This is a genomic window from Paraburkholderia sp. WS6 (assembly GCF_030464835.1).
GTDB classification, from domain to species: domain Bacteria; phylum Pseudomonadota; class Gammaproteobacteria; order Burkholderiales; family Burkholderiaceae; genus Paraburkholderia; species Paraburkholderia madseniana.
Genome location: NZ_JALQCK010000019.1, coordinates 57,672 through 115,342, shown reverse-complemented (window position 1 = coordinate 115,342; position 57,671 = coordinate 57,672). Strand labels below are relative to the sequence as shown.

51 protein-coding genes (1 of these 51 only partly in view) are annotated in these 57,671 nt (G+C 61.8%); 26 read left to right on the top strand and 25 right to left on the bottom strand.

Annotation, left to right across the window (positions count from 1 at the left end):
- Positions 1-589 carry the 3' portion of a DeoR/GlpR family DNA-binding transcription regulator gene (locus tag M0D64_RS22700; protein ID WP_266259319.1) on the top strand. Its footprint begins 206 nt before the window's first position, so only the last 589 of its 795 coding nucleotides appear in the window; the start codon falls outside the window, past its left edge; its stop codon occupies positions 587-589.
- On the top strand, positions 586-1,764 hold the full coding sequence (locus tag M0D64_RS22695; protein WP_266259318.1) for an MFS transporter: 1,179 nt from the start codon (positions 586-588) through the stop codon (positions 1,762-1,764). The genes M0D64_RS22700 and M0D64_RS22695 overlap by 4 nt, the downstream gene beginning before the upstream one ends.
- On the opposite strand, the gene M0D64_RS22690 is transcribed toward M0D64_RS22695, so the two are convergent.
- The 7 genes from M0D64_RS22690 to gltP all read right to left on the bottom strand — a co-directional run bounded on the left by M0D64_RS22690 (position 1,687) and on the right by gltP (position 8,576).
- Positions 1,687-2,580, bottom strand: coding sequence for a sterol desaturase family protein (locus M0D64_RS22690; RefSeq protein WP_266259317.1), 894 nt, complete (start codon positions 2,578-2,580; stop codon positions 1,687-1,689). The genes M0D64_RS22695 and M0D64_RS22690 overlap by 78 nt on opposite strands.
- Before the next feature lie 34 nt (positions 2,581-2,614).
- Entirely contained in the window at positions 2,615-2,773 is a 159-nt protein-coding gene (locus M0D64_RS22685) for a hypothetical protein (protein WP_266259316.1), read from the bottom strand.
- 14 nt (positions 2,774-2,787) lie between these two features.
- On the bottom strand, positions 2,788-3,498 hold the full coding sequence (locus M0D64_RS22680) for an OmpA family protein (RefSeq protein ID WP_171927371.1): 711 nt from the start codon (positions 3,496-3,498) through the stop codon (positions 2,788-2,790).
- Positions 3,499-3,600: 102 nt separating this feature from the next.
- Positions 3,601-4,365: a flagellar motor protein gene (locus M0D64_RS22675; RefSeq protein ID WP_154558485.1), complete on the bottom strand. Its 765-nt coding sequence runs from the start codon at positions 4,363-4,365 to the stop codon at positions 3,601-3,603.
- Between the two features lie 69 nt (positions 4,366-4,434).
- The gene (locus tag M0D64_RS22670) at positions 4,435-5,673 is read right to left on the bottom strand and encodes a Crp/Fnr family transcriptional regulator (RefSeq protein WP_266259315.1); all 1,239 of its coding nucleotides are present in this window, start codon (positions 5,671-5,673) and stop codon (positions 4,435-4,437) included.
- A gap of 247 nt (positions 5,674-5,920) precedes the next feature.
- Entirely contained in the window at positions 5,921-7,195 is a 1,275-nt protein-coding gene (locus M0D64_RS22665; RefSeq protein WP_266259314.1) for an aminotransferase class V-fold PLP-dependent enzyme, read from the bottom strand.
- 55 nt (positions 7,196-7,250) lie between these two features.
- Positions 7,251-8,576: a glutamate/aspartate:proton symporter GltP gene (gltP, locus tag M0D64_RS22660; RefSeq protein WP_266259313.1), complete on the bottom strand. Its 1,326-nt coding sequence runs from the start codon at positions 8,574-8,576 to the stop codon at positions 7,251-7,253.
- Between the two features lie 116 nt (positions 8,577-8,692).
- Here gltP and M0D64_RS22655 point away from each other — a divergent pair, with 116 nt between their 5' ends.
- Positions 8,693-9,604, top strand: a complete 912-nt coding sequence (locus tag M0D64_RS22655) for a LysR family transcriptional regulator (RefSeq protein WP_266259312.1) — start codon at positions 8,693-8,695, stop codon at positions 9,602-9,604.
- A gap of 58 nt (positions 9,605-9,662) precedes the next feature.
- On the opposite strand, the gene M0D64_RS22650 is transcribed toward M0D64_RS22655, so the two are convergent.
- The 5 genes from M0D64_RS22650 to M0D64_RS22630 form a co-directional block, all read right to left on the bottom strand.
- Complete coding sequence (locus tag M0D64_RS22650; protein WP_266259311.1) at positions 9,663-10,766, bottom strand: nucleoside hydrolase; 1,104 nt, start codon at positions 10,764-10,766, stop codon at positions 9,663-9,665.
- A 133-nt stretch (positions 10,767-10,899) separates the two neighbouring features.
- On the bottom strand, positions 10,900-11,853 hold the full coding sequence (gene rbsK, locus M0D64_RS22645; RefSeq protein WP_266259364.1) for a ribokinase: 954 nt from the start codon (positions 11,851-11,853) through the stop codon (positions 10,900-10,902).
- A 37-nt stretch (positions 11,854-11,890) separates the two neighbouring features.
- Positions 11,891-12,892 carry an ABC transporter permease gene (locus M0D64_RS22640; RefSeq protein WP_097396088.1) on the bottom strand — a complete coding sequence of 334 codons (1,002 nt, stop codon included), beginning with the start codon at positions 12,890-12,892 and terminating at the stop codon, positions 11,891-11,893.
- Between the two features lie 3 nt (positions 12,893-12,895).
- Positions 12,896-14,521 (bottom strand): sugar ABC transporter ATP-binding protein, encoded by a 1,626-nt coding sequence (locus tag M0D64_RS22635; protein ID WP_171927378.1) that lies wholly within the window; start codon positions 14,519-14,521, stop codon positions 12,896-12,898.
- Positions 14,522-14,593: 72 nt separating this feature from the next.
- Positions 14,594-15,556, bottom strand: coding sequence for a sugar ABC transporter substrate-binding protein (locus M0D64_RS22630; RefSeq protein WP_154558492.1), 963 nt, complete (start codon positions 15,554-15,556; stop codon positions 14,594-14,596).
- A gap of 205 nt (positions 15,557-15,761) precedes the next feature.
- Here M0D64_RS22630 and M0D64_RS22625 point away from each other — a divergent pair, with 205 nt between their 5' ends.
- The 4 genes from M0D64_RS22625 to M0D64_RS22610 all read left to right on the top strand — a co-directional run bounded on the left by M0D64_RS22625 (position 15,762) and on the right by M0D64_RS22610 (position 19,659).
- On the top strand, positions 15,762-16,634 hold the full coding sequence (locus tag M0D64_RS22625; protein ID WP_054038995.1) for a LysR family transcriptional regulator: 873 nt from the start codon (positions 15,762-15,764) through the stop codon (positions 16,632-16,634).
- A 244-nt stretch (positions 16,635-16,878) separates the two neighbouring features.
- Positions 16,879-18,168 (top strand): NRAMP family divalent metal transporter, encoded by a 1,290-nt coding sequence (locus M0D64_RS22620; protein WP_266259310.1) that lies wholly within the window; start codon positions 16,879-16,881, stop codon positions 18,166-18,168.
- A 203-nt stretch (positions 18,169-18,371) separates the two neighbouring features.
- A complete protein-coding gene (locus M0D64_RS22615; protein WP_171927380.1) occupies positions 18,372-19,091 on the top strand; it encodes a Crp/Fnr family transcriptional regulator in 720 nt (239 codons plus the stop codon).
- A 40-nt stretch (positions 19,092-19,131) separates the two neighbouring features.
- Positions 19,132-19,659, top strand: a complete 528-nt coding sequence (locus M0D64_RS22610; protein WP_154558495.1) for a universal stress protein — start codon at positions 19,132-19,134, stop codon at positions 19,657-19,659.
- Positions 19,660-19,705: 46 nt separating this feature from the next.
- On the opposite strand, the gene M0D64_RS22605 is transcribed toward M0D64_RS22610, so the two are convergent.
- The 3 genes from M0D64_RS22605 to acs all read right to left on the bottom strand — a co-directional run bounded on the left by M0D64_RS22605 (position 19,706) and on the right by acs (position 22,655).
- A complete protein-coding gene (locus M0D64_RS22605; protein WP_266259309.1) occupies positions 19,706-19,945 on the bottom strand; it encodes a UDP-glucose 4-epimerase in 240 nt (79 codons plus the stop codon).
- Between the two features lie 81 nt (positions 19,946-20,026).
- The gene (locus M0D64_RS22600) at positions 20,027-20,626 is read right to left on the bottom strand and encodes an acetate uptake transporter family protein (protein ID WP_093645383.1); all 600 of its coding nucleotides are present in this window, start codon (positions 20,624-20,626) and stop codon (positions 20,027-20,029) included.
- A gap of 55 nt (positions 20,627-20,681) precedes the next feature.
- The gene (gene acs, locus M0D64_RS22595) at positions 20,682-22,655 is read right to left on the bottom strand and encodes an acetate--CoA ligase (RefSeq protein ID WP_266259308.1); all 1,974 of its coding nucleotides are present in this window, start codon (positions 22,653-22,655) and stop codon (positions 20,682-20,684) included.
- An 81-nt stretch (positions 22,656-22,736) separates the two neighbouring features.
- Here acs and M0D64_RS22590 point away from each other — a divergent pair, with 81 nt between their 5' ends.
- The 7 genes from M0D64_RS22590 (at position 22,737) to M0D64_RS22560 (ending at position 30,471) form a co-directional block, all read left to right on the top strand.
- Entirely contained in the window at positions 22,737-22,895 is a 159-nt protein-coding gene (locus M0D64_RS22590) for a hypothetical protein (protein WP_266259307.1), read from the top strand.
- A 280-nt stretch (positions 22,896-23,175) separates the two neighbouring features.
- Positions 23,176-23,526, top strand: coding sequence for a DUF4148 domain-containing protein (locus M0D64_RS22585; protein ID WP_266259306.1), 351 nt, complete (start codon positions 23,176-23,178; stop codon positions 23,524-23,526).
- Positions 23,527-24,148: 622 nt separating this feature from the next.
- Positions 24,149-25,912 carry a protease pro-enzyme activation domain-containing protein gene (locus M0D64_RS22580; RefSeq protein WP_266259305.1) on the top strand — a complete coding sequence of 588 codons (1,764 nt, stop codon included), beginning with the start codon at positions 24,149-24,151 and terminating at the stop codon, positions 25,910-25,912.
- Between the two features lie 392 nt (positions 25,913-26,304).
- Entirely contained in the window at positions 26,305-28,650 is a 2,346-nt protein-coding gene (locus M0D64_RS22575; RefSeq protein WP_266259304.1) for a TonB-dependent receptor, read from the top strand.
- Between the two features lie 27 nt (positions 28,651-28,677).
- Positions 28,678-29,331, top strand: coding sequence for a MotA/TolQ/ExbB proton channel family protein (locus M0D64_RS22570; protein WP_266259303.1), 654 nt, complete (start codon positions 28,678-28,680; stop codon positions 29,329-29,331).
- On the top strand, positions 29,328-29,726 hold the full coding sequence (locus M0D64_RS22565; RefSeq protein ID WP_266259302.1) for a biopolymer transporter ExbD: 399 nt from the start codon (positions 29,328-29,330) through the stop codon (positions 29,724-29,726). Before M0D64_RS22570 ends, M0D64_RS22565 begins: the two co-directional genes overlap by 4 nt.
- A 4-nt stretch (positions 29,727-29,730) precedes the next feature.
- Entirely contained in the window at positions 29,731-30,471 is a 741-nt protein-coding gene (locus M0D64_RS22560) for a TonB family protein (RefSeq protein WP_308102507.1), read from the top strand.
- Positions 30,472-30,616: 145 nt separating this feature from the next.
- On the opposite strand, the gene M0D64_RS22555 is transcribed toward M0D64_RS22560, so the two are convergent.
- The 5 genes from M0D64_RS22555 to M0D64_RS22535 all read right to left on the bottom strand — a co-directional run bounded on the left by M0D64_RS22555 (position 30,617) and on the right by M0D64_RS22535 (position 37,137).
- Positions 30,617-31,468, bottom strand: a complete 852-nt coding sequence (locus M0D64_RS22555) for a carbohydrate ABC transporter permease (RefSeq protein ID WP_054039020.1) — start codon at positions 31,466-31,468, stop codon at positions 30,617-30,619.
- Positions 31,469-31,478: 10 nt separating this feature from the next.
- Positions 31,479-32,477 carry a carbohydrate ABC transporter permease gene (locus M0D64_RS22550; RefSeq protein WP_266239695.1) on the bottom strand — a complete coding sequence of 333 codons (999 nt, stop codon included), beginning with the start codon at positions 32,475-32,477 and terminating at the stop codon, positions 31,479-31,481.
- Positions 32,478-32,645: 168 nt separating this feature from the next.
- The gene (locus M0D64_RS22545) at positions 32,646-33,899 is read right to left on the bottom strand and encodes an ABC transporter substrate-binding protein (protein ID WP_266259301.1); all 1,254 of its coding nucleotides are present in this window, start codon (positions 33,897-33,899) and stop codon (positions 32,646-32,648) included.
- 74 nt (positions 33,900-33,973) lie between these two features.
- The gene (locus M0D64_RS22540) at positions 33,974-35,968 is read right to left on the bottom strand and encodes a beta-galactosidase (RefSeq protein ID WP_266259300.1); all 1,995 of its coding nucleotides are present in this window, start codon (positions 35,966-35,968) and stop codon (positions 33,974-33,976) included.
- 11 nt (positions 35,969-35,979) lie between these two features.
- The gene (locus tag M0D64_RS22535; protein ID WP_266259299.1) at positions 35,980-37,137 is read right to left on the bottom strand and encodes an ABC transporter ATP-binding protein; all 1,158 of its coding nucleotides are present in this window, start codon (positions 37,135-37,137) and stop codon (positions 35,980-35,982) included.
- A 196-nt stretch (positions 37,138-37,333) separates the two neighbouring features.
- On the opposite strand from M0D64_RS22535, the gene M0D64_RS22530 reads away from it, so the two are divergent.
- The gene (locus M0D64_RS22530) at positions 37,334-38,368 is read left to right on the top strand and encodes a LacI family DNA-binding transcriptional regulator (RefSeq protein WP_266259298.1); all 1,035 of its coding nucleotides are present in this window, start codon (positions 37,334-37,336) and stop codon (positions 38,366-38,368) included.
- Positions 38,369-38,620: 252 nt separating this feature from the next.
- A complete protein-coding gene (locus tag M0D64_RS22525) occupies positions 38,621-39,385 on the top strand; it encodes a flagellar brake protein (protein WP_266259296.1) in 765 nt (254 codons plus the stop codon).
- A 101-nt stretch (positions 39,386-39,486) separates the two neighbouring features.
- On the opposite strand, the gene M0D64_RS22520 is transcribed toward M0D64_RS22525, so the two are convergent.
- Positions 39,487-40,035 (bottom strand): ureidoglycolate lyase, encoded by a 549-nt coding sequence (locus M0D64_RS22520; protein WP_266259295.1) that lies wholly within the window; start codon positions 40,033-40,035, stop codon positions 39,487-39,489.
- Positions 40,036-40,083: 48 nt separating this feature from the next.
- Positions 40,084-41,028: a LysR family transcriptional regulator gene (locus M0D64_RS22515; protein WP_266259293.1), complete on the bottom strand. Its 945-nt coding sequence runs from the start codon at positions 41,026-41,028 to the stop codon at positions 40,084-40,086.
- 299 nt (positions 41,029-41,327) lie between these two features.
- Between M0D64_RS22515 and M0D64_RS22510 the strand changes: the two genes are divergently transcribed.
- From M0D64_RS22510 to M0D64_RS22490, 5 genes are all read left to right on the top strand, one after another.
- Positions 41,328-42,485, top strand: a complete 1,158-nt coding sequence (locus M0D64_RS22510) for a branched-chain amino acid ABC transporter substrate-binding protein (protein WP_171927393.1) — start codon at positions 41,328-41,330, stop codon at positions 42,483-42,485.
- Positions 42,486-42,919: 434 nt separating this feature from the next.
- Positions 42,920-43,924: a sugar ABC transporter substrate-binding protein gene (locus tag M0D64_RS22505; protein WP_154558518.1), complete on the top strand. Its 1,005-nt coding sequence runs from the start codon at positions 42,920-42,922 to the stop codon at positions 43,922-43,924.
- Positions 43,925-44,101: 177 nt separating this feature from the next.
- Positions 44,102-45,088: an ABC transporter permease gene (locus M0D64_RS22500; protein WP_171927394.1), complete on the top strand. Its 987-nt coding sequence runs from the start codon at positions 44,102-44,104 to the stop codon at positions 45,086-45,088.
- 19 nt (positions 45,089-45,107) lie between these two features.
- Positions 45,108-45,905 (top strand): ATP-binding cassette domain-containing protein, encoded by a 798-nt coding sequence (locus tag M0D64_RS22495; protein ID WP_054039035.1) that lies wholly within the window; start codon positions 45,108-45,110, stop codon positions 45,903-45,905.
- 30 nt (positions 45,906-45,935) lie between these two features.
- Positions 45,936-47,162, top strand: coding sequence for an ROK family transcriptional regulator (locus tag M0D64_RS22490; protein ID WP_171927395.1), 1,227 nt, complete (start codon positions 45,936-45,938; stop codon positions 47,160-47,162).
- A gap of 10 nt (positions 47,163-47,172) precedes the next feature.
- Here M0D64_RS22490 and M0D64_RS22485 read toward each other — a convergent pair whose 3' ends face one another.
- Positions 47,173-50,253, bottom strand: coding sequence for a transglycosylase domain-containing protein (locus tag M0D64_RS22485; RefSeq protein ID WP_266239703.1), 3,081 nt, complete (start codon positions 50,251-50,253; stop codon positions 47,173-47,175).
- A 179-nt stretch (positions 50,254-50,432) separates the two neighbouring features.
- Positions 50,433-51,416 (bottom strand): LysR family transcriptional regulator, encoded by a 984-nt coding sequence (locus M0D64_RS22480; RefSeq protein ID WP_266259292.1) that lies wholly within the window; start codon positions 51,414-51,416, stop codon positions 50,433-50,435.
- 164 nt (positions 51,417-51,580) lie between these two features.
- Between M0D64_RS22480 and M0D64_RS22475 the strand changes: the two genes are divergently transcribed.
- The 5 genes from M0D64_RS22475 (at position 51,581) to M0D64_RS22455 (ending at position 56,196) form a co-directional block, all read left to right on the top strand.
- Complete coding sequence (locus tag M0D64_RS22475) at positions 51,581-52,513, top strand: dihydrodipicolinate synthase family protein (protein ID WP_266259291.1); 933 nt, start codon at positions 51,581-51,583, stop codon at positions 52,511-52,513.
- 188 nt (positions 52,514-52,701) lie between these two features.
- Entirely contained in the window at positions 52,702-53,271 is a 570-nt protein-coding gene (locus tag M0D64_RS22470; protein ID WP_097396066.1) for an RNA polymerase sigma factor, read from the top strand.
- Positions 53,271-54,065: an anti-sigma factor gene (locus tag M0D64_RS22465; RefSeq protein WP_266259290.1), complete on the top strand. Its 795-nt coding sequence runs from the start codon at positions 53,271-53,273 to the stop codon at positions 54,063-54,065. Before M0D64_RS22470 ends, M0D64_RS22465 begins: the two co-directional genes overlap by 1 nt.
- Positions 54,066-54,080: 15 nt before the next feature.
- On the top strand, positions 54,081-55,397 hold the full coding sequence (locus tag M0D64_RS22460) for an FAD-binding oxidoreductase (RefSeq protein ID WP_266239708.1): 1,317 nt from the start codon (positions 54,081-54,083) through the stop codon (positions 55,395-55,397).
- Positions 55,398-55,515: 118 nt separating this feature from the next.
- A complete protein-coding gene (locus M0D64_RS22455; RefSeq protein ID WP_154558526.1) occupies positions 55,516-56,196 on the top strand; it encodes a TetR family transcriptional regulator in 681 nt (226 codons plus the stop codon).
- A 90-nt stretch (positions 56,197-56,286) separates the two neighbouring features.
- Here M0D64_RS22455 and M0D64_RS22450 read toward each other — a convergent pair whose 3' ends face one another.
- Positions 56,287-57,657 (bottom strand): MFS transporter, encoded by a 1,371-nt coding sequence (locus M0D64_RS22450; protein ID WP_266239709.1) that lies wholly within the window; start codon positions 57,655-57,657, stop codon positions 56,287-56,289.
- Between the last annotated feature and the right edge of the window lie 14 nt (positions 57,658-57,671).

Genomic DNA, 57,671 nt, shown 5'->3' with positions numbered 1-57,671 from the left:
GATCTCGCCAGCCGGCGTAGACGCCTCGGTCCGCATGCACGAAGCCGTGGATCGGAAGGCCTCTCTCGCGGTCGTCGCTGCGTCCATCGTCCGGCCCAAGCAGATCATTTTGCTGGACACCGGATCGACCAACGTCGCGATTGCCGCAGCGCTCCCGGACAACGCGGATTTAACCGTCGTGACGAACTCGCCTGAGGCTTGCGCGCGCCTCCTGAACCGGCCAGGCTTCGACATCATTCTTATCGGCGGGCGCATCGCGCAGCACGCAGCCGGCGCGACCGGCGCCACCGCCTTGCTGCAGATCCAGCAGATCAAGGCCGACCTTTGCTTTCTGGGTGCGTGTGCGTTCGATCCAGACGAAGGGGTCGCCGCATTCGACGCCGAAGAAGCCGAACTCAAACGGGCGATGGTGCAGGCAAGCAGCCAGGTCGCCATCGCCGTGACGTCGGAAAAACTGATGACCGCTGCGCCGTTTTACGTTGCGCCAGCGCGCGCCGTGGACCATCTGTTCGTCGAAGCGGATGTGACGGCCGAGCGGCGCGCCCAACTCGCAGCGGTGTGCGACAACGTGATGATGGCGCGCTCATGAAAGTACTCGCTAATCCCGTCAGCACACCGCTCATGAAACCGCTCAAGGAGCGGGTGGCCACCCTCGGCGTGTTTCTCGCCAACGGATTCGGGATCGGCGCCTGGGCAGTCGAAGTGCCACGCATCAAGGAAAGCCTGTCGCTCAGCGACACTTCGTTGGGGATCGCGTTGTTCGCCTTTGCGCTGGGGGCCATCATCGCGATGCCGCTGGCCGGACAGTTGGCGCCGCGCTTCGGCAGCGGCCGGGCCACCGCGCTGCTCGGCGCGGCGTTTGTCGTGGCGCTGCCGCTCCCCGTCTTCGCGCCGAACCTGGCGACGCTGTGCATCGTGCTCCTCGCGCTCGGTGCGGCGAACGGCGCGCTCGACGTCTCGATGAACGGCCACGCCAGCACGATCGAAACGCAATGGAAGTCGCCCATCATGTCGTCGTTTCATGCGGCGTGGAGTGCGGGCGGCCTGCTCGGCGCGGCGACGGGCGCCATGCTTCAGAAAGGCGGCGTCGGCGTGATAGGCGGTCTCGTGCTGCCGGACGTGTTCATCGCCGTCCTCATGGCCGCCGCCGCGGTGCTCGCGTTGCGCGATCTCGGTCCGCGCGCGGCCGTGTCCTCCAGCGGCTTCGCGTTGCCCAACGCCAAAGTGATGAAACTTGCCCTGCTCGCGTTCCTTTGCATGATGGTGGAAGGCGCGGTGGCCGACTGGAGCGCGGTGTATTTGCGCGCTACCTTGAGCGAAGCGGCCAGCGTCGCGGCAGTCGGCTATTCTGCGTTTGCGTTCTCGATGGCGGCTTGCCGCATCGTCGGCGACGTGTCCGTGCGGCGCTTCGGTTCGAGCAAGGTGATCGGCTTCGGCGGCCTGCTGGCGGCGGCCGGACTCGCGCTGGTGTTGAGCCTGCCGACCGTGCTCACGGCTTGCGTGGGCTTTGCCATGGTCGGCGTCGGCCTCGCGAATATCGTCCCGGTGATTTTCAGCGCGGCGGGCCGCTCGACTGTTACACCGGCTGTCGGTGTTTCGATGGCGGCCACTGCAGGTTATGCCGGCTTCCTGGTCGGTCCGCCGTTGATCGGACTCGGCGCGGGTTTGCTTGGCTTGCGCGTAGCGCTATGCGTGCTCGTCGTGGCCACCATGATCGTCTGTTTGACGGGCGGCAAAGCGGTGCGCGGCGCGAGCGTTGCCTAGAATACGCCCGGCTTGCGAGCGCAGCGGCCAGCTCAGCGCACCCAGCAGCGAACGCGGTTGCGCGCCGTCGTGCAGACCGGTGGCCGGCCATTCGTGCTTCGAGGGCACCCAGAGCGTGCCGAACAGGTGGTCCCACAGCGGCAGCAGTTGCGTGAAGTTGTGGTCGAAATGCTCGGTGCGGTTCGAGTGATGCAGGCGGTGGTATTGCGGATTGTTGACCCACGTCGTGAAGCGGCCCAGGTCGATGCGCAGGTTCATGTGCGCGAAATAATTGGCGAACATGAAAATGACCGCCGTGACGCCAACGATCCACGGCTCGACCTTGAACAACACGCCGACCACCGGATAGAGCAGGCAGCCCTTGAGGAGCACCTCGAACCAGTGATGCCTGAACGTCACCGTGACATTGAGTTCGGCAGCACTGTGGTGCAGTGAGTGCAGCTTCCACAGCACGGGCCATGCATGCTGCAAGCGGTGAAATGCATATTCCAGAACATCGAACGTCAACAGCACGACCACCATGGAAGCCAGCGCGCCCCACCCCCGCGAAGCCAGCACGACCCAGCCGCCGCCAAGCGCATTGATGATCGCGACGCTGGCCATCGCCATGAGCGGCCGCATGGCTTCCGCGAGCGCCATATACAGTGCCGCGTAGACGACGTTAAAGCGCATCCCGGCGCGCGACTGCAGCAACTCGGCCGGCCAGCGCCGCTCCAGCGCCGCGCCCACGCCCATCATCACCAGGGCGAGCGCGAAGCCGCCCAGCCAGTGCCGCACGTGGTTCAGCAGTTCAGGAAACTGGCCCGACGCAAACATGGAATTCCCCGGTAAATGCGGTTCGCTCGATCGCTTAGCCACCCGACATGGCGGTCATGGTCGGGAGCAACGGCCGCGCGACCTGGATCGCCGACGGGCCGACCAGCCCAGCCAGAAGCGTCGGGAAAATGAAAAGCATCAGCGGAAAGAGCCGCTTTAACGCGATCTTCGCAGCCTGCTCTTCGGCGTGCAAGCGCCGTTTGCCACTCAATATTCCACGAGGATGGTGACGCGGCGATTCGCTGCGCGCGCTGCGGCATCGTCGCCGATGATCAGGGGGAAGTTGTCCGCCCTGCCGATGGCGGCCATTCTGTGAGGTTCGATGCCCTTGTCGGCGAAGAATCGAACCACGGCGCCGGCCCGTGCCGACGACAGTTCCCAGTTGGATTCATATTTCGCTGTCGATATCGGCACATTGTCCGTGTGCCCCTCGACGAGGATGTTGTTCTTCGAGCGATCGCGCAGCACCCCCGCGATCTGATCCAGAACATCGAACGACTCCGGCAACAAGCGCGCGTCGCCCGAGTTGAAGAGAATTTTCGCGTTGATGGCGATTTCCACGCCTTGGGAGGCATTCGAAATCGTGATCTGCCGATTGTCCTGAAGCGGCGCCAGCAACGAAAGAAGCTGCCGTCTCGCGGCTTCCGGTGCGCCGGGCACGGCGACCTGCCCGTGGGTACTGCCGGTGGCCGCCTCCGCTTTCACCTCGCGGCGCTCGAGCATCCTGACTTCGAGTTCCCGGTTCTTCGCCAACTGCAGCGCGTAGAGCGCCAGGAACAGCACCATCAGCGTGGTGATGAGGTCCGCGTAGGAGATCAACCAGCGCCCGGATTGCGCCTCGCCATCGCCGTCGTCATCGTCGCGGTGGTAGCCCGTCTTGTCCGCCGCAAGGCGCTTGTTACCCGAGGAGATAGTCATGCTCGAAACGTCTGCTTCCGAATTGCGTTTGAATGAGCGCCTCGCGCGTTATCGCCAACCGATCGAGGCCGGCTATCCCTGGTTATGCCAGGCTATCCCAGGTTATCCCAGCAACTCAGCCGATCGTTCCCGGACGTCGCCCGCGAGCCGGGTTTCGATCGTATGGGGCGACTCCTTGCGCGAAATCGCGAGCAAGCCATCGAGGTACAAACGTCTGAACCGCAATTCGCTATCCACCTGTGCCCTGATCTTTCCGTACAGGGGCAGAAAAACCAGATTCGCCAACGCGAGACCGTACAGCGTCGCAACAAATGCGACCGCAATACCTTGCCCGAGTTGTGCCGGCTCGAGCATATGGCCCGTGACCTGAATCAAGCCGAGCACCGCCCCCAGAATGCCGAACGTCGGCGCATAACCGCCAGCCTGCTGCCATATCCGGGCGGCCGCCATGTGGTTGCGCTCATAGGCATCCAGTTCCCGTTGCAAGGCGTCTTCGAGCACCGCCGTCGACACCCCGTTGGCCAGAAGCTCCAGGCCTCGTTTGGCAAACGGGTTAATCCCGGCCGCCTCGATCGACTCGAACACGAGCATGCCGTTCAGCTTCGCCTGATCGCCCCACTCGAGCAGGACCGACAAGCTTTGCCGGTCGACCTGCCGCGCTTTCACGAACGCGAGCCGCAGTTGCTTCATGCCGTCATAAAACCTCGCCCACGTGTTCTGGATCATCACCGCGCCGAAGGTGCCGCCCAAAACGATGACGAACGCCTCCAGCTGAAACAGCGAGGTGAAATGACCACCCTCGAGCGAAAATCCGGCCACGATGGCGGTCACGCCGAACAGCGCGCCAAATAGCGTCAAAAGATCCATACATCCTCTCGAACGGCTGCCCCAGTGATCGGACCGGACCTGAAAGCATCCGTGGTCCGACCATCAGGCTCAGGCATCCACGTTGGAAAGCGGCGCGGCAGCCGGCGATTTGATCGCGCGCACGGTCTCGATGAAGCGTTCCTCGATTTCCGCGATCTCGAGCGGATCGATCTTGATCTCGCGGCGCATGACCCACGACACCTCCTTCTTGCGCGCCTCGGTCATCACCGAGAACAGGCGATCGGAAATCGGCTCGCCGGTCACGGCGGAAAGCAGTTTCGCGAGGTCATAGGTGTCGAAAGCGCTTATGGCTTCGAACAAGGTTCGCTGGTCGACGAACTCCAGATCGGCCAGCGACTTCAGTTCGCTCGCGCCACGGGGAGCACGCCGGGAAAAATACGTGATGCCCTTTTCCTCGACGTAATTCAACACCTTGGTCTTGCGAAACGCGAAGATGTCTTCGGCGATTTCCGCATGCGAGAGCTTGTTGAGAATCAGATTCTTCTCGACGCCGATCAGGGCTTCCAGGTCGGCCAATTCGATCAGTTCCAGTTCGCTGTTGATCGACACGTCGAGATCGTGGTCCGCTACCTGCTGGGCTCGTTCCGTGATCCGCACGGGATCGAAGGTCACGAGCTGCCGGCCGGCTGCGCCGTCCTGCGCCGAATAGCGCGCCGACAGCGTGCTCAGGCGATCGGAGCGGCCCGGTTCGAGCGTGACGAGGTTGAGTTTTTCCATGCGCTTGAGCATCGCCATCACATGCGGACGGGAATGACCGGCAATCGCATGGCACTTCTTGATGACTTCGGGCAGGGGCACCGAGCACTCCTCCCCTTGAGCGCGGCGCGCGCGTCCATCCACCCGGTCTGCGCTCTCAATACCCGCCATCAGCGACAGAACATGCGCGTAGGAGAGAACCCCTGGCAGAAAATCAGCGTGCGTATTGGTGGCGAGGACATCGTCCTTCTTCTTCACGCGTCGAATCATCGTGCGCACGATATGACGCAGCAGCGGCGATACGCGCTCGAGTTCCTCTTCCACTACGCTTGCCGCGATGACGGTCAATTGACAGAAGCTTATTGCTTTCGCAGTGTGCGCTCGTGGTTCGGCCGGCAACAACGAGGCCTCGCCAAAAAACTCGCCCTTGCCGAGCGTGGCGAGAATGACCTTCTTTTCGTCGCATTGAGTGGAGATTTCGACTTTGCCGTCTGCGATCACGTAGATGACGGCGTCGCCTGCGAAGCCTTCGGAATAGATGACTTCGCCCGGAGCCGCTGCGCGCGACCATGGCGATCGTTGTTGATTCAAAATTCAATCCCCCGTAGAGCTATTGCCTCGCGCATCCCGCGTCTTCATGAGGCACGGGTATGTGCGATGGTCCTGACTTATTTGACTGGATAACGACATGCAAAACGCAAATCTTTAACCCTCTCAATCGTCAGACGTAATCGTGCAAATAGCGCAAACGTTTGGCAGGCCATGTGCCTACCTAAGGGATAGGTACTCCTGGGCGGGCTTCGTCCGCGGTGCGATGCACACGACCCGGCCCCGCGCCTTACAGTGTCGTCAGCGCTTCTGTAATAGAAAGAAAGCGTTCGACGTCGCTGGGTGCATGACAGTGCAGCGGCGAAATTCGCACCGCGCCCGCCAGATTGAACGACTTCAGCATGCGGCCGGAGTACAGACTCGAGGCGATCCGCTCGTAGACGATCACGCCGCGCTTCTCGTACTCGCGCACCGCGTCGGTCGGGTTCAGATTCGCGAAGCCGATACCCAGGATCAGGTCGCGCCTCGTGAGATCGGCATGATCCCAGAACACCTCCACGCCATCGAGTCGTCGCAAACCGCGCCGCCCACCCTGGCCGTCGAGCAGCGCCGCCAGCAGCGCGCGCTCATGCAACTCGATGCGCTTCATCCCCTCCACGAAAAGCTCGCGGCGCGTATCGGCATCGCTGAACTGGCCACCGATCCACGTCACGTACTCGACGATCTCGGTCACGACCGCGAACTGCGCGGGCGCCGGGCTCCCGAGTTCCCACACGCCTTCCTGCTTCGCGTCGAGGCGGTGATGCGGCAGAGCGGCCGCACGCGGCGACAGCCACGAAATGCCGGAGCCGCGGCAACCAAAAAACTTGTAGGGCGCGAAATTGATGCCGTCGACCGGTGTCTTCTGCAGGTCGATGACGCCATGCGGCGCGTGCTGGACCGCATCCACCACGATGAAGAGTCCGGGCTTCTTTTCGCGCGCGCGCTCGACAAGCGTCGCGATGTCGAACTTGGCGCCGGAAATATTCGACGCGTACATCACGCTGAGCAGCGCCGTGTCCGCGTCGATCAACGACAGAATCGCATCCACGTCCACGCCGCCCGTCTCCGGATTGCTGGGCGCAACACGCAACGACTTGCCCGTGCGGTGCGCGTAGTACGTCATCGCGTCGAAAGAAGACGGATGTTCGAGGATCGTCGTGACGGCGTTCGTGCCCGGCACGTTTTCCATGATCGCGCGCACCATGTCGAACATCGCGCCCGACGCGGTCAACGATGGGTAGATGCTGCCGTCCTTTGCGTTGAGGATCGTGCGGATGTCCGCCTCGCCGCGCGCCTGAACGTCCTGAAGATGGCGTGCGCGCGCGTGGATGCGCTCCGGGCAATCGGGCAGCGCATCGATTCGCGCGAACGCGTCGACGGCCGCCTTGAGGCGGAACGAGCCACCCGCGTTGTCGAAGAAGAGTCGCTCGCTCCCGTCGATGTCGTGGTCGACATGGTGGAAACGCGCCTTGATCTCCCGCATCAACGATTCGGAAAAGAACTCGCCTTGATTACTGCTCATCTGGATGCTCCTGATCTTTCTGCTAAATGATGGTCGTGCTGGGAACCGTGTCCGCTCAAGCGTCAAGTGACGCGAGATACGCTTTGCCCTTCTCCGCGTCGTACTGGCGCTCCCATTTGGCGATAACGAGCGGCGCAAGCGCGTTGCCCACCACGTTCAACGCGGTACGTCCCATATCCATCACACGGTCCACGCCGGCGATGAACGCGAGTCCTTCGAGCGGCAGCCCCGCGCTCGCAAGCGTCGCGAGAAGAATCACGAACATGAAGCCCGGCACGCCGGCTGCGCCCTTGGACGTCACGACCATCGTCAACACTAGAACCATCTGTTCCTGCCAGCCCAGATGAATGCCATACAACTGCGCGACGAACAGCGTGCCGATGCCGAGATAGATCGATGCACCGTCGAGATTGAACGTGTAGCCGGTCGGCACGACGAAGGTCGTGATGCTCTTCGGCACACCGTAGTCCTCCATCTTCTTCATCAACTGCGGCAGCACGGTTGCCGAGCTGCAGGTCGAGAACGCGATGATCAATTCGTCCTTGATAACGCGCAGCAACGTGAAGATACGAAAGCCGAACAGCCGGGCCGTGATACCGAGCACGACAAGCACAAACAGCACGATCGCGAGATACGTGACGGCCACCAGCTTAAGCAACGGCAACAATGAACCGAAGCCGAAACTCGCCACGGTCACCGCGATCAGCGCGCACACGCCGATCGGCGCGTAACGCATCACCATGTTCGTCACCTTGAACATGGCTTCCGCGACGCCCTTGAGCATGGCGATCACCGGCTTGCGGAATTCTTCCGGAACCGACTGCAGACCGAGGCCGAATAACACCGAGAAGAAGATCACCGGCAGCAGGTCGCCTTTGGCCATCGAAGCGAGGATATTGTCCGGAATGACGCCGAGCACAAGCGTCATCAGGCCATGATGACCCTGCACCTGCTGCGTTGCCTGCTGATAGCGGGAAATGTCGGCGTGGCCGAGCTGCGACATGTCGGTGCCGACGCCCGGCTGCAGCACGTTGCCGAGAATGAGCCCGAGCAGGATCGCGATCGTCGTGATCACCTCGAAGTACACAAGTGTCTTCAGGCCGATGCGCCCGAACGATTTACCGTCTCCGACACCGGCGATTCCGACCACCATGCTCGTGAATACGATCGGCACCACGATCATCTTGATCAGCTTGATGAAGATGTCGCCGGCGGGCTGCAGCAGCCCCGAAATGGTCGCGTCCCGCATTTGCGGAAAGTGGTTCAACACGAGTCCGGTGGCGACACCGACGACGAGACCGATCAGTATCTGCCATGCGAGTCCGACACGCGGTTTGCGCTCGATATGGTTGACAGGCGGACTTTCGATGACGGTATCCATGCTCTCTCCAGATTGGGGACGGGGCGATGGAGGAACCTTAAGCAGCCGAAATAAGTAAAAAAAGCGATTTTTTTGTATGAGAAACTATCGCTTTATTTCATGTAAAGGGCGGCGCGATGCTGACGTTCAAGCAGATGGAAGCGCTCTACTGGATCGTGCAACTGGGTTCGTTCGAGGCCGCTTCGAGCCGCCTCAACACCACGCAGTCGGCCGTCTCGAAGCGGATTCAGGAACTCGAGCGCGCCTTCGACCTGACGGTATTCGACCGCGCGCACCGCAGCGCGCGGCTGACCGAGAAAGGCGCCGAGTTCTTCGCCTACGCAAAGGAATTGCTCGAACGGCGCGACCAGATCGTCGAGCTGATCAGCTCAAAGGAGGCGCTGGTTCGGCAGGTCCGCATCGGCGTGACGGAGTTGACCGCCCTGACGTGGCTGCCCCGGCTGATCGGCGCGATCCAGGCGGCGTATCCGAAGGTCGTGGTCGAAGCCGAGGTGGATTTGAACGCGACGCTGCGCGACCGGCTCGCCGACGACACGATCGACATCATCGTCGTGCCGCAAATCCACAGCACCGAATCCTTCGTGATGACGCAGGTCGGCGAAGTGGAGAACGCGTGGATGTGTGCGCCGGCACTGGCGCCGAAGCAGGCCGCCATTCCGCTAACCGAGATTGCGCAGTACCCGCTGATCCTGCAGGGCGGTCTGTCGGGAACAGGCTTTATCTATAGCCGCTTCCTGCAGGAGCACGGAGTCAGCATGCAACGTATTCTCGCGAGCAACAGTCTGATCGCGCAGATCGGACTGACGCTCTCGGGCCTCGGCATCAGCTATCTGCCGAAGGCGTGCCTGAACCACATGGTCACACGCGGCGCGCTCGGCATGATCCAGACGCGACCGGCGCTGCCGCCTGTCTCGTACGTCGCGATGCATCGCGCGGAGCAACCGCACTCGCTGAATGCCGAAATCGCACGGCTCGCCGCGCAGTGCTGCGATTTCAGTTCGAACCTGCTCGATCCGGGCCGGGTCTGAGCGGGACCTCGGCCCTGCGTTGCGAATAATCCGCCGCGCATGTGTATGCCCTTCCTCGTCAAGGCAAGGTAATCGGCACAGGTCGCGTGAGCAAATCGACGTAGAGGCTGAAGAAACGATTGTTGTCGAACTGCGTGACGTACGTGATCTTGTTCGGCGACGCGCCCGCTGCGGGCTGATCGGGATAGACCGTCACGTGCCCCTGATCCTCGCCGCTCGTCGTGTCGATATCAAGGTAGGCGCTCTTCGTTTGCGTGGCGTAGGTCGGGTCCATGAAATAAGCGATCGTCAGCGTGTCGAACAGATGGGTGTTGTCGCCGAACGAACCGGCGTTGACGATCCCATACGCCTTGGTCACCGCGGTCTGCTTGTTCGGGTTGTTGACGATCTGATCGAAAATGCTCTGCGTGAGCGGCACCGTATCCGTGACGTCGAGCGGAATGACGGCCTGAGGGATCGTCGTTTGAAGAACCGTGCGCACGGCAAGCGGATCAAACCACCAGTTGAGTTCCCCCACCGCGTTCGCATTGCCCGGTACCGCCATCGCGCCGCCCATGTAGACGATCTGCTTGATCAGCGGCACGATCTCCGGTGCCTTCTTGATGGCCGTGGCGAGATTGGTGGGCGGACCGACCTCGAGAATGGTGACCTGATTCGGATAGCGCTTGATGGTCTGGATCATGAAGTCCGCAGCGCTTTGCGTCTGCAGTTTCGTCGACACCGCGAAGCCGTCCGGCGGCGCCACAAGCTGGGACTGCTGGGTCGGTTCCGTTCGCATCCACGCGCCGAAATAGCCTTGCGGATTGGCGGCCTGCTGCGCACGAATGCTCGCCACATCGTATTGCAATGGATAGTCGGCGCCGCCGTAGACACCCACCACATTCTGCACACCCATGCGCTCCACCGCCTTCAGCGCATCCGCTTCTTCCTGGAGCAACCAGTCGTTGCCGGTCACAACGGTCAGCCCGAGCAGGTTGACCTTGCCCTGCCCCATCAACTGCGTGGTCATGGCGAACAACTGGCCGTCGTCGCCCATCGTGTTGAAGTCCGAATCGATGATGACCTTCGGTGCGTTGGCGAGCGGATCGGTGGTCGTCACGCTGTCTCCGCATGCGGCGAGCAGCAGCGTCATCATCAGGATGACTACATATTGTGATTTCATGTTTCGTCCATTTCTTCCAGTAGAGATCGTGATCAAACCAGGGGAACACCATCCGGAGATGGTGCCGGTCATTCAACGTAAAGCTACCCAGAGTTGCAGGTCGGACTGCCTCATGTCACAACAGGCATCCGTGTCAGGCTGCACTTTCGACTTCCGCGCGAGTCGGGATCGACGGCTGCGCGCCGGCGCGCGTGACCGAAATCGAAGCCGCGCGTTGCGCGAGGCTGATTGCGCCTTCCAGCGGCTGCCGGGCAGCGAGTTGCGCGGCAAAGACGCCGATAAAGGTGTCGCCGGCCGCGGTCGTATCGACAGCCCTCACTTGCGGCGCGGGAAAATGCATGCCTTCGCCGCCTTCCGGCAACAGGTAAGCACCTTGTGCGCCGAGCGTGACGATCACGTTGCGGGCGCCGCCGCGTTGCAACTCCAGCGCCGCCCTTCTCGCGCCGCTTTGCGATTCGACCGGCAAGCCGGCGAGTATCGCGGCCTCGACCTCGTTCGGCACGAGGTAGTCGACGAGCGGCAGCCATTCCGCGGGCAGCGGGCCGGTTGCCGGCGCCGGATTCAGTACGGTGATCTTGCCGAGGCGCCGGGCGAGCGCGAGTGTTGCGTGGACAGAATCCCAAGGCGTTTCCAGTTGACAGACCACGACGTCGCTCGCCTTGATCGCCGCTTCGTGGCGCGCGACGCCTTCAGGCGTGACTTCACCGTTACTGCCAGCGACCACGACGATCGTGTTCTGGCCGTCGTCCGACACCGTCACCATGGCAACGCCGGTGGGCTGCAGGGCGTCGACCTCGACACCCGCGCAATCGATTCCTTCAGCTTCCAGATCCTTGACCCGCTGTGCGCCGTTCGCATCCTTCCCCACGCGGCCAACCATCGCCACGCGCGCGCCGATGCGGGCTGCCGCCACCGCCTGGTTGCCGCCCTTGCCGCCGGCAACCTGCGAGAACTCCTGTCCGCTGATCGTCTCGCCGGGCCGCGGTAAATGCGGTGCACGGGCGACGAGGTCGGTATTAATGCTGCCCACCACGAGCACGCGGCCCGGCTTCACTTCTTTCGACACGTTCACTCTCCTGCTGACCATCCACGAAGGGTCGCTGACGGTCACAAATGGTCAATATTTATGCGGCGCGACGTCGGCTTCTATACGTATCCAGCACGACGGCCACGACAATCACGGCCCCCGTGATGATGCGTTTGGTCGGCTCAGTCGCGCCGATCTGGGCAAGACCGGCGGCCAGCACCGAGATGATCAACACGCCAAAGAAGGTGCTGATCACCGAGCCACGTCCGCCCATCAGGCTCGTTCCGCCGATCACGACGGCCGCGATCACCTGCAATTCGATGCCCGCGCCGGCATTCGGGTCGGCAGCCTCGAGCCGCGAAATCTGGAACAGGGACGCGAGGCCGGCCAGCAAGCCCATCATCGCGAATACCGCGATCTTGTACGGACGTGGGTTGACGCCCGCGAGGCGCACCGCTTCCTCGTTCGTGCCGATGCCGACCAGATAACGCCCGAAGACCGTGCGGGTCAGCACCAACTGCGCGACGACCATCACGACGATGGCAATCAGGAACGCGGGAGAAATGCCGAACGCGATCGGGTTGGACAGGAAATCGAACGCATCGCCGATATAGGCCGTGCGGGAGTTGGTCAACTGGTACGCGAGACCGCGGGCCGCCTCGAGCACGCCGAGCGACACGATGAACGACGGAATCCGCCAGGCCACGGTAATCGCGCCGGTCACGCAGCCCGTCAAGGCCGCCCCCGCCATGCCGAGCAAAGCGGCAGGCAGCGCCGGCCAGTGCCACTGCAAGGCCGCCACGCTCGTGAGCGCCGCGCCGAGTGCCAGCACGGAGCCGACCGACAGGTCGATCCCGGCGATGATGAGCACAAAGGTCATGCCGACCGACATCACCACCAGATCGGGAATCTGGTTCGCGATCGTGCTGAAGGTGTCGTAGCTGAGGAAGTGCGAGCTCAGCAGCGAGAACAGGACAATCATCCCGAGCAACGCGCCGAGCAGGCCGAGGTAGTTCGAGAATCCAAGGCGCGTGCCGATCGGCTTCGCGTCTTTGGGCGGTTCGTTCTGCACGGTAGGCAGGCTGGTTGGTGCAGTCATGCTTCAATACTCCACAGATTTTTGATCGGGCGCCGCTGGGTCGGGCGCTTTCGCATCGGGTTCGATCGGATCGTGCAGCAGCTCGTCGCGTTTCGTATAACCCGCGAACGCCGCTGCGAGCAGCGCGTCCTGGGTCCAGCTTCCGCGTTCGAACATGCCCGTCATCCGTCCCGCCGACATCACCCCGATCCGGTCGCAAATCGACATCAACTCGCGCAGATCGCTCGACACCACCACCAACGCGCGGCCTTCCCGCGCAAGCGCCCCCATCAGGGCGTAGATATCGAACTTCGCTCCGACGTCGATGCCCCGTGTGGGCTCATCGAACAGCAACACCGTGCAATCGCGCGCGAGCCAGCGGCCGATCACCACCTTCTGCTGGTTGCCGCCGGAGAGTTCCGACACTGGCTGCGACGGCCCCGAGCTGCGAATGCTCATGGCGTCGATCTGTTTGCGCGCCAGCGCCGCCTCGCGACGGGCGTCCACCACACCGTTCTTCGACACCGAGCGCAAATGGCCGAGCGAGATATTGGCGGCGATAGGTTGCGTCAGCAGGAGGCCCTCGCCTTTGCGATCCTCCGTAATCAGCGCGATGCCGTTCTTCACGGCGTCTGACGGCGAAGATACCGTCACGGGCTGCAGCGGGCCACCGCCATACGCGATCGACACCGTACCGGCATCCGCGCGATCGGCCCCGTAGACGAGCCGCATCAATTCCGTGCGACCCGCGCCGATCAGACCGCTGATGCCGAAAATCTCACCTGCTTTGACTTCAAACGACACGTCGCGCACAACCGGCTCGCGGGTCATGCCCGTGACCTTGAGCGCCACGTCGCCAATGCGCCGCTCGCCGAGGTCGATCCGTTCGCCGATATCACGCCCGACCATCAGCGTAACCAGACGGTCGGCCGAGAGGTTCGCCATCTCGTCGACATGCACGAGCCGCCCGTCGCGCAGCACGGCAGCGCGCCGCGCGATACGCTTCAATTCTTCCAGTCTGTGCGAGATGTACACCAGCGCAACGCCGCGCGCCTTGAGCCGTTCGACCTGCTCGAACAGCAGGTCCACCTCGCGGGCGGTCAGCATCGCCGTGGGTTCGTCGAGGATCAGCACGCGGCAATCGCCGATCAGATTGCGCGCGATCTCGACCATTTGCTGATGGCCGATGCCCAGCGTGCCCACCAGCGTGTCAGGGTGGATCGCGTCGAGCCCGACTTGCGCCATGGCATGCCGCGCGTCCTCGCGCAATTTGGCGCGATCGATCCAGCCGAACATGCCGCGCTGCGGCAAACGATTCAGGAACAGGTTCTCCGCCACCGAGAGGGTCGGCAGCAGGTTCAACTCCTGCATGACCATGCGCACGCCGAGCGCCTCGGCGTCCTTGCGGCTGCCCGGCGTGTAAGCTGCGCCGCCAAGCGTCATCGAACCGGTGGTCGGCGTAACGAGACCGCCGACGATCTTGGACAAGGTGCTCTTGCCCGCGCCGTTTTCGCCGGTCAGCGCCAGCACCTCGCCCGCGTACAGATCCAGCGAGATATCAGCGAGCACCGGCCCGGCGTAGGTCTTGCCGATGCCGTGAACAGTCAGCACGGGCGGGGCAACGGCCAAGGATAGGTTGGGAGTGGACATCAGATTGATAAAGCCAGACAAAGATCAGGCGGGGCGGCCCGCAAACGACGCGGGCCACGTGTTACGCCAATCTTACTTGGTGACCAGATCGACAGGCGTTTCGACGACGCCCGACAATTCCGACTGCTTCTTGTGTTCAGCGATTGCCTTCAGAGCCGTATCGATACCGAACACGGCCTGCCTGGCGGCGTACTGATTGGCAGTGGCAAGAACACGGCCGTCGGCGAGCATCGGCTTGATCGCGTTGATGTCGTCGTAGCCCACCACCTGCACCTTGCCGGCTTTGCCAGCCGCGCGCACGGCCGATACCGCGCCGATCGCCATGTTGTCGTTACCGCACAGCAGCGCCTTGACGTCCGGGTTCGCATTGAGAATCTGGCTCGCGACGGCGTTGCCCTTGTCGATTTCCCACTCACCCGATTGCAGCGAGACGACCTTCATGCCGCCCGTCGCCATAGCCTGCTTGAAGCCGGCCGTGCGTTGCTGCGCGTTGGTGGTGGTCGAGACGCCTTCGATGATGGCGACGTTGTCGCCCGACTTCAGGCGCTTGGCCAGGTAGTCGCCCACCTTCTGTGCGCCCTTGGCGTTATCCGGGCCGACGAACGGGATGTTCAGGTCTTTCGACTTGAGCACGTCCGGGTCCAGCTTATTGTCGATATTGACCACGATGATGCCGGCATCGACCGCTTTCTTCAGAACCGGCACCAGCGCCTTGGAATCGGCCGGTGCGATCACGAGTGCGTCGACCTTCGACACGATCATCTGTTCGACGATACGAATCTGGTTACCCGTATCCGTTTCGTCCTTGATGCCGTTCGTGACGAGATCGAATTTCGTGGGGTTCTGCTTCTGATAGTCTTTCGCGCCCGTTTCCATGGTCAGGAAAAACTCGTTCGCCAACGACTTCATCACCAGCGCGACTTTCGGCTTGTGGGCGGCCTGAGCAAACGCTGCGCCCGGCAGAATCGACACTGCGAGGAAGGCTGCGCTGGCTACGATGGCGCGACGCCGCGCCGGTTGGAAATGACGAATCATTGATGTCTCCGTATCGCTCGTTCGGTCTACGTAGTGACTGATAGCCGTTGAGTCGTGTGATGGGCAGGTTCGCCACACTTGCCGCCAAAGCCAATGAAGCCCTCGGGTTTCTTTGCCAGATGCTGGGACGAGTATGGCCAGGTCCAATGCTATCCTCGCGATCCACGTTATGCTATGCCTAATTTCAAAATCGAGCGTTTCAAAAATGGAACACGTGGACTGGGACGACCTGCGGATTCTGGTGGCGATCGCGCGCGGCGGCACGATGCGAGCCGCCGCGACGGCATGCGATCTGAGTCCGCCCACCCTGTCGCGCCGTCTGACCGAGCTTGAACGGCGGCTGGGCGAGCCGCTTATCGACCGGGTTCCGTCGGGCTGTACGGTGACGGCATTCGGCGCGCGCGTGCTGGCCTGGGCCGAGCAGATGGAGGACCTGGCCCACCAGATCGAGCGTGCCGCGGACGTGACCGGCGGCGCAGCGGCTCACGGCACGGTGCGGATCAACGCCGTCGAATGGCCGTCTTACATTTTGCTTAAACTGCTTGGGTCGTTCCAGGACCGGCTGCCCGGCCTCGCCATCGAGGTGCTGACCTCACGGCGGCCGTATAGCCTTGCCCGCCGTGAAGCGGATATCGCGCTGTGGTCCGAATGCCCTGATGAGGGCGATCTGTATGTCCGGCGCATCGGCCGGATCCGCTTCGGGCTGTTCGGTTCGCGCGACTACTATCTCCGCCACAAGGCAGCGATTACCCGGAAGGAGTGGGACAAGCTGTCGTTCGTCGGTTATGACGACCGGCAGCCCGATCACCCGGCCACGCAATGGCTGAAAACGCTGCCCGGCGCACCTGCGCCTTCGCTTCGAAGCAGCTATGGCATGGGCGTATTCGACGGCGTGCTGGGCGGCTCCGGCCTCGGCGTGCTTGCCCAGCTTGCGGGCGACACCACGAGCGATCTCGTCTGCATCGAGAAACATATCAAGGCGCTCGACCAGGATGTGTGGATGGTGCTGCATCCCGCCCTACGCGATAGCGAGCGCATCCGCACGGTGGCCAACCTCATTGCCGAGATTTTTCGTTAGGGCTAGCGTCACCGGGCACATACAGAGCGGGTAGCTGGGCAGCGTGGTACGACACCGTACCGACTGCATTGGCGAATCGGCGCACCCTCGACTCGACACGCCGCATATCAGCAAAAGCAGCGCGCTGGCTGCCCGTGTCACTCCGGCCGCGATGCGCATGAAGGGGTGTTAGCGACCGAACCGGCGGCCCCGCAACCATCCGACAGACGGAGGCGGCCGCGCCCGCCACCAGGAGCTCCCGGCCATGGACACGCTAACCCGCGATCCGGTCAAGCAGCCGACTCGCCCGAAACTGCTTCAGGTGATGGGGCCCGGCCTTATCACCGGCGCCTCGGACGACGACCCGAGCGGCATCGCCACCTATTCGCAGGTCGGCGCGCAATTCGGCTATGGCCTCGCGTGGACCCTGCTGTTCAGCTACCCGCTGATGGCCGCGATCCAGGAAATCAGCGCGCGCATCGGGCGCGTGACCGGTTGCGGCATCGCCGGCAATTTGCGGCGGCACTATCCGCGCTGGCTTTCCACCAGCGTCGTCAGTCTGCTGCTGATTGCGAACATCATCAATCTGGGCGCGGACCTCGGCGCAATGGGCGCGGCGCTCAAGCTGTTGATCTCGGGTCCCGCGCTGCTCTATGTCTGCGGTTTCGGCCTGCTCTCGGTAGCGCTCGAAGTTTTTACACGTTACTCGCGCTATGTGTCGATACTCAAATGGCTGTGCCTGTCGCTCTTCAGCTACGTGATCTGCGCATTCGTCGTCAACGTGCCGTGGACCCAGGTGGGCTGGGCGGTGATCTTGCCGCCACTCTCGGCCAAGCCGGATTACATCGTGGCCATTGTTGCGGTCATGGGTACGACGATCAGCCCTTACCTGTTTTTCTGGCAGGCCGAACAGGAAGTCGAAGACGAACTGGAACGGCCCGGCGCCCATCCGCTCACTCACGCACCGTGGGAAGCCCCTGCCGAGTTCACGCGGATTCGTATCGACACCTATCTCGGCATGGCGCTGTCGAATACCATCGCGTTCTTCATCGTCGTGACCACAGCGGCGACGTTGCATGCTCACGGACTCACCGATATCCAGACCTCGGCCCAAGCAGCGGAAGCGCTGCGAGCGGTGGCGGGACCGTTCACGTTCGTCATTTTCGCGGCCGGCATTATCGGCACCGGTTTGTTGACGTTGCCGGTACTGGCCGGCTCGGGTGCGTACGCGGTGGGCGAACTGTTCGCATGGCGGGTCGGCCTGGCCCGCCTGCCGCTGCAGGCGAAGGCGTTCTATGGCGTGATCGCCGCGGCGACAGCCATCGGCGTCGGTTTGAATTTCACCTCGATCGACCCGGTCAAGGCGCTCTTCTGGAGTGCCGTGCTCAATGGGGTGGTCGCCGTGCCGGTCATGATCGTCATGATGCATCTGTCGATGCGTACCGGCATCATGTCGCGCTTCACGTTACCGCTGACGCTGCGCGTCCTTGGCTGGATTGCGACCGGTGTGATGGCGGCTACGGTCATCGCGATGGCTTTCAGCTGGGTTGCATGAGCCATGGTTCAAGGCGTGAACGCCACCGTACAGACGCGCATCACGAAGCGTGCCAGAATGGTTGCTGGCCCTGTATGCACCAGCGATTTCCAAACCGCTTTCCAGTCGATTTCGCAACCGCCCCGCCAGGAGGGCCTGAAAACTTTTCAGATCAGTTCTGCGAATACGAAGTCGTTTTTCGGCAGGACACTGTGGGGTGGTTCATGTTGACCACACATCAACCGAAAGATAACCATCTGCTTTCTGTGCTGCCGAAAGCCGAGTGGGAACGCATCGCACCGCATCTCATCGCGCTCGATATGCCGCTCGGGGAGGTCGTCTACGAGTCGGGTGACCGGCTCGACCACGTCTACTTCCCCACTACCGCGATCGTCTCTCTGCTCTATGTGATGGAAGACGGCTCCTCGGCCGAGATCGCGATTGTCGGTAATGAGGGATTGATCGGCATCGCGCTCTTCATGGGCGGCGAAACGACGCCCAGCCGCGCGGTCGTGCAAAGCGCCGGAAAGGCATACCGGCTCGACGCGCGCATTCTGAAAGAAGAATTTCATCGTGCCGGCCCAGTGCAACGCTTGCTGCTGCGTTACACCCAGGCACTCATCACGCAGATGGCGCAAACGGCCGTGTGCAACCGGCATCATACGATCGATCAGCAACTGTGCCGCTGGCTGCTGTTGAGTATCGACCGCTTGCCGTCAAATGAACTCACGATGACCCAGGAGTTGATTGCCAATATGCTCGGTGTACGCCGATCGGGTGTCACCGAAGCGGCCATGAAGCTGCAGGACGCGGGCTTGATCCGCTACAGCTATGGTCATATCGAGGTGATCGACCGGTCGGGCCTGGAGGAGCGCGTGTGCGAATGCTACGGCGTGGTGAGGCGGGAATTCGACCGTCTGCTGCCCGATCTGAGAGCCGTTTAACTGACGCGGCAACTCTTTGAACAAACTCTTCGAGGCTGATATGTATAAACGCATTCTGGTTGCGATCGACGGCAGCGACACATCCGAGCACGCATTCGACACCGCTTTGCAACTCGCAAGCGAGAGCGGTGCGCAATTGCAGCCGCTCTATGTCGTCGACAATCCGCTGATGGCGTACGACGCCTCCGGCTACGATCCGACGATTCTGCGTGACGCGTTCGTGGAAGAAGGCCAGCGACTGTTAGCGGACGCACTCGCCCGAATGAAACACGAGAACGTGGCCGGCACACCACGGATGGTCGACGTCGCGCCGATCGGCGAGGATATTTCGGAGCGCATCCGCATCACGGCCAACGAATTCAATGCGGACCTGCTGGTGCTCGGCACGCACGGCCGTCGCGGCTTCAAGCGTCTGTTTCTCGGCAGCGTCGCCGAACGCGTGGTGCGCAGTGCGTGCTGTCCGGTATTGCTGGTGCCGAGCCGCCAGGCGCAAACCACGCACGTGGAGTCGGCTAAACCGGGGCATGCAGACGTGGCCGCTGTGATGTATGAGATGCCGTCGCTCTAGAGCAGGGGCGCTCGACGTCGCGTCGATGGTGGGAAATGTGGTGCGGTCAGGCAGCGCAAATCGTATTCGAGGTAGTGAGGTCCACCCACGACATGCCTTGCTTCAGGCCATCCAGCACGGCCTCCTGCGGCGTGCTGAAGGTTCTGTCGTGCGTGAATTCACGCACGACCACACCATCCGGCGCGGCAACGCTCGTGCCGATCAGACAGCCAAATTCAGTGCCGCTTTCGCGTGCACAAGCCGTGACCGTCCAGCCGTCGCCGTCCACTTTCCCCGACAGGTTCATAACGTTTTGCCTCGTGCCTGCTCAACGCAACGTGGTGAGTGTTCGACGCTCGCGGTTTGCGCGCGCCGCCCAACTGGTCTATCAGAGCGCCACAGCATGCCGGCTAAGCACCCGGGGATCGCCGACCGGCAAAACCACCCGCCCGTGCACCTCGTTGATCACGTCCGCTGCGGACAGATAGAACGCCAACGCCGCGGTGATGAGTCCCATATAGCCGCCCGCCATCCGCACCAGGCCTGAACCCGTCCACTCGCCTCCAGCCAGCAGGCCGAAGGTGATCCAGAGCGCCAGAAAGATAAACTGCAGCGCGCGAGGCGAGCGAAAGGTCGCCAGCCACATGTAAAACGTGAAGACGCCCCAAAGAAACAGATACCAGCCGACGAACGCGGGCGGCACCTTGTCGTGTAAAAAGAGCACGAACAGTGCAAACGACCACCAGAACGCGCCATAACTTAGAAAGGCCGTCGCGCCGAAGGTATTGCCGCGCGGCAACTCCATCATCCCGGCAATGGCCTGCGCGGTCCCGCCGTAAGCGAGCGCGCAGGCGAGCACGAGACCCATCGACTCGCCCGAAAACCAGCCGGCGTTGATCATGCTGAGCAGCCACGTTGTCAATGCAAAACCGGCGAGACCCAGTGGCGCGGGGTTCGCAAGTGTGGTTCGAATCGGTGCGCTGGCCATGGCCTGCTCCTGAAGACAAAAAACGTTCCGGCAATCTCGCGGCTTTCGCGAACCATCACCCGAGCTGATCGAGAATCGCCGGATTTTCCAGCGTGGATACGTCCTGAGTAATTTCTTCGCCGGCCGCCAGCGAGCGCAACAAGCGGCGCATGATCTTGCCCGAGCGCGTTTTCGGCAGATTCTCGCCGAAGCGGATTTCCTTGGGCTTCGCGATCGGCCCGATCTCCTTGCCGACCCAGTTGCGCAATTCGGTCGCGATTCTGATCGCCTGGTCGCCGGTTGGCCGCTCGCCCTTCAACACCACGAACGCGACGACGACCTCGCCAGTCGTCTCGTCGGCACGGCCAACGACCGCGGCTTCCGCCACCAGCGGGTTCGCGACGAGCGCCGACTCGATCTCCATCGTGCCAAGGCGGTGGCCCGACACGTTGAGCACATCGTCGATACGGCCGGTAATCGTGAAGTAGCCGGTGTCCTCGTCACGCACCGCGCCGTCGCCGGCGAGGTACAGCTTGCCGCCGAGATCTTCGGGGAAGTAACTCGTCTTATAGCGCTCCGGATCGCCCCAGACGCCGCGCAGCATCGACGGCCATGGCCGTTTGACGACGAGAATGCCGCCCTGCCCGTTCGGCACGTCCTGCCCGGTTTCGTCGACGACCGCGGCCATGATGCCAGGCAGCGGAAGCGTGCACGAACCCGGCACCAGTGGCGTGGCGCCCGGCATCGGCGCAATCATGTGGCCACCCGTTTCCGTTTGCCACCAGGTGTCGATGACAGGGCAATGGCTATGGCCGACGTGTTCGTAGAACCACGTCCACGCGGCCGGGTTGATCGGTTCGCCGACTGTGCCGAGCAGGCGCAAAGTCGACAGGTCGTAACGGTCCGGATGAACTTTGGGATCGGATTCGGCAAGCTTGATGAGCGAGCGGATCGCGGTCGGCGCGGTGTAGAACACCGTCACGCGGTGTTTCGCGATCATCTCCCAGAAGCGGCCGGCGTTCGGATAGGTGGGCACGCCTTCGAACACGACCTGGGTCGCGCCGATCGCAGTCGGGCCGTACGCGATATAGCTGTGGCCAGTGATCCAGCCGATGTCGGCGGTACACCAGAATACGTCGCTGCGCTTCGCGTCGAAGGTCCACTTCATGGTCTGCGCGGCCCACATCAGGAAGCCTCCCGTGCTGTGCTGCACACCCTTGGGCACCCCCGTCGAACCGGACGTATACAGAATGAAGAGCGGATGTTCGGCGCCGACCCATTCGGGCTCGCACGTGTCTGCTGCGGCTTCTGTGAGCTCGTGCATCCACAGGTCGCGCCCTTCGTGCCACGCAACCTTGCCGCCCGTGCGCCGATAGACGATAACGCTCTTCACCGCTTCGCAGCCGCCCATCGCAAGGGCCTCGTCCGCGATGCTCTTTAACGGCAGCGCTTTGCCGCCGCGCATCTGTTCATCGCAGGTGACCAGCGCGATCGCACCCACGTTGACGATCCTCTCATTGAGCGACTTCGACGAAAAACCGCCGAACACGACGGAATGCGTCGCGCCGATGCGCGCGCACGCCTGCATCGCCACGATGCCTTCGATCGACATCGGCATGTAGATCACCACGCGATCGCCTTTCGTCACGCCGCGCATTCGCAAAGCGTTGGCAAAGCGGCTCACCCGTTCGAGCAATTGCTGGTAGGTGACGTGCGTGACGGTGCCGTCGTCTGCTTCGAAGATCACCGCAACATGCTCACCGTTACCGGCTTCGACGTGGCGGTCGAGGCAGTTGTAGGACGCATTGAGGGTGCCGTCGTTGAACCATTCATAGAACGGCGCGCGCGATTCATCGAGAACCGTAGAAAACGGCTTTTTCCACTCGAGCGTCTCGCGCGCGAGACGCGCCCAGAACCCTGCGTAATCGCGCTCAGCTTCAGCGACCAACGCGCGGTAGGCATCCATGCCGGAGATCGCGGCGTAAGCCGTCACGCTGGCGTGAGGAAGGAAGGCTTGCGGCTCCTCCAGAATCGAATCGCTGGTTGACATTTTGTGTCCCTTGCACGCTTTCGTGCGTGCTTGAAAGATGTGTTGCGCTCGTGGCGGCGCCCCTGCTGCGCCGGGCGTGACATGGCATTCCGCGTGATCGGCTCGATCAAGCGGTTGGCCGCTCCGGGCGAAATGGGGATGGCGCACAAATCGGTCAGGGAAGCCTTGTCACGCGAAACTGTTTCGGTCGGCGGTGACGGAGAAATGCAGGGGGCTTGCAATGACGGTGCTCGCGTGTGAGGGGGAAGTCGGTACGGTGGCGTACAAGGTTTTGTCGGAGCCTTCAGGCAAATGTAAGTTTTGTACCATTCCCCCGGGGCTGCAGAAAAAATTTGGAATAAGCAGCCAAGCGGTGTGTTTGCCCTTACGTGGACGGCAGCAAGCAAACGGTCCACGAGCGAAAGCAGAAACGCTTCTGCGCAGCTTCAGCAGCACGTGGATCACATAGGTGGACAAGTAAAGACGTAGTTCTCAATCACATAGATCGTTAGATTCAATCAACCTCAATTAGGCATCCAAAATGAAACTCAATCTTGCAATGACCCTTTCGATGATCCTCCTTGCATCGGCCGGCGCAGTCACTCAGGCATCGGCGCAGGAAAAGACCCGCGCGGAAGTGCGCCAGGAACTGGTTCAGGCAGAAGCTAACGGCTCGCGCCTCGTGACCGACACGTCGTACCCCGAGATCAACCCGATCTTCTCGCAGCAGGCCGCGCGCCTGAAGATGAACACGAGTGGCGAGGGTCCGGCGATGTCGGGTTCGACGGCGGCTGGCCAACGCTCGTCCAACACACCCGCTCATTCAGCAGGCGCGGCTATGCCAGCGTGTATCGGCCCCGTAAGCTTCTGCACGCCGTACTTCGGCAGCTGACCGTTGACCGTGCACTTTTGGAAGTGGTTCGGGCTTCAACGAATGGCTGGCTGGCCGTCGAATGCCTATGCCGGGGGCGAGCGGACGGTGGCGTTATAAGGCGTCCGTCCGCTCTAACAACTCGGTCACAGGTCGCATTATTTTTTGATTCCCCCTTTGACGATACAGCCCAATTAATTCCAATCGAACAGACATGCCTTTTAATTGCAAATTCCTCAAATCCTGGCACATCACTATCGAATTAGCATAAAGAAATGATTTTGTAATTAATGACGAAGCGGTGGCGTCATTAAATCAATTAGAGTCCCGCCTCCATTGCAACGCGCCATGCACTTAGGTGTTGTCGAACAATCAACGACTACATAACTTACTGATAAAAATAATATTTTCAAGTAAACACCCTCGTTCATTCGTGACTTCTTCTCCCTCTCAACTATCTATTCTGATAGGTACCGATAATCTGTAATGAACGGTAATTTGACGGCGCTCACGGATTTAACTGAGTGCCATTATTAACCATTCAGAACAGCGCTTCCAGACGAAATTCCTATTTATTTGACTCGACCGGAAACAGCCACCGGAAGATTCGGCGTCTCGTTGCGCTGTTATCTCAGGAGGTCACATGAAGTCGTCAACCGCAAAACAGACGGTCCTGTGTCTAAACCGTTACGCGGTCGTTGCTTTGCCTCTCGCTATTGCTTCCTTCGCTGCATTCGGCGCATCACCCGCGTCCACGCTGTGGGCACGCACCGACACGAAGGCGTTTGTGACGCCCTCCCAGGTCGAGGCGCGCAGTGCGACGCCGTTGCTCGAACTCGCTGCCGGCGAGACCGCACATATCGTGGTCAGTCTCAAGCTTCGCGATGAAGCGCAACTGAAGCAACTCGCGCAGGCAGTCAACCAGCCGGGCAACGCGCAGTTCGGCAAATTCCTCAAGCGTCAGCAATTCCTCTCGCAGTACGCTCCGACCGAAACGCAAGTGCAGGCCGTCGTCACGCATTTGCGAAAGAACGGCTTCGTCAATATTCACGTCGCGCCGAACCGCCTGCTGATTTCCGCCGACGGCAGCGCCGGCGCCGTCAAAGCGGCCTTCAACACCCCGCTGGTTCGCTACCAACTGAACGGCAAGGCCGGCTACGCGAACACGGCGCCGGCACAAGTGCCGCAGGATCTCGGCGAAATAGTCGGTTCGGTGCTCGGCTTGCAGAACGTCGCGCGTGCCCATTCGATGCTGAAGGTCGGCGAGCGTTCCGCCGCGAAGACGCTGGCCACCGGTACGGCCAAGGGCCACAATCCGACCGAGTTCCCAACGATCTACGACGCCAGCAGCGCACCCACCGCGGCGAACACGACAGTCGGCATCATCACGATCGGCGGCGTCTCGCAGACGCTCCAGGATCTCCAGCAGTTCGCCAGCGCGAATGGCCTGGCGGCCGTCAACACGCAGACGATCCAGACCGGGTCGTCGAATGGCGACTACAGCGACGATCAGGAAGGCCAGGGTGAATGGGACCTCGACAGCCAGTCGATTGTCGGTTCCGCAGGCGGCGCGGTGCAGCAACTGCTGTTCTATATGGCCGATCAAAGCGCGTCCGGCAACACCGGCCTCACGCAAGCGTTCAATCAGGCAGTGTCCGATAACGTCGCGAAGGTGATCAACGTATCGCTCGGCTGGTGCGAAGTCGATGCCAACGCGGACGGCACGCTGCAGGCCGAAGACCGCATCTTCGCGACAGCGGCGGCACAGGGGCAGACCTTCTCGGTATCGTCCGGCGATGAAGGCGTGTACGAGTGCAACAACCGCGGCTACCCTGACGGCAGCACCTATTCGGTATCGTGGCCGGCCTCGTCGCCTAACGTGATCGCCGTCGGCGGCACGACGCTTTACACGACTTCGGCAGGCGCCTACTCGAGCGAAACCGTCTGGAACGAAGGGCTCGACAGCAACGGCAAGCTCTGGGCAACCGGCGGCGGCTACAGCGTGTACGAGGCGAAGCCGTCGTGGCAGTCGGTGGTGAGCGGCACGCCGGGCCGGCGTCTGCTGCCCGACATCTCCTTCGACGCGGCGCAGAGCACGGGCGCACTGATTTACAACTACGGTCAGCTGCAGCAGATCGGCGGGACGAGCCTCGCTTCGCCGATCTTCGTCGGGCTGTGGGCGCGTTTGCAGACTGCGAATTCGAATAGCCTGGGCTTCCCCGCAGCCAGCTTTTACAGCGCCATTAGCTCGACACCTTCGCTGGTGCACGACGTGAGATCGGGTAACAACGGCTACGGCGGCTATGGTTACAAGGCGGCCACCGGTTGGGACTATCCGACCGGCTGGGGAAGCCTCGATATCGCGAAACTGTCTGCTTATATCAAGAGCAACGGCTTTGGGCACTGAGTCTGCAGGCCAATTGAAGTGAACGCCTGAACGCTCGCCGATGACTTCGTGACACGCGGGTCATCGGCGGCGACGGGCAAACCATTTGTCGAAATCGCCGCGCGCGAGCATCCCTCCCGTCGCGCCGAACGATTGCGGCGGTCCGAATCCCGTCCGCCGCTCACGCGTAAAACGCCCCTCCTCGATTTCCCCAATCGCTCGCCGTGCCCTCCATCGGGTTGTCATTTTTGTTTTTAAATGTAATGATATAACATTCTTCACCATGAATGACAGCGAGGTGCCCGCTTGATCGGGACCAGTCAGCGCACGCCTCGTCATCCGTATCGCACGCAGGAAGAACGTCAACAAGACAGAAAACACATCCACCCAGCGCCCACCCTGAATAAATAAAGATGAAAAACCGCACGCGTGTCTCCCATGCAGCCCTGCTGCTGTTCGCTATCGCCGCTCATGCCCACGCCGCGTCCGACGAAGGTTCGGTGACGGGCGCCGTCACCGACGCAGCGGGCAAGCCCGTCCGGAACGCCACCGTGAGCGTTCAGAACGCAAGCGGCGCCGCAGTCAATGAGGCAAAGACGGATGCAGACGGCCGTTTCGCGATCGGCCATGTGACACCGGGGACTTATGCGATCGTCGTTACGGCACCGGGATTTGCGAGCGGCAGCAGCATGGCGACCACGACTGCGGGTACAGAAAGCGCAGTAAGCGTCAAACTCGCTCAAAGCGACACACTCGACGTTCAGGTAAATGCAAAGCGTCTCGATCGGGCCCGCAACGGATTGTTGCCAGAAACCGGCAGCAGCGTGTACCGCTTCAGCCAGGCCGATATCAATGCGCTGCCCGCAGGGCAAGACACGCCGCTGAACCAGGTGTTGCTACAAGCGCCCGGCGTGGCGAGCGACTCGTACGGGCAACTGCACGTGCGCGGTGATCATGCGAACCTGCAGTACCGCATCAACGGCATCATCATTCCCGAGCCGATCAGCGGTTTCGGCCAGGCACTCGACACCCGCATCATCGACCAGGTGAACCTGCTCACCGGCGCGCTACCGGCCCAATACGGCTACCGCACGGCAGGCGTGGTGGACATCCGCACGAAGACGGGCGATGCCGGCAACGGTGGGTCCATCGACGTGTTCGGCGGCAGCCATCAGACGATCAAGACCAGCGCGGATGTATTCGGCAATCAGGGGCCGTTCAGCTACTATTTCAGCGGCTCGCTCGGCATGAACAACCTCGGGATCGAGAATCCCACTGCCAGTGCCAACGCGATTCACGATCACACCCGTCAGGGCGATGCGTTCGGCTACATGTCGTACATCATCAACCCGCTCACCCGCGTGAGCGTGATGTTCGGCACGACAAGCAACCAGTTCGAGATTCCCAACACCCCCGGCTTGCCGACCAACTTCACACTCAACGGCAGCAACACGTTCGATTCGAGCCAACTGAACGAAACGCAATCGGAGTTGAACAACTTCGCCGTGGTGGCCCTCCAGGGCACCAATGGAGGCGCACTCGACTATCAGGTTGCCTTGTTTACCCGCTACACGCGGACGCAATTCAATCCCGATCCGGTCGGCGATCTGCTCTTTAACGGCGTGGCGTCGCAAGATTTTCACAGCAACTCGGCCAATGGCGCACAGGTGGACACGACCTGGCGGCTGAACGACAGGCATACGGTCCGGGCGGGCCTCTTCTTCCAGCAGGAACACGCCGTGTTCAACGACAGCGTCAACGTATTCGCGACGGACAGCAACGGCAACCAGCTTTCCGATCAGCCCTTCAATATTCAGGACTCCAGCAGCAAGACCGGTTATCTGTACAGCGCCTACGTACAGGACGAGTGGAAAATCACAGACAAGCTCACGCTGAACTATGGTCTGCGCTACGACAAGATGGACGAATATGTCAGCGCGAGCCAGCTTAGCCCACGCATCGGTCTCGTCTACGCGCTGACGCCGGCCACGACGCTCCATGCCGGTTACGCACGCTATTTCACGCCGCCTGCGTTCGAGCTGGTGTCCGGCTCGACCATCAGCCGTTTCAATGGCACGACCAACCAGAGTCCATCGAACCAGAACGACCAGGTGCAACCGGAACGCAGCCATTATTTCGATCTCGGCGTGACCCAGCGTCTTGGATCGAGTGTGACGGTCGGGCTCGACGCTTACTACAAGAAATCGGCGAACCTGCTCGATGAAGGACAGTTCGGCTCCGCGCTCATCTTCACGCCGTTCAACTACAGGGAGGGGCGCGTGTATGGGGTCGAGTTCACGGCCAACTACAAGCAGGACAACGTATCCGCGTACATGAATCTCGCGTGGAGCCGCGCGCAGGGCACGCAGATCGATTCAGCGCAGTTCAATTTCGACCCGGCGGAACTCGCCTATATCAACAATCACTGGGTCTATCTGGATCACGACCAACGCATCACTGCATCGTTCGGTGGGACCTACGATCTCGGCAGAACGACTTTCACGTTCGACGGACTCGTAGGAAGCGGTTTGCGCAGCGGCTTTGCGAACACGGATCGGCTGCCGCTCTATGCGCAAGTCAATCTTGGGGTGATACAGCACTTCAATCAGCCTCTCATCGGCAAATTCGATGCACGCCTCGTCGTGATCAACGCGTTCAACCGCGTCTATGAGTTGCGCGACGGGTCGGGTATCGGCGTCGGCGCACCGCAGTACGGTCCGCATTTCGCCGTCTACGCCGGCGTCACCAAGCATTTCTGATTCTGCCCAGCTACGAAGAGGTAAAGCATGCAAGATTGGACAAGCGTTCTAGCGGCAGTACGCATAGGCGGATGGGTCATCTATCCGCTGACGATACTCGCCATTCTGGCAGTCGCCATTGCCCTCGACCGGGCCTATGTGTTTCTGCGTTTCGGCCGGTTGTCGGGCACGCTGCGTGGCACACACGACATTGCGGCGCCTGGCTCGGCCCTTGATTGGGCCGGCAGATTGAAGGATGTTTCCAGTCAGAACGCATTCAGACGGATGAGCGCGCCGTGGGCGCCCGATCCTTCTGTACCGCTGTGGCTACGCGAGGCCAAGGCGCAATCGGTTGCCGCGCAAATCGAGCGCGACATGAGCAAGGGTTTCTGGGTGCTGGAAACCATCGTGACAGCGGCGCCTTTGCTGGGTCTGTTGGGCACTATCGTCGGCATGATGCATTCGTTCCAGTTGTTCGGCGGCGATGGTCTCGTCGATCCGGGTGGCGTGACCGGTGGCGTGGCCCAGTCTCTGGTGGCAACCGCGATTGGCCTCGTCGTCGCCTTGTTCGCGCTCTTTGCGTTCAACTATTTTTCCCGCCGGCTCGAACGACTCATGGATGAACTCGAGTCGTTCGCGAACGCGCGGCTCAGCGAAATCCGTCTTACCGTTGCCGATACGTCCGCGGGAGCGCTGCCGTGAAGTTCAAGCGCTCGCGCGCGGCGAAGCGCGGTCGCATCGAAATCATTCCCATGATCGATGTGATGTTCTTTCTGCTGGCGACCTTCATGCTCGCATCGCTCGCGATGCAGCGGCTCGATGCACTCAAGGTCAATCTCCCTGCCGGCAGCGCGCAAAAGATGGCAGCCCATGAACCCCTGACTATTTCAGTGGACAGCAGCAATGAGGTATTCGTGAACCATCAGTCCGTCCGTCTCGATCAGGTCGAACCGACGGTAAAACGCCTGCTGCAAGCGGACGGCAATGTTGTGATCGCCGCTGACGACGCGGCAGGCCACGGCGTGGTCGTTCAGGCGATGCTGGCCGCACGCCGCGCGGGTGCTGAGCGGTTTTTGATCGCCGTGCGTCGTGAGTAGCCGGATGCGCGTCGCGGACACTGTGGACGATTCTCCGCGGATACGGATTGCGCTAGCGGTGCTGGTCGCGCTGGTCGTATGGATCGGGTTCCTGTTTCAGGTGGGGCAATGGTTGGGTACAACGCCGTCTGCGCACGCGCCTGATAAGCCACTCGAGATGCGGGTAGTGGAACTCGATCCGCCGAAGGCTCCGGTTGCGACGCCTTCTGCGGCTGCCCCTACGCACACGACGCCCGCTCCGATTGCACCGGCAAAGCCACGACAACCCGCAGATCCGCGCCCTCACGTGTCAACACAAGCACGCGCGACGCCACCTGTTCCATCGAAGCAGGATGTGCGATCGGTACAAAGCGTTACGCCCACTCAGTCAGCGCCCACGGTCCAAGAGCCGAAGCCGGCAGCCGAGCCGCCAGCGCGCGCTGCGAGTCCCTCGCCCGAAGAAAGGGGAAACGCTACACCATCGGCCACGTCGTCCGCCGAAGCAACCGCGCACGCCATTGCTCAACCGTTGCCGGAACTCCCCGACGATTTACGTGACCAGGCATATCAAACCGTCGCGACGGCTCGCTTCGCCATTCACGTTGACGGCTCAGTCGATGTCGAACTCATCAAGCCAACCGCCAACCCGCGCCTCAACCAGATCCTGCTCGAAACGCTCCGTAAATGGCGATTCTTTCCGGCGATGCAAGCGGGACATCCAGTCGAAAGCCGGCAGGACATCCGTGTGCATTTCAACGTGAGCTAGCCCGAGGAAGGTTGTGCGTTGGGTTTCTACCAGGACAGCTAAACGTACGCTGGCCTGTCGTTCACCGCGGCATATCTGAACGAGGAAAATCCCGGATCGACATCCGGTGGTGCGACCACCGTTTCGAGTTCCCCCAGCGCCCACCTCACCCCTTCGTCGCCCCAAACGTCAATCCCGCCACAAAATGCTTCTGCATCGCAAAGAACATCGCGACCGAAGGCAACGCGGCAAGAATCGACCCCGCCGAAACCAGATTCCACGCCGTGGTCCACTGCCCTTTCAACGCCGCGACGCCTACGGTAATCGGCGCCGCGTCGTCACCTTGCGTCAGACACAGCGCCCAGAAATAGTCATTCCACACGAACGTGAACACAAGAATCGCCAGCGCCGCGAGCGCGGGACGGATCAACGGCAATACGATTTTGAAGAACACGGTCCACTCATTGGCGCCTTCGATCCGCGCCGCCTCGACCAGCTCAAACGGCAACTGCTTGATGAAATTCCGCAGAAACAGCGCGCAAAATCCGGTCTGAAACGACACATGGAACAGAATCAGCGCGCTCACGGTATTGAACAAACCAAGTTGCAACGACAGATCCCGCACCGGGATCATCAACACCTGCACCGGCACGAAATTGCCCGCGACAAACGTCGCAAACAACGTCGAATTCCCGCGAAACCGATAAATAGCCAGCGCGAATCCCGCCATTGCCGCAAGCGCAATCGAGCCCACCACAGCGGGCACCGTAATCAGCACGCTGTTCCAGAAGTAATGCAGCATCGGCGAGGTCGTCAACGCCTCGCGATAGTTATCAAACATCGCGAAGTGCTTGGGCCAACCCCAATAGTTGCCTTCGCTCAGTTCTTCCGTCGAGCGCACCGAGGTCACGAGCACGGCGATCATCGGCAGCAACCAGATCAGCAGCGCGAGCGGCAACGTCAGTTTGTACGCGCGGCGCGTCACCGGCTTCCATTTGTCGATTGGGATCGGAAACATGATCGGCTCCTTATTGCTCGGTGCGCAGCATGCGGCGCAGGTGATAGACGATGTACACCAGCATGATGGCGAACAGCACGACTGCCACCGCCGCGGAATACCCAATGCGGTAGTACTTGATTGCCTGGTCGTACATGTAGTACGCGAGCACCGTCGAGCTTTCGAACGGTCCGCCGCTGGTCATCACCGAAATCAGATCGAAGCTGCGCAACGCGCCGATCACCGTGACGACGATCGCCATGAACGTGGTCGGCCGCAATTGCGGCAGGATCACGTGCCACAGCATCGACCAGCCGCGTGCGCCCTCCATTCGCGCCGCCTCGATCTGCTCGGCGTTCAGCGACGTCAGGCCGGTCAGGTAAAGAATCATGCAATACGCGGTTTGCGGCCACAGCGCGGCGAACACGATCCCGAGGGTCGCGTAACGAGGGTCGCCGAGTACCGGCACGCCGTGACCGAGAATCACCGCGAGCAAGCCGAAGGTCGGGTCGTAGAACCACGAAAAGATCAAGCCAACCACCACGCCCGACAACACGAACGGCGCGAAGAACAGCGATTTGACAATGCGGATGCCGGCCACGGCCTGGTTCAGATAGAGCGCGACGGCGAGCCCCATCGGCGGCGCAAGCAGGAACAGCAGCAGCCAGATAAGATTATTCTTCAGCGCCGTGTAGAACGTCGGCGTATGGAACAACTCGATATAGTTTGCGAGGCCGACGAAAGATGGGTCGGTCATCCCATCCCAGTTGAAAAAACTCAGGCGCACGGTCGAGATGATCGGCCACACGACGTAGATCGCCACCATCACGCAGGCCGGCGCGAGAAATAGGAAAGCGGCTCGCCGCTGCCGGCGCGCGGTCGGCGAAGGACGGCGCCGGCGCGCCGCGCCAGGCGGCCCGCCGCGCAATGCACCGCCCGAAGCCGGTACGCCCGGTGCGGGCAAGCCAGGACCGCCCGGTTCGGCAGGGCCGCCGACAGTGTGACGGGTGACGGAATGCGACACGATCATTCTCCTGTCGACCAGATGTCGATCGGAGTTGGCGCTTTAGCGCTTACTCCGATCCCATGCAAAGCTGTTCGCGCTTTAGCGCGTTACCCTGGTCTCATGCAACATAGTTGCCAATCTGATTCAACGAGTAGCGGCCCAGACCAAGACCCAAGCCCGGGCCACCACCGCTCACTTCTTATAGATCCGCTTACGCGTCTGCTCGAGTTGCGCGAGCACGTCGTCGAGCTTCGACGGATCGGAGATGAATTGCTGCATCCCCTTCATCCCTTCATCGGCCATTTCCTTCGTCATGTCGCGATCGTAGAACTGCGCAATGCCGCCCTTCGTATTCGCGAGAATCTGGAAGCCAATCTTCGAAATCGGATCCTCAGGTTCCGGCGATTTGCTGTTCGCCGACAAGGAGCCGAGACCGGTCGCCAGCTTCGCGCCATTTTCCGGGGTCTGGACGAACGCCAGGAAGGCATGCGCATCCGCCTTGTTCTTCGCCTTCGACGGAATATGCAGCGATTCGACTGGACCGTCTTCGGCGGTCGGCACGTTCGCGTCGATGATCGGAAACTGGAAGTAGCCCATTTCCGGCTTGACGTTCGGCGGGAAACCACCCGTGATGAAGGTGCCCATCAGCATCATCGCGGCCTTGCCCTGGAACAGGAACGGCTGCACCGCATCCAGATCGTAGGAAAGCGAATTGTCGATGAAATAGCCGGCGTCGATCAGTTGCTTCCACGTCGTGTAGACCTTCTTCACACGCGGATCGGTGTACGCGATATCGCCCGCCATCAGTTTCTGATGGAACGCGTTGCCGTTCAGGCGCAGATCGAGATAATCGAACCAGCCGGCGAGCGTCCATGAATCACGGCCAGCCACGGCAATCGGCGTAATGCCCGCCGCTTTCAGCTTCTTGCAGTCGTCGAGAAACTGGTCCCACGTTTTCGGTTCGCCGGTAATGCCGACCTTCTGGAACAGGTCCTTGCGATAGAACATGCCCCACGAGTAATACACGGTCGGTGCGGCGTACTGCTTGCCCTTATACGACGACGCTTCCTTCGTCGACGCATACATGTCGTTCCAGCCATTCTTCGCCCAGTCGCCGCTCAGATCGTCGAAGAGGCCGCGCTGCGCGTAATATGCCATGCGCTCGCCGTCATGCCAGTTGACGATATCGGGCGCGACGGTGGAGAGCCAACCGGGCAACTGAACTTTGTACGCTTCTTCATCGACGAACGACACTTTCACGTCGGTACCGGGATGCGTTTTCTTGAAGTCGTCGATGATCGACTGCCAGACTGCCCGTTGACTCGCGCCCTTGAACGCGATGTTGACCGCGAGCGTGCCGGCCTGCGCCGTGCTGACGACGGACACGCCCGCGGCGGCCGCAGCCAGCGCGAGTGCCAGCAGAATCTTGCGAGGTTTCAGTGCCATGTTGCTGTCTCCTTTATGCCTTGATTTTGCGTCGTTGTTGTTACTGCATGGAATCCTTCGTCCAGCGCTATCGATCAGTTGCCCGATCGATAAACGGCCACACCCTGCGGTTCGATAGCGCGCGAGCCGATCACGAAAGCATCGTCGGCGACATCGGCCAGCGTGTGCGTCTGATCGCCGTAGTTCAACACGTAGGTCAGCGCGCCGCGACGGCTGAAGCGCACGGTGTCGCCGAGCGATATCGTGTCGATGCCCGCTTCTTCAGCAATCTGCTTCAGAAGGCGGACCGTAAGCGCATCGTCGAACAGGCTCGCGAGGTAATGAAACGCGCCGCTTTTCACGTAAGCAGGATGGCCGTCAGCGAAACGGGCACGCACGTCGAGCGAATCCACTGTATCGCTGTCGCTGTCGATGAAATCGCGCCAGTGGCGCGCAACGCCGTCCTCTGCGGTCGCTTCCTGGTTATCCACGAGCAGCACGGCTTCGGTCACATTCGGCCGCATCGATTCGACTCGCCACACACGCAGCGGCAATACAGAAGCGAGCGCGCCCGGCGGCAGATTCGCCGGAATCTGCACGTCTGCCGTCTTCGAACCGGTGCGGGGACCCAGCACGACTTGCGCGCCCGAGCTCGCGAGCCGAGCGGCAAAATCCGCAGGCACAACCGGCAGCGGCGGCACGATGATCAAACGATAGCCGTCGAGGGCTGCATCGACCGGCACGATATCGACGTCCAATCCGAGCGAGCGCAGCGCCGAGTAATACTCGAACGCGAAGCGCGGATAGTGAAAGTCCGCGCCCTGCGGATGAATCTCGAAGAGCCACTTCGCTTCGTAGTCGTAGACGAGCGCAACCTTCGAGCGGATCGCAGCGTTGGCGTCGGCGTTCGCGGCGAGCACCGCGCGAATCTCGTCCGCAACCTGCGCCGCTTCGTTGCCGCCCACATCGAGCCGGTTATCGGGCGTATTCAAACCAGCGTGCATCTGCTCCTGCGCAAACGGCGCCTGGCGCCAACGGAAATACGACACGCAACCCGCGCCGTGCGCGAACGCCTCCCAGCTCCACAGCCGCACCATGCCGGGCAGCGGCGCCGGATTCCACTGTGCCCAGTTCACCGGGCCGGGCTGCTGCTCCATCACCCAGAACGGCAGCTTCGACATACCGCGGTACACGTCATGATTGAACGACGCAAAATCGGGATGCCCGCTGCGCAACCAGCGCGCTTTCACGTCCGGCGCAAACCACTGCTCTTCGAGCGCGCCGAGCGGATAGCTGTCCCACGCGGCAATGTCGAGATCGGCCGCCACCTTGTAGTGATCGAACTCGGTAAAGAGCTGCATAAAGTTGTGCGCGACCGGCCGCCCCGGCGAATGCGCGCGGATGATCTCGACCTGCATGCGGTTGTAGCGCGCCACTTCGTCGGAGGCGAAGCGCCGGTAATCGAGCCGGTGCGACGGATGCGCTTCGGTGACGGTCGCCACCGGCGCGTCGATCTCGTCGAAGCTGCGGTACTCCATGCTCCAGAACACCGTGCCCCACGCACGGTTCAGCGCATCGATCGTTTGATAGCGCGCCTTGAGCCACTCGCGAAAGCGCCCCACTGCAGCCGGCGAATAGCTGACCACCGTATGATGACAACCGAATTCGTTATCGGTCTGCCAGTAGGCAACGGCCGGATGCTTGCCGTAACGCTCGGCAACCGCCGTGCAGATTCGCTGCGATGCTGTGAAATACGAAGGCGAGGAGAAATCGTAATGACGGCGTGAGCCGAAAGCGCGCGGACGGCCGTCCGCACCGATCGGCAGAATGTCCGGATGACGGTCGATCAGCCACTTGGGCGGCGTCGCGGTGGGCGTGCACATGACGACCTGCAGACCGGCCGCGCCGAGTACATCGACCGCGCGATCGAGCCAGCCCCAGTCGTACTCGCCAGGCGTTGGCTCCATCCGGCTCCACGCAAATTCGGCGATTCGCACCTGCTCGATGCCAAGCGCTTTCATCCGGCGAGCGTCGTCTTCCCACATCGACTCCGGCCAGTGTTCCGGGTAATAACAGACTCCAAGGCGCATCCGAATGTCCTCTATGCGTAGTGTTCGACGGATTCGAGCGAAGCGGCGGCAAAGCCGTCTTCGGTAAACAAATGGCAGGCGCGGCTGGGTACGCGCAAGCTCGCGCGGTCGCCCGGCGCGAGGCGTGTGTCGCCGGGCGCCTTGGCGATCAGCGTGGCGCCGCCGGGCTGATCGAGGTGGACGTAGCTGTGCTCGCCGAGTTGTTCGACGAGGGATACGGTGCGGCTCAGAACGGCGTCCTGCGGGTTTTCAGAAGCAGCTGCGTCGATGAATTCCAGGTGTTCAGGGCGCACGCCGAGCGTGACGGGTTGCGCCGCCTGGAGTCCATCACCGCTGACTGGCACGCGCACGTTCTCGGACGTATCGTCGAGCGTGACGATCACGCCCTGCGGATCAACCGACGCCACCCGCCCCGGCAAAAAGTTCATGCGCGGCGAACCGATGAAACCGGCGACGAAGCGGCTCTTCGGACGGTGGTACAACTCGAGCGGCGCGCCGATCTGCGCGATGCTGCCGTAGCGCTCAGTGTCCTTACCCGCATGCAGCAGCACGATCTTGTCGGCGAGCGTCATCGCTTCGATCTGGTCGTGCGTGACGTACACCACGCTGGCTTTGGCGAACTGCTTATGCAGCCGCGCGATTTCGATGCGGGTCTGGCCGCGCAGCGTCGCGTCGAGATTGGAGAGCGGCTCGTCGAACAGAAACACGCCCGGTTCGCGCACGATGGCCCGGCCAATCGCCACACGTTGACGCTGTCCGCCGGACAGTGCTTTTGGCCGACGCTCGAGCAGCGCCTCAAGTTGCAGGATGCGCGCGGCTTCCCGCACCTTGCGGTCGATTTCTTCCTTGGGGGTTTTGGCCAGCTTGAGGCCGAAAGCCATGTTCTCGAACACGGTCATATGCGGAAACAGCGCGTAACTCTGGAACACCATCGCCACACCGCGCTGCGCCGAAGGGACGTCGTTGACGAGGCGGCCGGCAATCGACAGGTCGCCGTCGGTCACGTCTTCGAGGCCGGCGATCATCCGCAGCAAGGTGGATTTGCCACAGCCGGACGGACCGAGAAACACGCAGAACTCATTCTCGCCGATCTCCAGATCGACATCGCGGATCACCAGCGCGCCGTCGCCATACGCCTTCTGCACGCCTCTCAACGAAATGCTCGCCATCGCATCGACTCCGTGATTTAATCGGCTCGACGTCGGAGATTAAGCGCTTAATCAGCAGGGCCGAAAAAAATCGATCGCTACCGATCGCTGGGGCCTTACCTGTCTCCGATATCGTTTTGTCTGTGCGGCAAATGGTGCCGCGCCTTGGGCTGCGATGCAAATGTCGGACACCCATCCCAAATATTGAATACGCATTATGACAACCCTTAGCGAAGTCGCGCGTCACGCCGGCGTCACCCCTGCCACGGTGTCGAACGTGCTGCGCAATCGCGGCCGGGTCGGCGCGAGCACCCGGCAGCGGGTGCTGGACGCCGTCGACGCGCTCGGCTACCGCCCGCATCTGGCCGCCCGCGCGCTCGCCGAGGGCCGCGCGCCGACGCTGGCGTTGATGGTGTCGAGCATTGCCAATCCGTTCTATCCGGAGTTCGCGCTCGCGGTCGAACACGCGGCGCGCAGCAGCGGCCACTTCGTGATCATCTGCAATACGAACGAAGATCCGCTGACCGGGCGGGCCTATCTCGACCAGATCGCGGGGACGCTTTCCGAAGGCGTGCTCGTCACCAATGCGAACCTGGACTTTGCAGACCTTCATACGACCGAATCGCGCGGCACGCCCGTGGTGCTGTGCATGTGGGAACGGCCGAATGAACCGCCGGGGCTGCCATGTGTAGCGGTCGATTTTCGTCTGGCAGGCGAACTGGCCGGCACGCATCTGCTGACGCTCGGCCATCGGCGGATCGGCGCGATTGTCGGCAGCAAGGCCTCGGGCATTCACGCAGCGCGTTACGAAGGTTTTGTCGATGCGCTGCATGCGGCCGGCGCGCCGAAAGGACGGGTCAAGCATGCGCCCGATACGATACAAGGCGGCTACGCCGCAGCGCGTGCGCTGCTGGAAGCCGATCCGAAACTCACCGCGATCTTCGCGACCAACGATCTGCCGGCGCTCGGCGCGATGCACGCCGCCGCCGATCTTGGCCTGAACGTGCCGGGTGATCTGTCCGTGATCGGTATTACCGATATTCAACTGGCGCGCGAATCGCGGCCCGCGTTGACGACAGTCGCCGTGCCGACTGTCGAAGTCGCCGACCTGGCAGTGTCGCTGCTGCGCGAGTTGATTGAATCGTCGTATGGGCAAGCAGGTCGTCAACCAGCGGCAAGCGTGCCGATGCGAATTTCCTCGGCGCCGAAACTGGTTGTGCGTGCGTCGACGGGGGTGCCGCGCCCGAGGTAACGTGGCCGTAACAACATCGAGGACGTTACGTAGCGAACCCTGACTGCGGCCGCCCTCACCTCTCAGGCCACCGTCCGCAAACGCCCGTATCAAGCGGTTCCACGGCAAAAATACCGTTTCGATCAGTCCATCCATGCAGTTGGCACGGTCCCTGCAATAAAGCAGGAAAAGGCCGAGCGCCGGCATGACTCACATGCCGCCTGCGCTCCCCCAACCGGCCAGGCCAGGGCCATAACAAGCATGGATACTCAAATGAATGCCGATCTTCTGCTGGACGCCGATCTCGCCGAACAGACCACCGACGCAGACTCGACCTTCGCGCAGCGCCATCCCTTGCAAATCGCGGTCTGCCTGCGCAAGCTGATGGCCGGACAGGACTTCGTGACGGTGGAATTCAACGGCCGCCAGATCGTTACGCAGGTACTCGATGTCGATTCGCGCAATGCCCGCTTTATCTTCGATGCCGGCAGTACGCAGTTGGACAATTCCGCGCTTCCGTCTGCGCGCCAGTTGATCTTTCGCAGTTTGCCAGGTGGCATTCGCACAGAGTTCATAACGCTTAACGCAAACCCCATCATGTTCGAAGGGCTCCCGGCTTTCGAGGCGGCCTTCCCTACGCTCCTGCACTACGTTCAACGTCGTGAATTCTTCCGCGTGCAAACGCCCGTGCTGGATCCGTACATCGCTAGCGGGCCGTATGTGGACGGCGGTTCGTTCCGGCTGGAACTGCAAGATCTGTCATTGGGCGGCGTGGCGTTGAAAACAGCCGATGCGCGTTTCGGCGCGCTGGAAAGCGGCACCGTATTGCGCGACGTCACGCTGCAACTCGGCAGCTTCGGCACGCTTGCGCTCGATCTGGAAATCGTCGCGCCACGGCAATTGACTACGCCGAAGGGCGACCTGCGCTTCGTGATCGGCTGCAAGTTCGTACAGACGCCGGGACTGGCCGAGCGAACCTTGCAGCGTATCGTTACGCAACTCGAAACGAAGCGTCAAAGGCTCACGCCGCGCGGGTGAGTTCCTTCCGGTAAGTCCCTTCAGGCACGAACCGCGCTGGAATCGCACCGGATTCCAAACCGGATTGCTGAACCTCGGCACCTTCACTGAAGCGTCGACGCCTATATGAGGCCCGGCGCGCCGACAAGCTGGTACGGCGGAATCTGCCGAATCGCGCTTTCACCCGCAGGAGCGCCCGTGAGCAGATGGACGGCAAGGTCGAACGTCGTCGAGCGGCGCGTAAGCATTAGGCAGGTCACTTCATTCTGCAATGCACGCGTGGCGTGCCAGCAGCGCGGCCGCATGCAGACCCCCTCCCCGACGGGCACCTTGAAAGCTGCCAATGAATCAAGGTTAGGGTGCCCGTCCGGTGTACTCGTCGCGACAATCTGAACGAGAGGTCCGGTTAGCGGCACCACGGCCTGCTCAGTCAGCCAATGCGCCTCGAGCTTCATCACCTCAGCTTCGCAATCGCGGTATCTGACCCACAGAATCTCAGGATCTCCGGAAAGTCCGGCATCGAACAGATGCTCACGCCAGAAATCGGAAGACGGGCTTGCGAACGAAGGCGCAGCGCTATCCTCCGGAAACGGCTTGCCTAACATCCATCCATAGGGTTCGAAAGCGCCCGCAGTAAGCGGTTGAATGGTCAGAGGCGTAGCAGTCGGCATCTCGGTTCGGACCTTTGATAATCCAAGAAAAACATCATGGGGTGCCACTCAATGAGGCGGCAGCGCTTCGTCGGTGTCTGGAAAGAGCGCGATATCTGGTCCGTTCTCCAGGCTGAACTCTCGCATGACCTTTTGCGCCAGGTGCGTGATCGACTCGCATAGCAAACTGTCCGGACTGCGCCGGAAGGATGCGAAAAGCGGGAGTTCCGGGACTCGATGCGTCACTTTCAGCAGTTGCAGATGACCGGACTCCAGCTCGCGGGTCACGAAAGCTGTCGGCAGAACCGCAATGCCGAAACCGTCGAGTACGAGTCTGATAATCGCCGCGACCGAAGACACGCAGTTGATTTGCACGCGCGGCTCGCCGGCGGCTGCAAACAGGCCAGCTACAAACACATGCGGCGACGAATGACGGGCAAAGCTCACAATCGGAAAGCTCGCCAGTTCAGCTTCCGATAGTGCTTCAGCCGACAGATTCAGCGACGGACTCGCCACCCATCGCATCGGCAATGCACCGAGCGAAACATTTTCCGCGTCGGCACCCGCGACCACCGTGCTCAAAAAAGCGATATCCACGTTGCCGTTAACCAGTTGCACGGACAGATTCGTCGAGGTGTCGCAGGTCAGCTCAATCGTCAGGTTCGGATATTCGTCCCGCACGCGCCGTAGTAACTCGGGAAGCCACGTATGCACGACGGACTCCATCACGCCGACCCGCAACAACCCGCTCACATGCGAGCGGTCGCTTACGCTTGCGAGCATGTCGTTCGTGAGTTTCAGAATCTGCTCAGCGAAGGCCAGCGCTTTGGTCCCTTCCTGGGTCAGCTTGACGTCGCGCGGTCCCCGATCGAATAGACGCACGCCGAATTCCTGCTCGAGCGCAGATATCCGACTGGAAATTGCGGCCTGTGTCGCATGCAAGCGCTCCGCTGTCAGGCGGAAATTGCGCAGCTTTGCAAGCCATACAAACGTTTCTAGAAAACGGACATTCATCAGACACCTTGTATGGTCAACGGACGCACAATCAGGTTCCACGTATTGCGCCCGCGCAAACGAACAGCTTCAGTGCATTGGCAGAGTTTAGCGCCGCAAAATCAGGCCCGTGACAACAAAAACTGGCCACCTGGACCAACTTTTTGTTGTGACCGCGACGGCTCAACGCACAAGAGGCGGCCTATCGGGAAAGCCCTGGGGGCAATCAGATTTATCTATTGCCGGTCAATAAAATAAGTCGTTGGACGGAAGAATTTGGCGTTCGAATACTCATTGAACCGAAAACCAAGGAGCCGCCCATGTCACCCTCGTACAGTAAATTGAACCGGACGCTGCAAACGAGCGCCGCTGCGCTGCTGCTGAGCGCAGGCAGCGCGAGCTTCGCCGCGGAGCCGGCCGTGATCCTGATTGGTCATGCCGCGCCCTTGACAGGGCAGCTCGCGCATATGGGCAAGGACAGCGAAAATGCGGCGCGGCTAGCAATCGACGAGATCAACAGCCAGCATCCGGTGATCGACGGCAAGGCGGTCCGTCTGCAACTCGACGCTCAGGACGACGCTGCCGACCCACGCACAGGGACTCAAGTCGCCCAGAAGCTCGTTGACGATGGTGTGGTAGCCGTAGTCGGCGATATCAACTCTGGGGTTTCGATCCCGGCATCGAAGATCTACAGCGAAGCCAGTCTGGTGCAGATCTCGCAAGGTTCGACCAATCCCACCTATACGCTGCAGGGCTTCAAAACGACCTTCCGCGTCGTCGCGACCGACGCACTGCAAGGTCCGGCCCTGGCTCGCTACGCAATCGACTCAATGCACGCGAAGCGAATTGCAATCGTGGACGACTCAACCGCATACGGCCAGGGTCTCGCGCAAGAATTTGAAAAAGCGGCAACAGCACGAGGCGCCGTTATCGTGACCCACGAAGCGACAACCGACAAAGCTGTCGACTTCCGGGCGATTCTGACGAAGATCAAAGGTCTGAAACCCGACGCAATCATGTATGGCGGCTCGGACGCAACGGCCGGCCCGCTGGCGAAACAGGCAGCTAACCTCGGCATCACCGCAAAGGTGCTGGGAGGCGACGGTGCCTGCACAGATAACATGACGCAACTTGCCGGCAGCGCAATTGGCAACGTGACGTGTTCAGAAGCCGGACTTGCCTTGTCAAAAATGCCAAAGGGTCAAGACTTCGACAAGCGATACGTGGCGCGCTTCAGAACCCCCATCGACGCCTACGCTCCGTTCACGTATGACGCCGTCTACGTTATCTATGACGCCATGAAGCGGGCGAATTCGACCGACCGATCGAAAATTCTCGCAGCGATGCCTGCCACCAGCTATGACGGCGTGATCGGACACATTGCGTTTGACCCGCACGGCGACCTGCGGGACGCCGCGATCACGATCTACCAGTTCAAGGACAACAAGAAGACCGTGATGGATGTCATCAGAATGTGATCCGGCTGAAAGGGACGGATATTGCGTACATGGCGTTACGCTCAGCCACCACTGATTACCCTTCGCGACGGCAGCCCATCCCGTCGCGAAAGGTCACTTAAGACTTCAATTCGCTTACAAGCGAGCCAGGACTTTCCCGAAGTTCCGGTGCTCGACCTTGCATCGCACCATCCCCGCGAAGCCCCGTCACGTAAGGCCCGCTACCCTGTCGGCCGCTTCAGCGCGTCGACGTCCTCTCCGATCGTTTCCTTGACTAGCGTCCCCGCGCCTGCTCTACTAAATCAACCAAAGTGATTTAAGTGGTCGATTTCGAACAGCCTCGGAATCGCATCAGGTTCGAAACCAGATCGCAAACAGGCAGCAAGCGCGCAGCGTTCGCGTGTGCAATCGCCCGCAGTTCACAACGTCGTTGCCAATAACCGGAGGAGCGTCCCATGAATCTGAATTCCCGCAGGCATCCTGTCGCCAGGAAAATCGTGTCGATGTGCGTCGCGGCATCGGCCGTGTGGTGTGTGAGCGCGAGCCAGGCGGCTGATCAGCCTGTCGTCGGCCTCATCACCAAGACCGACACCAATCCGTTCTTCGTGAAGATGAAACAGGGCGCCGAAGCAGCGGCATCGAAAGACGGCGCCAAGTTGCTCACCGCCGCCGGCAAGTTCGACGGCGATAACGCGAGCCAGGTCACCGCCATCGAAAACATGATGACGGCCGGCGCGAAAGCGATTCTGATCACGCCGAGCGACACCAAGGCAATCGTGCCGAGCATCAAGAAAGCGCGCGCCGCCGGTGTGATGGTGGTCGCGCTCGACACGCCGACCGATCCGCAAGATGCCACGGACGCCCTCTTCGCCACCGACAACTTCAAAGCCGGCGTGCTGATCGGCAAGTACGCGAAAGCCGCCATGAACGGCAAGCCCGCGAAGATCGCCACGCTCGACCTCGCTCCCGGCGTCTCGGTCGGCGTGCTGCGTCATAACGGCTTCCTGGAAGGCTTCGGCGTGAAGGAAGGTGATCCGTCGATCGTTTGCAGTCAGGACACCCGCGGCGATCAGTCGAAGGGCCAGACGGCGATGGAAAACTGCCTGCAGAAATCGCCGGATATCAACGTGGTCTACACGATCAACGAACCGGCGGCAGCGGGTGCGTATCGCGCGCTCAAGGCAGCGGGCAAGGACAAGAGCGTGATGATCGTTTCCATCGACGGCGGCTGCGAAGGCGTACGCAATGTGAAGGCCGGTGCGATTGCCGCGACCTCGCAACAGTATCCGCTGAAGATGGCCTCGCTCGGCGTGACGGCGGGTGTCGAGTACGCGAAGACCGGCAAGAAAGTCTCCGGCTATCAGGACACGGGCGTGACGCTGATCACCGATAAGCCGATGACCGGCGTAGACGGCAAAGATACGACGTACGGTCTCGACAACTGCTGGGGCAACAAGTAATACGCACTGAACGGCGGCCCACTTCGCTGGGCCGCTCACGGACTGCCAGCCACTGAGCCGCCGGCCGCGGGATACCCTGCGGATCGCCGGCCCGCCAGATGGCCGGTCTCCGGATCGCCGGCCGCCGTATTTACCCCGTGGCCTGCCCGCCACGTTTATGCATCGAGGACACCTATCATGTCGACACCTTCCGCGCCCGCCGGCCACCCGCGCACCTTCACCGACCGTTTGCCGTCGCTCGCTGAAATCGGACCGCTGATCGCCCTGCTGCTGGCCTGCGGCTTCTTCATTTCGCAGAGCAACCGGTTCCTGTCGTTCCAGAACCTCTCGCTGATCCTGCAGCAGACGATGGTGGTCGCCGTCATCGCCATCGGCCAGACGCTGATCGTGCTGACAGGCGGGATCGATCTGTCGTGCGGGATGGTGATGGCGTTCGGCTCGATCATCATGACCAAATTCGCGGTCACGCTCGGCGTGCCGCCCGTTCTCGCGATTCTGTGCGGCATCGCCGCGAGCGCGTTGTTCGGCGCGCTCAATGGCGTGCTGATCACGCGGATCAAACTGCCTGCCTTCATCGTCACGCTCGGTACGCTGAACATCGCATTCGCGCTCACGCAGATCTATTCGAACGCGGAAAGCGTCTCGAACCTGCCGGACGCGATCATGTTCCTCGGCAACACGTTCAAACTCGGCCCCGCCGATGTCACCTACGGCACAGTGCTGACGTTGCTGATGTATGGGGCGACGTGGTTCGTCTTGCGCGACACCGTGCCCGGCCGGCATCTGTACGCGCTCGGCAATAACCCCGAAGCCGCGCGCCTGATGGGCCTCTCGTCGCAGAAGATCTTGCTCACGGTGTATTCGCTGGCCGGTGCGATCTACGGTATTGCCGCGCTGTTGTCGGTATCGCGCACCGGCGTCGGCGATCCGCAGGCGGGGCAAACCGAGAACCTCGACAGTATTACGGCGGTGGTGCTGGGTGGCACGAGTCTGTTCGGCGGACGTGGCTCGATTAGCGGAACCCTACTCGGCGCGCTGATCGTCGGCGTATTTCGTAATGGCCTGACGCTAATCGGTGTCTCTTCGGTCTACCAGGTGTTGATCACCGGCATGCTGGTGATTCTCGCGGTCGCCGCGGACAAACTTTCCCATCGTCGCGGTTGAACGCCCAAAGGAACCTGTCATGTCGACACCTACTTCCGCTTCTGCCGTGATGCCCGTTCTGCAGGCGCGCGGACTTGTCAAACGCTACGGCAACGTCACCGCGCTCGACGGCTGCGATTTCGAAGTGCTGCCCGGCGAGATTCTCGCTGTGATCGGCGACAACGGCGCGGGCAAATCGTCGTTGATCAAGGCGCTTTCCGGCGCCACCATCCCCGATGAAGGAGAAATCCTGCTCGACGGCAAGCCGGTCAAATTCCGCAGCCCTCTGGATGCGCGCGCTCAAGGCATCGAAACCGTGTACCAGGAACTCGCGGTGGCGCCCGCCATGAGCATCGCCGAAAACCTGTTTCTCGCCCGCGAGCTCGTCAAGCCGGGCTGGCGCGGTTCGATCTTCAAGATGATCGACAAGCGCCGCATGCTCGACGAAGCCACCGCGCACATGAAGGATTTGCAGATCGGCATCCGCTCGATGCGCCAGGCGGTCGAAACCTTATCCGGCGGCCAGCGTCAAGGCGTGGCTGTCGCGCGCAGCGCGGCGTTCGCACGGCATGTGGTGATTCTCGACGAGCCCACCGCCGCACTCGGCGTCAAGGAGGGCAACATGGTGCTCGAATTGATCCGGCGCGTGCGCGATCGCGGCCTGCCGGTGATCCTGATCAGCCACAACATGCCGCACGTGTTCGAAGTCGCGGATCGTATTCATATCCAGCGGCTCGGCAGGCGTGCCGCGGTGGTCAACACCAAAGACATCCACATGTCGGAGGCCGTGGCGATCATGACGGGCGCGAAGCAAGCGGACGTCAAGGCGATTGCATGATGCATGCATCCCGCTGAGGGGCACACGACGATGGAAACCACCGGTACACGTTCGCCTCTCAAACGCACGGTCGGCTCGAACCAGGTCGGCATGCGGCAGTTCAACGAACGGATCGTTCTACAGGCGATCCGTTTGCATGGGCCACTGCCGAAAGCCGACGTGGGCCGTCTCACGCGTCTGTCGATGCAGACCGTTTCGATGATCGTCGACCGTCTGATCGAGGACGGCCTGCTCGAAAAGCAGGCGCGCGTGCGCGGCCGCATCGGTCAACCCTCGGTACCGATCGCACTGCGCGCCGACGGCGCATACACCATCGGCATCAAGGTGGGCAGACGCAGTCTCGACGTGCTGGCGATGGATTTCGCGGGCCACGTGGTGTGCCGCGATGTATTCGACTATGCCTATCCCGATCCGCGCACACTATTCCCCGCGCTCGAAAGCAAACTGGCGCGCGTGAATCAGACGCTCGGCGCGAAGGCGAACAAAGTGGTTGGCGTGGGCGTGGCTGCGCCGTTGTGGCTCGGCGGCTGGCGCGACTTTCTCGGCGCCCCGCAGGACGCGCTGGAAGCGTGGCACGAGATCGACTTGCGCAGTCGCATCGCGACGATGACAGGCTTGCCCGTCGAGTTCGCCAAAGACACCACCGCGGCCTGCGCGGCCGAACTCGTGATGGGCCAGGGCCGCGGGATTCACAATTTTCTGTACCTGTTCGTCGGCACGTTTATCGGTGGCGGCCTGGTGATCGACGGCCGTTTGCATGCCGGACCACACGACAATGCGGGCGCAGTCGGCTCGATACCGCTGAGGGACGGCAGCGCGCGCAAACCCGCGCGGCAACTGCTGCACGCAGCATCGGGTTTCGTTCTGGAAAGGCTATTGAGCGATGCAGGCGTGCCGCCCGCCGCCGCGCACGACCATCGCGCGTTGTCGCCTGAACTGTGGCGGCAAACCGAACAATGGCTCGACACCGCGTGTCCTGCGATCGCCAATGCATTGACCAATGCGGCTGCCTTGCTCGACCTGGAAGCGGTGGTGATCGACGGCGAACTCGACCGGCAACTGGTCCGCGAAATCATCCGCCGAACCGAGCGCGTACTCGATCGCTTCGAATGGGAAGGCATGGTGCGTCCGCAACTACTGGAAGGCACCATCGGCGCCGATGCGCGGGCGATGGGCGGCGCAATTCTGCCGCTATACGCGCATTTCGCGCCCGTGCACGAGCTTTTCCTTAAGCCGGCGACGGACGCCGGCTATTAGGCGTCATTGCTCATTGCGCGGCGACTTTCGCTATCGCAGCCGTTTTAGCAGGCGGATTTTGCAGCAACGGCTGCAGCGCCGGCGCCAACGACTTCAGCAACTGCACCGAGAGCGCACTCGTGAACTCGTAATGGGCCGCATACGGCTCATGCACGTAGGCGGTCAGCGTGCCGTAGAAGCGGTCTCCCATCACAAACACGAAGGTTGCGCTGCGGTTCACCTTGCGCGACTCGATCAGGCGCGCGCCTTTGGCCCACACATTGAAGCGCTGATCACCGGTGCCGGTCTTGCCGTAAATTTCGAGTGTTTGACCATCGGGGAACGTCATGCCCTGCGCGAGACGTTTGGCCGTACCGCCCAATACGACATCACGCAACAGTCCCCTGACCACCCCGGCGATCTCCGGCGACAACTGCTGCTGCGGCGCCACCGCCGCGCGCTGGAAATGCGTTTCGTACGGCGTGTTCTTCGCGAAGTCGAGTTGCGTGAGGCTTTCGGTCGGCACCTTGTTGCCGTTGTTGGCAATCACGCCTATCAGTTGCGCGAGCGCAGCCGGCCGGTCGCCGGACGCACCGATCGCTGCCGCAAACGACGGCGTGAGCGTCGCGAACGGATAGCCGAGCGCCTGCCAGGATTTACCGATCGCATCGTAGGCACGCAGTTCGACCATCCGCTTGATGCGGCGATCCTGGGTGGCGTGATAGCGGGTCTTGAAGAGCCACGAATAAGTCGACAGGCGCACGTCGCGGCTCGCGTTCTGTATCTGGTCGAGCGTTGCCTCGGGATGAGCGCGCAGATAGTTGAGGGTCCACAGTTCCAGCGGATGCACGCTCGAAATGTAGCCACGATCGTTCAGATTGAAGCGGTCGATCCCATATTTGTCATACAGGTTCGCGAGATCCTCATCGTCCAGGATGGAGGCAGCCGGCGTGTTCTTCAGCGCCGCACGCATCTTCGCGTTGAACCACCCATTCGATTCGTCCGGCGCGACGCTGCGCAACACCGTCGCCACTTTAGGCGGCGATTTGCGCACGCCGAGCAGCAGCAAGGCCAATTGCTGCTCAGGCGCCTTGCCGTGGTACTTCGTGTAGAAACGATTCATATACACGCGGCTTTCCTGATCGGCGAAACGCGTGAGATACATCTTGCGAATCGCCGGATCACCCAGCCATTGCGACGACGGCCCGGTGGTCTGCACCATCTCGTAGTGGACGATATCGCGCATCAGCCGCACGAACACCAGATTGACCGAATGCTGGAAGGCGCGGTGCACGGTAAGAATGCGGCTGTTGTCGTCGGATTCGAAGTTGTTGAAGGTCTGCGCGCCGCCGCCCGTGTAAAACGTTTCGCCTGGACTTGCCGAGTATTTGCGTTCCACGGCCGCGTCGAGCATGGCTTGCAGCGAGCGGTCCGAGGTATGCGCCAGATAGTCCAGCGCCCAGCGCGTGAGCTGATCGTTCGGATCGTGCTTCACCGCTTTCAGCTCCGTTGTGCTCAGCGGAGCATAACGCGTATGCAGGTCGGAGACGATCTGCAAATATGTCACCAAGGTGCGCATTTTCGCGGTCGAACCGAGATTCAGTCGCGCGCCGGAATTGATGTCGAATGGCTGGTTCACGCTATCGGTTTGCACCCGCACCAGGTTCGCGCCGTCACGCCGTTCGAACAGCGTGAAGCTATAGGCGATTCTCGACGGGTCGTCGGAGGCGCGCAGCATTTCATAGCCAACGAGCCCCGCGGCCTTTGCACCGTCGCGCGTCGCGGCAGCGGCAAGACGTTCACTCACGGCCTGCTGAACGGCGTTGTTGAGCGTGCCCGTTGCCTGCAGATCCAGCCGGTCGAGTTCATAGAAACTCGGAATGCCGAGCGCCGTCAACAGGTGCGAACGCATCGACGTCACGGCCTTGCGTGACACGAACGAATCGGCGTTCTGCGTTTTTTCCGCTGCGCGGCGCAGATCCACTTGCGCGGACAGCGCGGCATCACGCAGCGGGATCGAAATGACACCACCGGTCGCCAGCAAGCGCAGATAACTATCCGTCAGACGGTCAAGTTCGGCATAGCCGTGGTGCAGGAAATACGACGGCGCACGCTGCGCGATCATTAGCGAGAGCACCTGGCGAAACGCCACGCCCTGCTCGGCGAGATTCTCTTCTGTCGACGGCGCTTTGAGAATGCGGTTGACGTCGTTGAAATCGCGCCCGTACCAGGCGGCCAGACCGTCGCCGATGCCATTGATCTCACCAATACCCGGTTGCGCGGCAAGCGGCACCGAGTTGAGATAATGGACGACGATCTGCTGGCGCGCGGGCATGGTCTGCGGACCATTCAGATAGGCTCGTACCGAGGCGGAAGCGATTTGCCGCAATTTCTCCGGCGGCGTTGCCGTGCGCCCACCCGTCGAGTGGCGGAACTTCTCGATCTGCGTAGCGAGCGTGCTGCCGCCAGGCGTCGACTGATGCCGGTTGAACACGCGCGCGCCCTGGTCGACGAGCGCGTGGCTAAAGCGTCCCCAGTCGATCGCCGGATTACGGTTCGGCTGATCCGGATCGAGCAGATAGCGGTCTTCGATAAACAGCAGCGAATTGACGATCAGCGGCGGGATCGAATCGAAGCTGTCATAAATGCGGCCCGGATACTGTGCACCAAAGAGCGGCGTGCCAGTACCGTCGAAGAGTTGCAGCCCCGCCTGATCTTTTTCGGCGTAGGGAATAAATAGACCGCTATCGGCCAGCGACAGCATTCGCTCGGAATCGCGCGACTGTGCGCTGATTTCAAACCCGCGTTCGAGCAAGCGCTGCTGGAACGACGGCAGCAACGCGTAGCCGAGGCGGCTGTCGTAAGGGCCCTTGTCTGCTTGAGGGAACCGGATGGAATGACTTTGACCGTTCTCGACGGAAAAACCCACGTCGCGCGTGAGTTCGGAGAGATAGCGTGCCTGCAGTCGAGACGTTTCGATCTCGATCTGGACAAAGCGGGCCGCCAAAGCCAGCGCGAGCAGGAATGCCGCTGCCAGCCCCCATTTGAGCCACTTCCTGACAGGCGCCATGCCTGTCGCGCGAAGCGGTAACCGAATCAGTGGCCGATTCATGGCTGCTCTCCCCGAGCGTGCACCATTCTCTTGATTCTGGCGCACCTTCAATCAAGTGTAGCGCGGAACGCGAGTATGCAATCGGTTCGGATTTACCCCACAGTGTCGCCGCCGCAACACCTTCTCGCCGGGCATGGCAAAGCACTAACCGCCATGAGATATTGAAGGTCTTTCGCGCGTCAAAAGAAAGCCGATTCAGACTTTTTTTGTGCCGACGCCGCTTGCCCTTCCATCTGGTCCGTCCGTCCACGCAGTAACTCGATGAATTGCTCAGCCGGCGGCGACAGCACGCCGCCTTTGCGCGTCACAATACCGAAGGTTTGTGAAGGCGACTTCAGTTTGACCGGCACGAAGCGCAACATTTTCTGCCGCACGAACAACTCCGCGATCGCGGTCGGTAACAACGAAACCAGATCGACACTGCTTTGCAGTAATGCGACTGTCACGAAAGTGGAGGCAGTCGAGATCGGGTTGTCTGGCATCTCAAGCCCCGCCAGATCCATCTCCCGTTCGAGCAACGCATGCAAGGGCATATGCGACGGATACATCACCCAGCGGTGGCCGGCCAGGTCACGCAGTTTCACTTCTTTCCTCGGCAACGGCGGATGGCCATAACCCACCACGACGGATAACGGCTCGTCCCCAAGCGGACGGTAGTGATATTTCGACGGATCGGCGGCAACCGCCGCACGGCCGATCACCAGATCGAGCCGGCCTTCGTCGAGTTGCAGCAGCATGCGCGCGCTGGTGTCTTCCATCACTTCGATCGACAGGCCCGGCTGCCCGGCATGCAGATCGTTCAGCGCCGGCACGACGCACTCGGGAATCGCGCCCATGATCGCGCCGATCGCGAGCCGCCCGCCGCGCCCCGAGCGTATCTCGGCGACGTCCTGGCAGAGCGCGGTAAGGTCCGTCGCCACGAGCCGTGCGTAGCGGATCACGCAGTGGCCGAGCTGGTTCGGAATCATGCCGCTCTTCGAGCGCTCGAAAAGCGGCGCCTCAAGCATCGACTCCAGCTCCTGCAACGCCTTGCTAGCGGCCGATTGCGTCATCGACATCGCGCCGGCGGCTTTGTGCAGCGACTTATGGTCGTCGAGCGCGATCAGCAATTGCAACTGCTTCATGCGCAGTCTCGACAGCAGGACGTTCAGGGTGTCTTTCATGAATTGTCGGGCAGCCGCGGGGTGAGTCGCCAGGTGAGTCGCAAAAGCGATCACAAGATGGAAACAATTCAATATACCCGCCACGCACCCCGCCGTATAGTCAGCGACGGAGACATTCAAAGACCCACGCCTCATCACCTCACCTCGGCACAACGCACATCACCATGACCCACACCCACAACCCTGCTCCCATGCGCGGCGTGTTCCCCGTCGCGCCGACCATCTTCGACGAGGCCGGCGGTCTCGACCTGGAAGGCCAGAAACGCTGCATCGATTTCATGATCGACGCGGGCTCCAACGGCCTGTGCATTCTGGCGAACTTCTCCGAACAGTTCGCGCTGTCCGATGACGAGCGCAACACGCTGATGCACGTCGTGCTCGAACACGTCGCCGGCCGCGTGCCGGTGATCGTCACGACCACGCATTTCAGCTCGTACCAGTGCGCTGAACGCAGCCGCAGTGCGCAGGCTGCGGGCGCCGCGATGGTGATGATCATGCCGCCGTATCACGGCGCGACGATCCGCATCGGCGAGCGCGGTATCTATGAGTTCTATCGCACGGTGTCCGATGCAATCGGGATTCCGATCATGATCCAGGACGCGCCGGTCAGCGGCACGGCACTATCCGCACCGTTTCTTGCCCGCATGGCGCGTGAACTGCAGAACGTGTCGTACTTCAAGATCGAAGTGCCGCAGGCGGCGAACAAATTACGCGAGCTGATCGAACTGGGCGGCGACGCCGTGATAGGTCCATGGGACGGCGAAGAAGCGATCACGCTGATGGCCGATCTCGATGCGGGCGCAACCGGTTCGATGACCGGCGGCGGCTACGCGGACGGCATCCGCCTGATCGTCGACGCCTATGCAGCGGGCGACACCGAAGCGGCCGCCGCCCACTATCAGGAATGGCTGCCGCTCATCAACTATGAAAACCGCCAGGGTGGCCTCGCATCGTGCAAGGCCTTGATGAAAGAAGGCGGTGTGATTCGATCGGACGCAGTGCGCCATCCGCTACCGCCGATGCATCCGGCCACACGCGCAGGCTTGCTGAAAGTCGCACGGCGACTCGATCCGCTGGTATTGCGCTGGGGCGTCTAAGCTCAACCTGGAGCAGTCCAAAGCAAAACAATAAGCGCCCAGGCGCAACCCTCGGACGCAAATCCCGGATCCTGCATCCCTATACGCGAACATAAGCCCGGCGGATGCAGCACACGGGGAAAAAACCACATATAAGGTCGGAAGGAAATTGAGTAACATAGGCCCGCAAGCTCACCACACCACTTTCCATGACCGCCGATCCTCGAGAACTGACGCCGGAAACCCTCGCCGAGTTGCTCGAACGCATTGCCAAAGAGGATGCTTCGGCACTACGCGAGCTATATGATCTCGCCGCTCCGAAACTGTTCGGTCTCGCGCTCCGTATATTGAGCAGGCACGAGTGGGCCGAAGAAGTATTGCAGGACAGCTTCGTCAACATCTGGCGCTTTGCGGGCGATTATCGGCGGGCCCTTTCCGCCCCCATGACGTGGATGTCGGCAATCGTCCGGAACCGTGCACTCGATCACCTGCGGCGGGTCAACAAGCAGGAAACCGAATGGAGCGATGCGTTGGACGATCTTGTGGCAACCGGCGATCCGGATCCCGAAGCGCTGACCGCGGTCAGCCTGCAGGCACGTCTGCTGGCCGGCTGTATGCAGCAACTGGAACCGGCGCAGCGTCAGGCGGTTGCTCTCGCCTACCTGCGTGACCAGAGCCATAGCGAGATCGCTGAAGCGCTGACGGTGCCGCTCGGCACCATCAAATCCTGGATCCGGCGCGGCCTTGCCAAGCTGAAGACCTGCCTGGGAGGTGAGTGATGAATCTCCATCGCTATCCTCAACTGGTCGATATGCTGGCCGCCGAGTACGCGCTCGGCACACTGCGTGGCGGCGCCCGGCGACGCTTCCAACGCTACGCGGATCACGATGTGGTGATTCGTCAGGCCATCGAAGAATGGCAGCGGCGGATCTCGCCGTTGGCCGAACTCGCGGAGCCGCGTATGCCGCCGGTCGCCGTCTGGGATGCCATCGAGCGGCGGCTCGGCCTGACGTCGGCTCGTGAGGCTGCGCGCGAGGCGGCACGACCGCGCACCGTGGTCGAAAAACCGGCGCGTCCGTCCGGCAGCATCTTCGAGAACCTCGCCTTCTGGCGCGGCTGGGCGATCGGCGTAACAGGGTTCGCCGTAATCGCCGTGGTGGTTGCCATGCGTTCGCTGTTGCCGTCCGGCGTGACGCCATCCACGGCGCCGACCGTCGCGCAACAGCCGGAAGCGGCCGTCTCGCATGTCGCGGTGCTGAACGACAAGGACGCGCATCCGGTTATGCTGGTCGCGTGGGATGAAGCCCGCTCCACCATGACGCTGCATCCGCTCGGCAAAGTCGACCTGCCGGCCGGCCGGGCGATGGAGTTGTGGGGCATTCCGGCCAATGGCCATCCGGTGTCGCTCGGCATGCTGCCGGACAGCGCCAACGGCAAGGTTACGGCCGGTCAGCAGAAGCCGGAGAGCTATGCGGCGCTGGCGGTCTCCATCGAAGCGCCGGGCGGCTCGCCCGACCACAATGCACCGACGGGTCCGGTGGTGTTCAGCGGCAAGCTGCTGCCGGTGTCCTGATCTACTCTTAGCCCTATGCAAAGCTTTTACGAAGCCACCATCACCCGCGCTGCCGGGCACTCATCCGCTTACGCGCCGCTAACCGGCCGACGGAGCGTCAACGTCTGCATCATGGGTGGCGGCCTCGCGGGCTTGTCCACGGCATTGGGACTCGCCGAGCGGGGCATCACCGACGTCGCCGTGCTCGAAGCCGAGCAGGTGGGTTTCGGCGCCTCCGGCCGCAACGGCGGCTTCGTGTTCGGCGGCTACAGCCTCGATTGCGCGGATCTGCTCAAAACCCTCGGGCCGGCCCGCGCCCGCGAACTCTATGCGCTGACAACCGACGCCGTCGATCTGATGAGGCAACGTATCCAGCGCTACCGCATCGATTGCGACGTGACCGATGCCGGCGTGATCCTCGCCAACTGGTTCGACGAACCTGCAAGGCTCGACACGCAGCGGCGTCTGATGCGCGATTCGTTCGGTGTCGAGTGGGAACCCGTGGCGCCCGCGGAGCTCGCTTCACAATTGAAAACGAGCCGTTATCACGGCGGCCTGTTCGAGCGCAATGCGTTCCACTTCCATCCGCTGAAATATGTGCTCGGTGTCGCGGGCGCCGCGGCCAACGCGGGCGTGCAGATTCACGAGAAATCGCCCGTTGTGCGCTTGCAGCGCAGCGGCGCCCGGCGCGACGGCGCCGGCTTCGTGGTGCATACGCCGCAGGGCGCGCTCGAAGCACGCCACGTGGTGATGGCCGGCGGCGGCTATGCGCGCAACGTCTATGCGCAGGTCGAACGCGCGGTGCTGCCAATCGCTACTTACGTGATGGCCACCGAACCGCTCGGCGCCCGCCTGAAAGACGCGATGGACACCCGCGCCGCCGTCTACGACACCCGCTTCGCCTTCGACTATTACCGTCCACTGCCCGACACACGCATCCTGTGGGGTGGCCGCATCTCGGTACGCGACCGCGCGCCCGACGACATCGCGCGGCTCTTGCGGCGTGATCTGTTGAAGGTCTATCCGCAGTTGCACGACGTGCGCATCGAGCACGCCTGGGGCGGACTGATGAGCTACGCGCGGCACAAGATGCCGCAAATCGGCCGCAGCACGGACGGCGTCTGGTACGCGGTCGGCTTTGGCGGCCACGGCATGGCGCCCACCACCGTCTCGGGCGAATTGCTGGCGGCGGCCATCTCCGGCGAACGGCCGGTGCCCGACGCGTTCGCGGCTTTCGGCCTGACCCGCACCTACGGTGCGCTCGGTCTCGCGGCCGCGCAACTCACCTACACCGCCATGCAGACGCGCGACGCGCTCGCCGCCCGGCGCGCCTCGACCCGGTCGACGCCGTGACGCTATTCAGTACGCGACCCGACACCCGGCTCAATACGCCGCCGCTTATGCCCGAGACCCGCTCCGGAGGCTGGTTTCAGCATGCTAGAATGCGCCGTCATCGCCGCTCGAATACACAATGAAAAAGGGAAGCAAGGCCGCCGAGCCTGATACCAACGGCATCGCGTCCGACACCCGACGCAAGTACGATCCCGAACAGACGAAGCGCAACATTCTCGACGTCGCGACGCAGGAGTTCTCCGCGATGGGATTGACCGGCGCACGCGTCGACGCGATCGCGGAGCGTACGAACACCACGAAGCGCATGCTGTACTACTACTTCGGCAGCAAGGAAGGGTTGTACCAGGCCGTGCTGGAAAAAGTGTATGGCGACATTCGCGCGCTCGAACAGGATCTGCACGTCAGCGAACTCGATCCGATCGAGGGCATGCGCGCGCTGGTCGAGTTTACATTTGACTATCACGACCGCCAGCGCGATTTTGTCCGCCTCGTGACGATCGAGAACATTCATGGCGCGAAGTACGTCGAGCAGGTGAAGAGCTTCAAAGGCCGCAACGTCACCGTCATTCATACGATCGAAGATCTGCTCTCGCGCGGCATCGCGGCTGGACTGTTTCGCAACGACGTCGATGCGATCGACCTGCACCTGATGATCAGCTCGCTGTGCTTTCACCGCGTCGGCAATCGCCATACTTTTGGTACGGCGTTCGGCCGCGATCCGTCGCACCCGCGCCTGCGCGCGCGTCATCGCGCGATGATTGTCGACGCCGTGCTGCGTTTCGTGCGCAAGGAAGACTGAGGCAAGCCTGAAACTAAAAAGCGGGACCTGGCGTTAGCCAGGTCCCGCTTTTTTTTGCTAAATGAAAGCCGTTCCGACGATACGCGCCGTTCAATCCACCAGCACGATCCGCTTGATATCGCCGACGATAAAGATGTACGACAGCGCGCCGATCAATGCGATCGCGCCGATGAACACCAGCGCCCCGACAAACGAGCCGGTTGCCGCGACGATGAAACCCACCACCAGCGGCGTGACGATGCCGGCCAGATTGGCGGCAAAGTTGAAGATGCCGCCGGTCACGCCAAGCAGGCCATCCGGCGCAATATCCGACACCAGCGTCCAGCCCAGCGCCGCCATCCCCTGCGCGAAAAACGCCACTGACAGAATCGCGATCACCGCCACGTTGCTCTCGACATAGTTGGCGAGAATGATCGTCGACGCGAGCAGCAAACCGGCGATGATCGGCAGCTTGCGCGCCACGTTCGGCGACTTGCCGCGGCGCAGCAGCCAATCGGAGAAGATGCCGCCGAACATCACGCCGATCGACGCGGCAATGAACGGCATGATCGCGAAGAAGCCGATCTTCAGCCATGCCATATGGCGTTCGGTGGCGAGATACGTCGGGAACCAGGTGAGGAAGAACACGAGCGTCGAATTACCGGCGAACTGGCCAAGGCAGATGCCGGCCAATTGACGATGCTTGAGCAGGCGCCCGATGGTGCGCCATTCGAAGCCGCTCTTCTCCGATGCGGCCGGTGCGCCGGAAACATCGGCGTCCTTCTTGCTGTGCGTCAGACCGCCGCCTGCTTCGATATAGTCGAGTTCCGCCTGATTGACGGACGGATGATCGTGCGGCTCGCGATAGAACAACCACCAGATCACACCGAACACAAGACCCACGCCGCCCACCACGTAGAACAGCGAACGCCAGCCGAACGCGCCCATCAACATGAACAGAAACGGGCTGAAAAACGCGAGGCCGATATATTCGCCGACCGTGTAGGTGCCGGTCGCCATCGCGCGTTCGCTCTGCGGAAACCATGTGGCCACCACGCGGCTATTGGTCGGAAAGCATGGCGCTTCCGAGACGCCGAGGCCGAGCCGGAACACGAACAACGCGCCGATACCATGCACGAGCCCTTGCGCGAGGGTGCACAGCGACCAGAACGTCATCGACAGGAAATATGTGAGCTTGCTGCCGAAGCGGTCGAGAAAGAGGCCGCCCGGAATCTGCGAGGCCACATAGCTCCACGAGAAAACGGAGAACAGCAAGCCCATGAGCGCGGCGTTGATGCCAAGTTCCTTGGTCAATTGCGGCGCCGCGATACCGAGCACCGTGCGGTCCAGATAGTTGATCATTGTGCCGACCGCTAGCAGCGAGAGAATCTGATAGCGGGCTTTCGAGCGGCGCGCGGTGCTCACCGTGGCAGCCGTTTGGCGGGTTGCCTCGGCGGGCGTGGAATGAATGGGTTGTGGCATGGCGTCTCTGTCTC

Excerpts from the sequence above, each read along its gene's own strand:
- M0D64_RS22695 (WP_266259318.1), top strand. The coding sequence starts at position 586 with ATGAAAGTACTCGCTAATCCCGTCAGCACACCGCTCATGAAACCGCTC.
- M0D64_RS22690 (WP_266259317.1), bottom strand. The coding sequence starts at position 2,580 with ATGTTTGCGTCGGGCCAGTTTCCTGAACTGCTGAACCACGTGCGGCAC.
- M0D64_RS22680 (WP_171927371.1), bottom strand. The coding sequence starts at position 3,498 with ATGACTATCTCCTCGGGTAACAAGCGCCTTGCGGCGGACAAGACGGGC.
- M0D64_RS22675 (WP_154558485.1), bottom strand. The coding sequence starts at position 4,365 with ATGGATCTTTTGACGCTATTTGGCGCGCTGTTCGGCGTGACCGCCATC.
- M0D64_RS22665 (WP_266259314.1), bottom strand. The coding sequence starts at position 7,195 with ATGAGCAGTAATCAAGGCGAGTTCTTTTCCGAATCGTTGATGCGGGAG.
- gltP (WP_266259313.1), bottom strand. The coding sequence starts at position 8,576 with ATGGATACCGTCATCGAAAGTCCGCCTGTCAACCATATCGAGCGCAAA.
- M0D64_RS22655 (WP_266259312.1), top strand. The coding sequence starts at position 8,693 with ATGCTGACGTTCAAGCAGATGGAAGCGCTCTACTGGATCGTGCAACTG.
- M0D64_RS22650 (WP_266259311.1), bottom strand. The coding sequence starts at position 10,766 with ATGAAATCACAATATGTAGTCATCCTGATGATGACGCTGCTGCTCGCC.
- rbsK (WP_266259364.1), bottom strand. The coding sequence starts at position 11,853 with ATGGTCAGCAGGAGAGTGAACGTGTCGAAAGAAGTGAAGCCGGGCCGC.
- M0D64_RS22640 (WP_097396088.1), bottom strand. The coding sequence starts at position 12,892 with ATGACTGCACCAACCAGCCTGCCTACCGTGCAGAACGAACCGCCCAAA.
- M0D64_RS22635 (WP_171927378.1), bottom strand. The coding sequence starts at position 14,521 with ATGTCCACTCCCAACCTATCCTTGGCCGTTGCCCCGCCCGTGCTGACT.
- M0D64_RS22630 (WP_154558492.1), bottom strand. The coding sequence starts at position 15,556 with ATGATTCGTCATTTCCAACCGGCGCGGCGTCGCGCCATCGTAGCCAGC.
- M0D64_RS22625 (WP_054038995.1), top strand. The coding sequence starts at position 15,762 with ATGGAACACGTGGACTGGGACGACCTGCGGATTCTGGTGGCGATCGCG.
- M0D64_RS22620 (WP_266259310.1), top strand. The coding sequence starts at position 16,879 with ATGGACACGCTAACCCGCGATCCGGTCAAGCAGCCGACTCGCCCGAAA.
- M0D64_RS22615 (WP_171927380.1), top strand. The coding sequence starts at position 18,372 with ATGTTGACCACACATCAACCGAAAGATAACCATCTGCTTTCTGTGCTG.
- M0D64_RS22610 (WP_154558495.1), top strand. The coding sequence starts at position 19,132 with ATGTATAAACGCATTCTGGTTGCGATCGACGGCAGCGACACATCCGAG.
- M0D64_RS22605 (WP_266259309.1), bottom strand. The coding sequence starts at position 19,945 with ATGAACCTGTCGGGGAAAGTGGACGGCGACGGCTGGACGGTCACGGCT.
- M0D64_RS22600 (WP_093645383.1), bottom strand. The coding sequence starts at position 20,626 with ATGGCCAGCGCACCGATTCGAACCACACTTGCGAACCCCGCGCCACTG.
- acs (WP_266259308.1), bottom strand. The coding sequence starts at position 22,655 with ATGTCAACCAGCGATTCGATTCTGGAGGAGCCGCAAGCCTTCCTTCCT.
- M0D64_RS22590 (WP_266259307.1), top strand. The coding sequence starts at position 22,737 with ATGGCATTCCGCGTGATCGGCTCGATCAAGCGGTTGGCCGCTCCGGGC.
- M0D64_RS22585 (WP_266259306.1), top strand. The coding sequence starts at position 23,176 with ATGAAACTCAATCTTGCAATGACCCTTTCGATGATCCTCCTTGCATCG.
- M0D64_RS22580 (WP_266259305.1), top strand. The coding sequence starts at position 24,149 with ATGAAGTCGTCAACCGCAAAACAGACGGTCCTGTGTCTAAACCGTTAC.
- M0D64_RS22575 (WP_266259304.1), top strand. The coding sequence starts at position 26,305 with ATGAAAAACCGCACGCGTGTCTCCCATGCAGCCCTGCTGCTGTTCGCT.
- M0D64_RS22570 (WP_266259303.1), top strand. The coding sequence starts at position 28,678 with ATGCAAGATTGGACAAGCGTTCTAGCGGCAGTACGCATAGGCGGATGG.
- M0D64_RS22560 (WP_308102507.1), top strand. The coding sequence starts at position 29,731 with ATGCGCGTCGCGGACACTGTGGACGATTCTCCGCGGATACGGATTGCG.
- M0D64_RS22555 (WP_054039020.1), bottom strand. The coding sequence starts at position 31,468 with ATGTTTCCGATCCCAATCGACAAATGGAAGCCGGTGACGCGCCGCGCG.
- M0D64_RS22550 (WP_266239695.1), bottom strand. The coding sequence starts at position 32,477 with ATGATCGTGTCGCATTCCGTCACCCGTCACACTGTCGGCGGCCCTGCC.
- M0D64_RS22545 (WP_266259301.1), bottom strand. The coding sequence starts at position 33,899 with ATGGCACTGAAACCTCGCAAGATTCTGCTGGCACTCGCGCTGGCTGCG.
- M0D64_RS22540 (WP_266259300.1), bottom strand. The coding sequence starts at position 35,968 with ATGCGCCTTGGAGTCTGTTATTACCCGGAACACTGGCCGGAGTCGATG.
- M0D64_RS22535 (WP_266259299.1), bottom strand. The coding sequence starts at position 37,137 with ATGGCGAGCATTTCGTTGAGAGGCGTGCAGAAGGCGTATGGCGACGGC.
- M0D64_RS22530 (WP_266259298.1), top strand. The coding sequence starts at position 37,334 with ATGACAACCCTTAGCGAAGTCGCGCGTCACGCCGGCGTCACCCCTGCC.
- M0D64_RS22525 (WP_266259296.1), top strand. The coding sequence starts at position 38,621 with ATGAATGCCGATCTTCTGCTGGACGCCGATCTCGCCGAACAGACCACC.
- M0D64_RS22520 (WP_266259295.1), bottom strand. The coding sequence starts at position 40,035 with ATGCCGACTGCTACGCCTCTGACCATTCAACCGCTTACTGCGGGCGCT.
- M0D64_RS22515 (WP_266259293.1), bottom strand. The coding sequence starts at position 41,028 with ATGAATGTCCGTTTTCTAGAAACGTTTGTATGGCTTGCAAAGCTGCGC.
- M0D64_RS22510 (WP_171927393.1), top strand. The coding sequence starts at position 41,328 with ATGTCACCCTCGTACAGTAAATTGAACCGGACGCTGCAAACGAGCGCC.
- M0D64_RS22505 (WP_154558518.1), top strand. The coding sequence starts at position 42,920 with ATGAATCTGAATTCCCGCAGGCATCCTGTCGCCAGGAAAATCGTGTCG.
- M0D64_RS22500 (WP_171927394.1), top strand. The coding sequence starts at position 44,102 with ATGTCGACACCTTCCGCGCCCGCCGGCCACCCGCGCACCTTCACCGAC.
- M0D64_RS22495 (WP_054039035.1), top strand. The coding sequence starts at position 45,108 with ATGTCGACACCTACTTCCGCTTCTGCCGTGATGCCCGTTCTGCAGGCG.
- M0D64_RS22490 (WP_171927395.1), top strand. The coding sequence starts at position 45,936 with ATGGAAACCACCGGTACACGTTCGCCTCTCAAACGCACGGTCGGCTCG.
- M0D64_RS22485 (WP_266239703.1), bottom strand. The coding sequence starts at position 50,253 with ATGAATCGGCCACTGATTCGGTTACCGCTTCGCGCGACAGGCATGGCG.
- M0D64_RS22480 (WP_266259292.1), bottom strand. The coding sequence starts at position 51,416 with ATGAAAGACACCCTGAACGTCCTGCTGTCGAGACTGCGCATGAAGCAG.
- M0D64_RS22475 (WP_266259291.1), top strand. The coding sequence starts at position 51,581 with ATGACCCACACCCACAACCCTGCTCCCATGCGCGGCGTGTTCCCCGTC.
- M0D64_RS22470 (WP_097396066.1), top strand. The coding sequence starts at position 52,702 with ATGACCGCCGATCCTCGAGAACTGACGCCGGAAACCCTCGCCGAGTTG.
- M0D64_RS22465 (WP_266259290.1), top strand. The coding sequence starts at position 53,271 with ATGAATCTCCATCGCTATCCTCAACTGGTCGATATGCTGGCCGCCGAG.
- M0D64_RS22460 (WP_266239708.1), top strand. The coding sequence starts at position 54,081 with ATGCAAAGCTTTTACGAAGCCACCATCACCCGCGCTGCCGGGCACTCA.
- M0D64_RS22455 (WP_154558526.1), top strand. The coding sequence starts at position 55,516 with ATGAAAAAGGGAAGCAAGGCCGCCGAGCCTGATACCAACGGCATCGCG.
- M0D64_RS22450 (WP_266239709.1), bottom strand. The coding sequence starts at position 57,657 with ATGCCACAACCCATTCATTCCACGCCCGCCGAGGCAACCCGCCAAACG.